Source organism: Micromonospora sp. NPDC050495 (assembly GCF_040655175.1).
Lineage (GTDB): Bacteria > Actinomycetota > Actinomycetes > Mycobacteriales > Micromonosporaceae > Micromonospora.
Map to the genome: position 1 here is coordinate 55,446 of NZ_JBFAJK010000016.1, position 56,194 is coordinate 111,639.

Below are 56,194 nucleotides of genomic sequence, written 5' to 3' on the forward strand. Positions count from 1 at the left end.
GATCGCCCGGATCAGCGCGTAGCCGATGAGGTGGGTGAAGCTGACCTTGCCACCACGGCCGCGGGCCAGGTGGTTGTTGATCACGATGCGGTTGTCGACCAGCAGCTTCGCCGGGACCGAGCGGACGCTCGTCGCGGTCGGCACGGAGAGCGAGGCGTCCATGTTCTGGACGATCTTGGCGGCGACGCCGCGCAGCGGGGTGGTGCCGGCGGCGCTCGCGGCCGGGGCCTTCGCGGCCGGCTTGGCCGGGGCGGCCTTCTTCGCCGGGGCCGGCTCCGCGGCCTTCGCCGCCGGCTTGGCGGCGGGCTCGGCGGCCGGCTTGGCCGGGGCCGGCGCGGCCTTGGCGGCCGGCTCCGGGCTGACCGTGGCGACCGGCTCCTGCTGCTCGGCCGGCTCCGGGCGGGCCGCCGGGGCGGCGCCGTCCGAGCGCGGGGTGCCGGCGCCCGGTGTCGGTCGGTAGTCGGCGAAGAAGTCGTGCCAGGCCGAGTCGACGCTCGAGGGGTCGGCGAGATAGCGCTGGTACATCTCCTCGACGATCCACTCGTTCGGGCCGAAACCCGCCAGTGGGTTCTCCTGCGAAGTCTGCTGGGTCGACACGGCCGCTAATCGCCTCTTTCACGCGGTTGTGAATGTCACGCGGTGGCCCCCGGGCGCGATTCACCGGCGCTCGGGAGACGGGTCCCAGGCTACGCCGTACGGATGCCGCAGGCATTCTCGCCTCCGGCTGGTGGCCGGTTTCACAGAAGATGCCAGAAGTTCGGCAAACGCTGCGTGTCCCGTTCCGTCCTGCTAAGCGACGACGGCCCCGACCGGTGACGCACGGTCACCGGTCGGGGCCGGATGGTACGGGTGGTGCGGTTGCCGGCGGGTCAGGAGATGTCGCGCCGGCGGATGGTCAGCACGCCGATCGCGCCGGCCAGCACCGCATAACCGATCAGCACGGCGGCACCCGCCCAGCGGGGCGGGTTGCCCGGGATGTCGGTGCCGCTCACCATCAGCCCGGAGGCCAGCGAGGGCACCAGCAGCTGGAGCTGGTTGATCCAGTCGCCGAACTTCGCGGCCAGCAGCCCGATCGCGATGGCCGCGCCGATCGCGCCGCCCAGGTAGAGCAGGATGCCGGTCACCGTGGCGCCGATCTGGCTGCGGATCAGCACGCCCAGCCCCACCCCCAGCACCGACCAGAGCAGGTAGGCCAGCCCGTTGAGGGCCACCGCCCGCCAGACCGCGCCGTCGCCGAGGTGCGCCCCGACGTCCGTGGCCTTGAGGATCAGCGGGCCGACGGCCAGGTTCAGCAGCGTGGTGCCGATCCAGAAGAGCAGCGCGAGCACCCCCGCGGCGACCAGCTTGGCCATCATCACGGCGGTGCGGTGCGGCGCGGTGAGGAACGTGGTGGTCACCGTCTGGTGGAAGAACTCGCTGGTCACCACCACGATGCCGAGCAGCATCACGATGAGCAGGCCGAAGAACTGGCCGTTGGTGTAGATGTTGGCGGCCAGGTTGGCCACGTTGCGGACCGCCTCCACCTGGTCGGCCTGATCGGCCGGTACCTCGCCGAGGTCGCCGCTGTTCAGCGCCTCGGTCTGCAACCAGTTGAAGGCCATCGCGAGGGCCCAGAGCGGCAGGGTGATCAGGGCGAAGATCCACCAGGTGCTGGTGGTACGGATCTTGAGCAGCTCGGAACGGACCAGGTTCATCGGATCTCCGCCTTTCCGGCCGTCAGCTCCAGGAAGACGCCTTCCAGGTCGGGGCGTTCCGTGGTCAGCTCGTGCAGCTCGACCTTGGCGGCCAGGGCCACCCGGCCGACCGTCGGGGCGTCCGCCCCGGTCACCAGCAGGCCGCCGTGGCCGTCGGCGTCGACCGTCGCCGACTGCTCGCGCAGCGCGGCGACCAACTCGTCGGACTGCGGGGTACGCACCCGCACCCGGCCGCCGTGCGCCATCGAGCCGATCACCTGATCGACCGGCCCCTGCCGGATCAGCCGGCCGGCCGCGATGATCACCACGTCGTCGGCGAGCAGTTGCATCTCCGAGAGCAGGTGGCTGGAGACCAGCACGGTCCGCCCCTCGGCGGCCAGCCCCCGGAGGAAGCCGCGCATCCAGCGGATCCCCTCCGGGTCGAGGCCGTTGGCCGGCTCGTCCAGGATCAGCACCTGGGGGTCGCCGAGCATCGCGGCGGCGATCCCGAGCCGCTGCTTCATGCCCAGCGAGTAGCCCTTGAACTTGCGCTTCGCGGCCGGGGTCAGCCCGACCAGCGCGAGCGCCTCGTCGGCGCGCTGCCGGGGCAGGCCGGCGGCCGCGCAGATCACCCGGAGGTGGTTGATCCCGGTGCGGCCCTTGTGCGCGCTCGACGCCTCCAGCACGGCGCCGACCGAGTGCAGCGGGTCGGTCAGGTCGGCGTACCGCCGGCCGCCGATGGTGGCCGTCCCCGCGGTGGGGGTGACCAGGTTGAGCAGCATGCGCAGGGTGGTCGTCTTTCCGGCGCCGTTGGGGCCGAGGAAGCCGGTCACCCGTCCTGGCTGGACCGTGAAGGACAGATTGTCGACCGCCCGGACATTCTTGTATTCCTTGGTCAGTCCGGACACCACGATCTGGCCGGTACCGGCGCTGGGGCTCCTTCGCCCGTCGGACATCGTTCTCCTCTCCTGCCACGGCGCGCGGGGCGCGCCGGTGGGGACGCCGTTGCGGGGGCGCCGTGGCACAGCCTGGCAAGCCAGCGCAAGGGGGTCAATCAGGCGCGATGGGGATGTCCTCCTCCGGCTGGAGCAGGAGGCGATCGTTCTGAGGGAGGAGGATCACGGCTGGGGCAGCGCGATCCAGGTGGCCCGGGCGTAGCCGAGCAGGTCACCGCCGGGGCCGTAGAGGCTGGAGTGCACCTCCGCCTTGCGCCCCGCGCCGCCGACCGTCGCGCCGGTCACCACGCACTCGTCACCCGGCCGCGGCAGCGCCCGGACCACCGCGGCGATCCGGCCCAGCACGTACGGGCGGCCCGGGGCGATCACCGCCCAGCCGCCGGGGCAGTCCAGCGCCGCCCAGACGGTGGCGGGCACCACCTCAACCGGGGCGCGGAACGGCGCGGCGGTCCGCCCGTCCGGCAGCCGGCCCGGGAAGATCCGCAGGCCCGCCGGGTTCTGCGGCCCGCACACGTAACAGCCGGGGAAGGGATGCTCCACCAGCCCCGGGTACGCCTTCGCGGCGGCCTCGGCGGTGGGCCGGTCCACCGGCGGGACCACGGCGCTGAACTCCTCGACCCGGCGTACCTCGGCGATCACCTGGCCGGCCGGGTCGCGGACCTCGCCGTCGACCGCGGTCAGCGGGGTCTCCAGCGGGGGCGGCCGGCGGAGCGTGACCTCCACCGGTCCCCGGTCGTCGACGGCCGCCGCGAAGACCCCGGCGCTCCAGCCGCCGTTGCCGGAGCCGGCCGGCCCGTGGAACCGGGACTCGATGATCATGCCTGCCCTCCGGATGCGCTCGCCTGCCCCGGCAGCCTCGCACGCCCGCCCCGGCACGCTCCAGCCGCCCGCCGCCGCCCGCCCCGGTCGGCCGCCGGCCGACGGCGGGGCCCGCCCGCCGGTTGGCGTTCACCGGATCGACACCCTTCCCCACCGGGGGTGGCAACCCGGGCTACCTAGACAGGTGCCATGGCCGTTCTGCATGCCGCTGGCGCACCCCTGACGACCAGCGGATACACCCTCCTGATCGCCGACGACCCGACCCTGGTCGCGGCCGCCCAACGGCTGCGGCACGAGGTGTTCGCCACCGAGTTGGGCGCCAGCCTGCCGCCGGGCGCGGCCGGCCTCGACAGCGACGAGTTCGACGCCCACTGCGACCACCTCGTGGTGCTGCGCGAGGGCGCGGACGAGGTGGTCGGCACCTACCGGCTGCTGCCGCCCGGCCGGACCGACCGCCGCTACGCCGACGGCGAGTTCGACCTGTCCGCGCTCGCCCCGCTCCGGGACGACCTGGTCGAGGCGGGCCGCTCCTGCGTGCACCCGGACCACCGCTCCGGTGCCGTGATCAACCTGATGTGGGCGGGGATCACCCGCTACCTGCACCTGCGCGGCTCGCGCTGGCTCGGGGGCTGCGCCTCGGTGCCGGTGGCCGACGGCGGTGCCGCGGTGGCCGAGGTGTGGCGGCAGGTCACCGCCCGGCACCTCGCGCCGCCGCCGCTGCGGGTGACCCCCCGCCGGCCGTGGTTCGCCGAGGTACCGGCCGCCGGGCCGGCACCGGCGCCGGTCAGGCGCTCGCTGGTCCCGCCGCTGCTCCGCGGCTACCTGCGGCTGGGCGCGTGGGTCTGCGGCGAGCCGGCGTACGACCCGGAATTCGGCTGCGCCGACTTCTACGTGCTCCTCTCCCTGGACCGGTTGAACCCCCGCTACCTGCGGCACTTCCTCGGTGGGGCGGCGTCGTGACCGCCGGTGAGCTGTGGCGGCCGGCGTCCGGCTGCGGGCAGTGGTGCCTGCCGGCCGCCGCCGGGCCGGCCGTGCCGCCGGCGCGCCGGGCCGGCCGGCTGCTCGGCGTACTGGGAATGGTGTTGGCCGGGGTCGGGCTGGCCGCGCTGCTGCCGGTGCTGCCGGCGCGGGGCCGGCGGGCGGCGTTGCGCGGCTGGGCCCGGGGCATCCTGCGCGCCCTCGGCGTGCGGCTGGACGTGCACGGCCGGCTGCCGCGCCGGCCGGCGCTGCTGGTCGCCAACCACGTCTCCTGGCTGGACATCCTGGCGGTGCTGGCGGTCGCCCCGGCCCGGATGGTGGCCAAGCGCGAGGTCCGCGGCTGGCCGCTGGTGGGGCCACTGGCCGCCGCGGCCGGCACCGTCTTCGTGGACCGGTCGCGACCGCGCGACCTGCCGGCGACGGTGGGCCGGGTGGCGGCGGCGCTGCGCGCGGGACACCCGGTGGCGGTCTTCCCGGAGGGGACGACCTGGTGCGGCGCGGCGGCGGACTGCCGGCCGGCCCGGGGTTTCCGGCCGGCTCTCTTCCAGGCGGCGGTCGCGGCCGGCGCGCCGGTGGTGCCGCTGCGGCTTCGCTACCGGCACGCCGGCGACACCACCACGCTGGCCGCCTTCCTCGGCGAGGAGAGCCTGTGGCGGTCGGTACGCCGGGTGCTGGCCGCGCGCGGTCTGACCGTGTCGGTCGGGGTGGCCGCCGCGCTGCACCCCGCGCCGGACGGGGACCGGCGGGTGCTGGCCCGGGCCGCCGAGTCGGCGATCCTGCTGACCCCCACCCGCCCGGCCCGGCCCGCGGTGGTGGCGCCGGCCGGCGCGGACGCCCGCCCGCTCCCGATGCCGCTCGGCACGGTCCGTCCGGTCTCAGCCGACCCGGTGGCCGGTGCCCGGCCCGAGGCAGCCGGTCCGGAGGCGGTCCTGGATCTCGCCGCCTGACCGACGCGCTGCGGGCCGCTGGATGCTCGCGGTTACCTGCCGCACGGTCCCGGCGGCTCCGGCCGGCACTCGCGACAGTCTTGTTCAGTCGCGATGTATCGCGTTATGCTTCGTCCCGTCGCTCGACGCGTCTCCGGCGCGTCGCCGAGGGGAGGACACCATGGCCAGCTGGACCGTCGACAGCCCGCAGCAGCTCACCCTGGACGAACCGGTCACCCGGCTGGACGTCCGGCTGATCAGCGGCCGGCTCAACGTGGTCGGCACCGACGGCCCGGCCCGGGTCGACATCGCCCGGGTCAGCCGCCGGCCCATCCTCGTCGAGCTGCGCGACGGGCGGCTCACCGTCCGCCACCCGCGCCCGGCCCGCTGGCCCGGGGTGCTCTGGTGGCTGGGCCAGCTCGGCCGCCGGTTCCGGGCCGAGGTCTCCATCGCGGTACCGGCCGACGTGCTGGCCGACCTGCACCTGATCGACGGCTCGCTGGTCGCCTCCGGCCTGCGCCGGGACACCCGGGTCGATGTCGTCTCCGGCCAGGTCACCCTGATGGGGCTGCGTGGCCTGACCCAGGCGAAGGTCACCTCGGGGCCGGTGGAGGCGCTGGGCGTGGGCGGCGACCTCAACCTGGAGACCGTCTCCGGCGAGTTGATCCTCGCCGACAGCGCGCCCGAGCGGGTCCGCGCCCACGCGGTCTCCGGGTCGATCACCTGCGACCTCGACAACCCCCGCGGCAGCGAGATCCGGCTCAGCGCGATCTCCGGCAGCATCACCGTGCGGGTACGCGAGGACAGCGACCTCACCGTCCACCTGCACACCACCTCCGGCCGGATCACCAGCGGCTTCCCCCAGGTCTCCGCCGGGCAGCACGGGTTCGGCGCGGTGAAGGACAGCCACGGGGTGCTCGGCGGCGGCGCCGGTAAGCTCTGGGCGTCCGCGATCTCCGGCAGCATCGCCCTGCTCGCCCGGCCCGTCGAGGGCACCGACGACCTCCGGGAGCTGCCGTGACCGCCGTTTTCAGCCACGGGCGGCTCCGGCTCTACCTGCTCAAGCTGCTCGACGACGGTCCCAAGCACGGCTACGAGCTGATCCGGCTGCTGGAGGAGCGCTTCCTCGGGCTCTACGCGCCGAGCGCCGGCACCATCTATCCCCGGCTGCAACGCCTCGAGGTCGAGGGACTGGTCACCCACACCGCCGCCGGCGGTCGCAAGGTGTACGAGATCACCGAGGCGGGCCGGGCCGAGCTGCGCCAGCGCGCCGACGAGCTGGCCACCCTGGAATCCGACATCACCGCCTCGGTGGCGGACCTCTCGGCGCTGGCCGGGGAGATCCGCACCGAGGTCCGCGGTTCGGTCCGGGACCTCAAGCGGGAGCTGCGCGAGGCGGCCCGGCAGACCCGGCAGGCGCGCTGGCAGCCCACCCCGCCGCCGTACCGGCCCGCCAACGGTGGCCCGGCCAACCCCGGGGAGTCGCCCCTGCTCGCCGAGTTCGACCAGCGCCTCGCCGCGTTCACCGTCGAGGTCGGCGCGCTGGTCCGGGCCGGGCGGCTCACCGACACCCAGCTGCGGACCGCCATCCGGCTGCTCGACGGCGCGCTGGACGGACTGCGCCGGCTGCTCCGCTGACACGCGGCCGGCTCACAGCGTGTTTGCAGGATCCACCCAGCGGGACCGCAGCCGGAGCGCGGATGATGGGTGCCATGGTGGCTACCCAGACCGAGGCCAGACTGCTCGTCGTCGAGGACGACCCGAACATCCTCGAACTGCTCTCCGCGAGCCTGCGCTTCGCCGGGTTCGACGTCGCCACCGCCACCAGCGGCAGCGCGGCGCTGAACGCCGCCAAGGACCACCGCCCCGACCTGGTCGTGCTCGACGTGATGCTCCCCGACCTGGACGGCTTCGAGGTCATCCGGATGCTCCGCGAGGGCGGCACGCGTACCCCGGTGGTCTTCCTGACCGCCCGGGACGCCACCGATGACAAGATCCGCGGGCTCACCCTGGGCGGCGACGACTACGTCACCAAGCCGTTCAGCCTGGAGGAGCTGACCGCGCGCATCCGGGCCGTGCTGCGCCGCACCGCCACCGGCGAGCACGCCCCCTCCCGGCTCACCTTCGCCGACCTCGAGCTGGACGAGGAGACCCACGAGGTGCACCGGGCCGGCCAGCGGGTGCAGCTCTCGCCGACCGAGTTCAAGCTGCTGCGCTACCTGATGCTCAACGCCAACCGGGTGCTCTCCAAGGCGCAGATCCTCGACCACGTCTGGAACTACGACTTCCGCGGTGACGACAACATCGTCGAGTCGTACATCTCCTACCTGCGGCGCAAGGTCGACAACACCCAGCCCCGGCTGATCCACACCCTGCGCGGGGTCGGATACGTGCTGCGCAAGCCGGCGGCGTGAACCTCGTCCACGACGCGAAGGGCTGGCTGCGGGCCATCCCGCTGCGGGTCAAACTGGTCGCCTCGGTCCTCGCCCTGGTGGCGGCGGCGCTGGTCGTGATCAGCTCGCTCACCGCGTACTTCCTGCACAACTACCTGGTGGACCGGATCGACGGGGAGCTGAGAGACCAGCTCGACCGGGGCGTGACCGTCAACCAGGAGACGCTGAACACGCTGCCCACCGACTACCTGCTGGCCCAGTGGAACAGCACCATCCAGAAGGGCAGCGTGGCCCGGGACCGGGCCCTGACCGACGAGGACCTGCCCGCCGGACTCACCGAGCAGGCCTGGTACGACAGGCACTCCAACCAGGACGCCTTCACCACCGACGGGGCGGACAAGCGGGTCCGCTGGCGGGTCATGGTCCGGCAGGATGGCGAGGACAGCTTCCGGGTGATCGGGCAGAACCTCACCGACGTGGACCTCGCCGTCCGCCAGTTGGTCTGGATCGACCTGCTGGTGGGCGGAGCGGTGCTGATCATCCTGGCGTCGGTGGGCGCGGGCATCGTGCGTACCAGTCTCAAACCGCTCGTGGAGATCGAGCGGACCGCGGCGGCCATCGCCGGCGGCGACCTGACCCGCCGGGTGCCGGACCCCGAGGAGGGGCACGACTGCCCGACCTCCGAGCTGGGCCGGCTCTCCCGGGCGCTGAACGCGATGCTCGCCCAGATCGAGGCGGCCTTCACCGCCCGGGCGGCCTCCGAGGCGGCCGCCCGGACCGCGGAGGTGAGCGCCCGGGACGCCGCCGCGGCGGCCCAGGCGTCCGAGGCCCGGGCCCGCCGGTCGGAGGAGCGGATGCGGCAGTTCATCGCCGACGCCTCGCACGAGCTGCGTACCCCGCTGACCACCATCCGGGGCTTCGCGGAGCTGTACCGGCAGGGCGCGGCCCGGCAGCCGGAGCAGACCGCCGGCCTGCTGCGCCGGATCGAGGACGAGGCGGCCCGGATGGGGCTGCTGGTGGAGGACCTGCTGCTGCTGGCCCGGATGGACCGGGAACGCCCGATCACCCTGGCCCCGGTGGAGCTGCCGGTGCTGGCCACCGACGCGGTGCAGGCGGCCCGGGCGGTCGACCCGGAGCGCCGGATCGAGCTGGACATCGAGCCGGGCGCCGGAACGCTGGTGGTGCTGGGCGACGACGCCCGGCTGCGCCAGGTGATCGGCAACCTGATGACCAACGCGCTCACCCACACCCCCACGGAGGCCGCCGTGACCCTGCGGTTGCGGTCGGAGTCGGGCAACCTGGCCGTGGTGGAGGTGGCGGACACCGGCCCGGGGCTCACCGCGGAGCAGGCCGAACGGGTCTTCGAGCGGTTCTACCGGGTGGACGCGGCCCGGACCCGGCGGGCCGGCGGGCCGACCAGCACCGGGCTCGGACTGGCCATCGTCGCGGCGTTGGTCTCCGCCCACCACGGCACCGTCGAGGTGGTGCAGACCCCGGGCGGCGGGTCCACCTTCCGGGTGAAGCTGCCGCTGCTGCCGGAGGCCGCCGAGTCCGGCGAGTGACTTTCAGAAAAGATTCAGCCAGGTTCCAGGCCGGTCGCAGTGCCGGCGGGAAAGGTGGAGGACATGACCGACCACGAGACCGACCCGCTGCGGTCGCCGGCTCCCGCCGACGCCGAGCCGTCGCACCCGACCGCCGAGCTGCCCCGCACCGGAAACGGGCAGTCGGACTCCACCGCCGAGCTGCCGGACGCCGGGCACCGCCCCGCCGACCCGGCCGCGACGGTGGCTCCGGCCGACTCCCCGGCCGCCGGAACCACCGCCCCGACCGCCGACCCCGGCCACCACCCGGCCGTCGAGGCCGACCGCACCGCGGTGCCGGCCCAGCCCGCCAGCCCGTACGCGCCGCCGGTGGCGACCGCGTCCGCGCCGCCGTACCAGGCGCAACAGCACTGGTGCGGGGCGCAGCAGAGCTGGTCGAACCAGGGCGGCTACCCGCCGTACGGCACCGGACCGGTGCCGCCGTACCAGCAGCACCAGGCGTACCTGGGTGGGCAGCCGCACCAGCCCGGCCAGCCGCTCCCGCCGTGGGGCGCGCAGCAGCAGCCGGCCCGGCCGAGCCGGGCGGGCAAGTTCGTCGGTGCCGGCGCCCTGGCGCTCGCCCTGATGCTCGGCTCCGGGGTGGCCGGCGGCGCCCTGGCGCTCGCCGTGGGCGGGCACACCACCGTGACCCGCACCTACTCGGCCGCTCCGGTGATCAACAGCGCCGACCTGCCGAAGATCGCGGCTTCCGTCCAGGACAGCATCGTCACGATCATGACGGGCAGCGGTGAGGGCTCCGGGGTGATCCTCAGCGCCGACGGGTACGTGCTGACCAACAACCACGTGGTCGCCTCGGCCAGCGGCGACACGGTGAAGGTGGTCTTCGCCGATGGCAAGACCGCCCAGGCGAAGATCATCGGCACCGACCCGAAGACCGACCTCGCCGTGGTCCAGGCCAGCGGGGTGAGCGACCTGAAGGCGGCCAAGTTCGGCGACAGCGACGCCATGCAGGTCGGCGACCAGGTGCTCGCCCTGGGCAGCCCGCTCGGCCTGCAGGGCTCCGTCACCGCCGGCATCCTCAGCGCCCGCGACCGCACCATCGCCGCTGGTGAGGGTGGCCAGCAGCAGAGCCCTCAGCAGGCCGCCAGCTCGATCTCCGGGCTGCTGCAGACCGACGCGCCGATCAACCCGGGCAACTCCGGCGGCGCGCTGGTCAACACCCGGGGTGAGGTGATCGGCATCAACACCGCGATCGCCACCGCCGGGCAGGGCAGCAACGGCAACATCGGCGTCGGCTTCGCCATCCCGAGCAACAAGGCCAAGGACGTCGCCCAGAAGCTCCAGCGCGGCGAGAAGGTCAGCCACCCGTCCCTCGGTGTCAGCGTGACCGGCGCGGAGGACGGCGGTGCGCTGGTCTCCGACGTGGTCGCCGGCAGCGCCGCCGAGAAGGCCGGCCTCCAGCGCGGCGACGTGATCACCAAGTTCGGCGACAAGGCCATCAACGACTCCAACGACCTGGTCGGCGCCGTGCAGGCCGGCAAGGTCGGGGACCGGGTCGACGTGCAGTTCAAGCGAAACGGATCGACCCAGAACGCAACCGTGACGCTCGCCGAGACGTCGTAACACCAGGACCTGCCTCCTCCACACGGGCGGCGGGGTACGGAGCCAAGGGGGTTGGTTCCGTCCCCCGCCGCCCTTTTTCTGCCGCCGGCTCGGCGAGGCCCGGCCGGGCGGCCCGCTCACCCGGTCCGGGTGAGCCGGTCTCACCCGGACCGGCGGCACGGTGGCGGGACCCGCAACCGCACGGGAGGGGACGTCATGACCACCACTGCCGCCGTCCGTACCGACCCGGAGATCCAGCGCGACGTGCTCGCCGAGCTGGACTGGGACGCCCAGACCCGGCCGGCCGAGATCGGGGTGACCGTGGCCGACGGGGTGGTCACGCTGACCGGCCAGGTGGACAGCTACGCCCGCCGGTGGGCGGCCGAGCGCTGCGCGCACCGGGTACGCGGGGTCCGGGCCGTCGCCAGCGACCTGGCGGTGCGGCTGCCGGTCACCGAGGAGCGCACCGACGCGGACCTGGCCGTCGCGGCGAGCCGGGCGCTGGAGTGGGACAGCTTCGTCCCCGCCGAGCGGCTGGACGTGACCGTGGCCGACGGCTGGGTGATGCTCCGCGGCGACGTGGAGTACGGCTTCCAGCGGCGCACCGCCGAGCGGGAGTTGCGCCGGCTGCGCGGCGTACGCGGGGTCACCAACCTGGTCGAGGTGCGCCCGCCCACCCCGCCCAGCGACGAGCAGAACCGGCGGGACCTGCAACGGGTGCTCTTCCGCCGGACCGGCACGGAACGGATCGAGGTGCGGGTCAGCGGCGACACGGTGGTGCTCGACGGGGTGGTCAGCGCCTGGTGGCAGCGGGAGGAAGCGGAGCGCGCCGCCTGGGCCACGCCGGGCGTACGCGAGGTCCACGACCGGATCGTGGTGGCCGGCTGAGCCACCGGGCGGGGCCGTTTACCGCTCGGCGGGTCGGGAAAGCGTCGCCGATCACGCACGCCAGGGACCATCGGGGGAGGGCTCGTGGCCGTGAAGAACCCGTCGGCGGACCGGTCGGGAGGCCGTCCGTTGCGGATCGCCATGGTCGTCCCGCCGTGGCTGTCGGTGCCGCCGCCCGGTTACGGCGGGTTGGAGCAGGTGGTGGCCGGCCTGGTCGACGCGCTCGTGGACCACGGTCACGCGGTGACCCTCTTCGGCGCCGGGCCGCACCACGGCACCACCGCCGACTACGTCGCCACCTGCCGCGACCTCCAGTACGACCGGCTGGGCGAGTCGCTGCCCGAGCTGGCCCACCTGGCCCAGGTCAACCACCTGATCGAGCCCGCCGACTTCGACATCGTCCACGACCACACCACCATCGGCCCGATGGTCGCCGGCCGGCGCGCCGTGCCCACCGTGGCGACCGTGCACGGCAATCCGGTGGGCGAGTACGGCACCGTGCTCAGCGACACCGACCGCGGGGTGGGCCTGATCGCGATCTCGCACGCCCAGCGCCGGGCCAACCCGGGACTGCCCTGGGTGGGCACGGTGCACAACGCCCTGCCGTTGCGGGACGTCCCGCGCAAGCGGGTGGCCGGCCGGGGCCCGGTGCTCTGGCTCGCCCGGTTCAGCCCCGACAAGGGGCCCGACCTGGCGATCCGCGCCTGCCGGGCGGCCGGGCTGCCGCTCACCCTGGCCGGCAAGTGCAACGAGCCGGCCGAACGCCGCTACTTCGAGCAGGTGGTCGAGCCGATGCTCGGCGACGACGTGACCCTGGTGCTCAACGCCGACCGGGAGGCCACCCTGCGGCTGCTGCTCGACGCCCGCTGCCTGATCATGCCGATCCAGTGGGCCGAGCCGTTCGGCATGGTGATGGTGGAGGCGATGGCGACCGGCACGCCCGTGGTGGCGCTGCGCCGGGGCGCGGTGCCGGAACTGGTTCGCTCCGGGTTGACCGGGCTGGTGTGCGACCGGCCCGAGGACCTGCCGGCGGCGCTGCGCGAGGCGGACCACCTCGACCCGGCCGACTGCGTGGCGCACGTGGCGCAGAACTTCTCGGTGGACCGGATGGCGTGGGACTACGAATCGGTCTACCGCGGCTTCCTGGCCAGCCGGGCGGTGCCGGCCGGCGGGTGGGCGACCGCGCGGGTCGCCGTCCGCTGACGGTCAGCTGCGGGCCGCGGCCAGCCCGGCGGCGGCGGCGTCGAGCTGACGGGCGTACTCCGGGCTGATGCTGCCCTCGCGCCGGCGGTCGTCGATCTTTTCGCGGAGCCGGTCCACCGCGACGGTCAGGTCGCCGGCGCCGGACGCCGCGGTCGCGTTGCGCAGCAGGTTCCGCAGGTCAACCCCGACGTCCCGGCGGATCTGGCCGGCCGCCAGCCCGGCGTCGATCAGCCCGTCCACCCGGTTGGCCGCTTCGGCCAGGCTGACCACCGGCGGCGGCGCGGGCGTGCCGCCGGTCGGGGGCGTCGACCGGGCCGGGTTGGACGGCGAGGGCGTGGGCGACGGCGGGCTCGGGTCGGCCGGCGTGGCGGAGGGGACCACCACCGGCCCGGCGGTCGGCAGCCCGGCGGGTGGCTGCGGCCGGTCCGGGAGCAGGGTGGGCACCAGCACCGCGGTGCCGGCCACCGCCACCACGGCGACGCCGACCACGAGCAGCGGGACGCGCCGCCGGGGCGGGGTCCCGGCCGCCGCCGGGTCGGCGTCCGGCCCGGTGGGGACGGTCCGCGTCGAGCCCGGCTGGGTCCGCTGCTCGGCGGGGAGCGCCGGCAGGGTCACGGTCGGCGCCAGCATGGTCGCGGCCTGCGGGTCGGCGGGCAGCAACTGGTCCCGCAGGGTGCTCGCCACCTGGTGCGCGGTGGGCCGCCGCCGCGGTTCGCGGGCCAGGCAGCGCACGCAGATCTCCGCGACCGGTGACGGCAGTCCGGGTACGCCGGCCAGGCTGGGCGGCTCCTCCTCGGCCAGCGCCTCGGTCAGCTGCTCCCAGGTTTCCGCCGGGTACGGCACCTGCCCGGTCAGCGTCTCGAAGAGCAGCACGCCGAGGGAGTAGACGTCGGTGGCCGGCTGGGCGGGCGCCCCGTCCAGCCGCTCCGGCGCCACGTACGCCGGGGTGCCGAAGGTGCCGCCGTCCTCGTCCTCGTCGGGGGCGCCGACCCGGGTGGCGATGCCGAAGTCGAGCACCTTCGCGCCCACCCGGGTCATCATCACGTTCGCCGGGGTGATGTCCCGGTGCACGATGCCGAGCCGGTGCGCGGCGGCCAGCGCCTCGGCGACCTGGGCGGCGACCTCCACGGCCTCCGGCCAGGGCAGCGGTCCCTCGGTGAGCCGGTACTCCAGTTCCTCGCCGGCGAGCAGCTCCATCACCACGAACGAGGTGATGCTGCCGTCCGGGGCCACCGTCTCGCCGTAGTCGTGCACGGCGGTGACGTGCGGGTGCACCAGTTGGGCGGCGGAGCGGGCCTCCTCGCGCACCATGTCCCGGAACCGCGCGTCGGCGGCGAGCGAGGGCGCGAGCACCTTGACGGCCACCACCCGGTCGAGGACCTCGTCCCGGGCACGCCAGATCACCGACATGCCGCCGGCCCCGATCTGGTCGATGAGCCGGTACCTGCGGGCCAGCAGCCTGCCGGCGTGCAGTGACGCCTTCACATCGCACCTGCCTGGGCTTGGGAGCGGTATCAGGTTGCGCGAATGTGTCCGACCTGTCAACGGTTGACTGATCAGCGGTCGACGATGCATACGCCGCCCGCGCCAGCGGGCCGTGGACGCCGTACGCGCCGGCCGCGCCGGAGCCGCTACCGGCCGCGTGCCAGGATGAACGGCATGGCAGGCGGTCCGGTGGCGTTCGTGCTCGGCGGCGGCGGCGTGCTCGGCGCGGTCGAGGTGGGCATGCTGCGCGCGCTGTTCCGGGCCCGGATCCGGCCGGACCTGGTGCTCGGCACCTCGATCGGGGCGGTCAACGGCGCCCTGGTGGCCGCCGACCCGACCGAGGCGGTCACCGACCGGCTGGTCCGGCTCTGGGCCTCGCCGGAGGCCAGCGAGGTCTACGGCGACTCGGTGGCCCGGCAGTTGCGCCGGTTCGCCGCCCGTACCCACCTGCACTCGCCCCGGCCGCTGCGCCGGCTGCTGGAGAGCGAGCTGGGCGAGGCGACCACCTTCGCGGACCTGAAGGTGCCGTTCCGCTGCTGCGCGGCGAACATCGAGCGGGCCGCCGAGCACTGGTTCCACAGCGGACCGCTGGTGCCGGCGGTGCTCGCCTCCGCCTCGGTGCCGGGGCTGCTGCCGCCCACCGAGATCAACGGCCAGCACTACATCGACGGCGGCGTGGTCAACTCGATCCCGGTCGGTGAGGCGGTCGCCGCGGGCGCCACCCGGATCTTCGTGCTCCAGGTGGGCCGGATCGAGCGTGAGCTGACCCCGCCCCGGCGGCCCTGGGAGATCGCCCAGGTGGCCTTCGAGATCGCCCGGCGGCACCGGTTCGCCCGGGAGATGGCGGCGCTGCCCGACGGGGTGGAGGTGCACGTGCTGCCCACCGGTGGTCCGGGGCCGCGCGAGGACAGTCCGTGGGCCTACCGGGACATGGCGGCGGTGGGCCGGCGAATCAGCCGCGCCTACACCGCCTCCCGCCGCTACCTGGACACCCACCTGGAGCGCTGATGCCGCTGCCGCCCCGATGGGTACGCCGACTGCTGCTGGCTCCCGGCGTCGTGCTGCTCGCCGTCGCCGTGGTGCTCACCCTGCCCGCCTGGGCGTTGCTGGCGCTGGCCGCGTCGCCGCTGGTGCCGGGGCGGCTGCGCCCGCTGCGGCTGCTCTGGATCGGCACGGTCTACCTGGTCTGGGACGCGGCCGCGCTGCTCGCCCTCTTCGTGCTCTGGCTGGCCTCCGGCTTCGGGGCACACAAACGGTCGCCGGCCTTCCAGCGGGCGCACTACCTGGTCGCCGGGCGCTTCCTCCGGGTGCTCTTCTGGCAGGCCCGCTGGACGCTGCGGTTGTCCATCGACGTGGTCGGCACCGACCCCGACACGGCCCTGCCCGGCCGCCCCGAGCTGGTGCTCTGCCGGCACGCCGGGCCGGGCGACTCGTTCATCCTGATCCACGCGCTGGTGAACTGGTTCCACCGGGAGCCCCGGATCGTGCTCAAGGAGAGCCTCCAGTGGGATCCGGCGATCGATGTGCTGCTCAACCGGCTGCCCAACCGGTTCATCGCGCCGGGACCGGACGGCCGCGACTCGGCGATCCGGCAGATCGGGCACCTCGCCACCGACCTGGACGACGACGACGCGTTCGTGATCTTCCCGGAGGGCGGCAACTTCACCCCGAAGCGCCGGCTGCGGGCCATCGCCCGGCTGCGCGCCCTCGGGCTGGAACGGATGGCCCGGCGCGCCGAACGGATGCGCCACGTGCTCGCCCCGCAGCCCGGCGGGTTGCTGGCCGCCCTGGAGGCCGCCCCGGACGCCGGGGTGATCTTCGTGGCGCACACCGGGCTGGACCAGATGCTCACCGTCACCGACGTGTGGCGGGAACTGCCGATGGACAAGCGGATCGTGATGCGCTTCTGGTCGGTGCCGCCGGAGGAGGTGCCGACCGGCCGGCAGGAACGCATCGACTGGCTCTTCGACTGGTGGGCACGGATCGACCGGTGGATCGCCGCAAACCGGGACGGGGCGGCCGCGCGCTGACCCAGCCGGGAGCCGCCTGGTTGCGTAGGGTGCCATCGTGGAGCAGATCTGCGTGGTGACGACGGTCGTGGATGCCCGCCGGGTGGCGGACGTCCTCGCCGCCGCGGCGGTCGCCGGTCGTGCGGCGGCGTGCGCCCAGGTCGGTGGGCAGGTGGACAGCACCTACTGGTGGCAGTCCGCGATCCAGACCAGCAGCGAGTGGTCGGTGCAGTTCAAGACCGCCCCGGACCGGGTGGACGCGCTCGTCGAGCAGATCCGGGCCAACCACCCGTACGAGGTCCCGGAGATCCTGGTGACCCGGGTGGAGAGCGGCAACCCCGACTACGCCGCCTGGGTGCACGACCAGACCCGACCCTAGGTACGCCTACTCTGTGCCGGCTTGCGGCCGGTGCCGATGCTGGTCCGGTGGAGAACACCGGCTATCCCTGCCCCGCCTGCGGCGGCCCCGCCGACCTGACGGCCGGCTGCCGCGGCTGCGGTCGCCCGCCGTACCCGCCCGCCGCCGAGGTGATCCGGCTGGACCGGGAGATCGCGGCGCTCACCCCGCAGGTGGAGCGGGCCCGGGCGGCGTACCAGGAGCTGGCGACCCGGCTCGGGACGGCCCGGCAGCGCCGGTCGGACCTGAGCGTCCGGATCCGCCGCGAGATCCCGCCGCCGCGTCCGGTCGTCGCAACGCCGCCGGTCGGCCCGGTGCGGCCGGTCGGTCCGGTGGCGCCCGTCGGTCCGGTGGCACCGGTCGGTCCGGTGGCGCCCGTCGGCCCGGTGGCGCCGGTGCGGCCGGGCGGCGCGGAGGCCTCGACCCGGGCGGTGCAGGGGCTCCTCTTCGTCCTCGGTGGACTGCTGCTCGGCACCGCGGCGGTGGTCTTCACCGCGGTGGCCTGGGCCGCGTTCGGGGTGGCCGGGCGGGCGCTGATCCTGCTCGCGGTCACCGCGCTCACCCTGGCCGTACCGCTGGTGGCCCACCGGCGCGGGCTGCGCGGCACCGCCGAGACGTTCGCCGCGGTGGGGCTGCTCCTGGTGCTGCTCGACGGGTACGCCGCCTGGTCGGTGAACCTGTTCGGGGTGGCCGGCTGGCCGGGGAGCCGCTACGCCGCGCTGGTCGGCTGCGTGGGCACCGCGGTGGCGGCCGGGTACGCCCGGTTGAGCCGGCTCACCGGGCCGTGGTTCGCGGCGCTGCTCATCGCCCAGCCGGTGCTGCCGCTGGCCGCCGCGGCCGCCGCGCCGTCGGCCGCCGGCTGGGCGCTGGTCCTCACCGGGCTGGCGTTGGGCGACCTCGTGGTGGTGGTCGTCCTGCGGAACCGGGCCACGTCACCGGCGACCGCCGGAGCCGGGACGCCGGCGTCGCCGGTGAGTGGCGGACCCGGCGGCGCCGGGGTGGTCGGCGGGGGGCCGGCCACTCCGGTGGTCCGGCACGGGGGGACGGCGGCCGGCGGGGGGCCGGCCGCCGCTCCGCCGGACCCGAACCGCGTCCACCCGCCGGCGCCGGCCGGCCCCGCTCCGATCGGCCCGCTCGCGCCGTGGGGTGCGGTCGCGCCCCAGGGGCCGTCGGCGGCGGCGGTGGGGCAGGCGCTCGGCTGGCTCGGGTACGCCCTCGCGCTCGCCGTCGCGGCCGGCTGCGCGCTGGTCCCGCTGGCGCTGGGGCGGGCCGCCGGTACGCCGCTGCTGGCCGGCGGGCCGCTGCTGCTGGTGGTGCTGGCCCTCGGCGCGGGGGCGTACGCCGCCGGCAGCCGCGGGTACCGGGCCGCGGCCGCCGCGCTGCTGGTGCCGGTGCTGGCCGCCGCCCTGCTCCGGCCGGTGGCCGAGCTGCGCCCCGGGCTGCTGCTGGTGGCCGCCGGTCTGGTGGCGGCCGGACTGTCCGGGGTGGCGCGGGCGGTGCCGGCGCGGCTGCGCACCGGTCCCGGGGCGGGCGCGCTGGTCGTGGCGGCCGGGTTGGGGCCGGTCGTCACGCTGCTCACCTCGTTCGTCGCGGCGGCCGGCGTGGCCGCCGCGTACCCGGCCTGGACGGGGGCGGAGCCGGTGCCGGCGCCGGCCTGGGGCTGGCAGCTGCCGGTGGCCGTGCTGCTCACCGCCGGCGCGGTCGCGGCGCACCTGCCCCGCCCCGCCCGGCCGCTGGCCTGGGTGATCGGCGGGGCGCTGGTGGTGCTGGCCGCGCCCGCCGTCGCCGACACCCCCTGGCCGCTGGTGGTGGCGCTGGACCTGGTCGCCGCCGGCGCGCTGCTGCTCGGCGCGGTGTTCCGCCCGCGCCCGGAACAGTCCACCGTGCTGGCGCCCGCCGGCGCCGCCGCCGTCCTCTTCGGACACGCCCTGCTGGTCGGCCGCGCCGACCCGGCCGGGGCCGGCACCGGCCTGGCGGTCCTCGCCGCCGTGGGCCTGCTGACGGCGGTCCGGGGTCGCCGGGGCGCCGGTGCGCAGCCGGCCGTCGCCGGGGTGGCGCTGGGCGCCGCGCTGCTCGCCGTGCCGGCCGGCGTGGCGGTCGCGCTGCTCGGCCTCGGCGCACCGTCCTGGTGGCAACTGCGCGGCGCGGCCGTCGCGGTCGCGCTGCTGGTCGTGGCCACGCTCGCGGTCCGCCGGAGCTGGCCCGACCTGCACGGGTACGCGGTGACCGGCTGGGCCGTGGCGCTGGCCGCGGTCGGCGTCGCGCCGCTGCTGCTCGGCAACGGCGAGCCGTTCTCCGGCTACGCCGCGGCGGGTGTGCTGCTGGCGGTGGCCACCGGTGGCCGGGCCCGGCCCGCGCGCGCCCCGCGGGTGGTCGGCGTCGCGCTGGCCGGCCTGGCGCTGCTCGCCAGCGCTCCGGTGGCCCTCGAGGTGCTCGGGGAACTGCCGGTACGTCCCTGGTCCGGGGTGCCCGAGGGCGGGCCGGTGCCGAGCGCCGTCCGCGCCGGGCTGGCGCTGGTGCTGCTGGGCGTTGCCGCGGCGGCGTACTCCCGGACCGCGCCCGGGTCGACCGGCCGCCCGGCGACGGTGGCGCTGCCGTTCGGCGCGGTGGCGCTGCCGGTGCTGCTGGCCGGGGCCGGCGCGCCCTGGCCGGTGGTGCCCGCCGTGGTCTTCGGCACCGGGCTGGCCGCGCTCCTGGTGGCCGCGCTCGCCGCGCCCCGACCGCAACTGCTGCCGGTGACCGTCCCGCTCGGGCTGCTGCTCACCCCGGTCGGGCTGGGCGGGCTCGCCGCCACCCGGGCCGGGACGCTGGCCGGGCTGGGCGCGGTGGTGGTCACGGCCGCCGTGGCGGGGGCGGCCGGCCGGTACGCCGGCACCCGGCTCGCCGGCTGGCTGGCGGCCGTGGCGGCGGCCACCGGGTTCGCGGTGACCGCGCCGCTGGCGGCCGGACTGCCGCTGCGGACGGCGGCCTTCGCGGTGCTGGCGGTGGCCGTGGCGGTGCTGCACGCGGTACCGCTGCTGCGCGCCACGACCGTCCGGGTGCCGCCGGGGGGCCCGGGCGCTGCGGTGCCATCGACCGCCGCCGGCACCGTTGGTCCGGTGCCGGCGGACGGTGCCGGTCGGGTGCGGGCCGGGGTGGTGGCACGTACCGGGGTGGCGGATCCGGCGGTGGCGCTGGAGGCGGCCGCGCAGGCGGTGGCCCTGCTCGCGCTGCTGCTCACCGTCGGCGCGTTGCGCCCGGCGTCGACGGTCTGCACCCTCTGGGGCGTGGCCGTGGCGCTGCGGGTGCCGCGCCGGGGCGAGTCGAGCGCGCGGCGGTGGGCCCTCGCCGGGGTGGCGGGCGGCAGCGTGCTGCTCGGCGGCTGGCTGCAACTGCTGGCCAGTAGGGTGACGCTGCTGGAGGCGTACACCGTGCCGGCGGCGGCGCTGGCCCTCGGCGTCGGCCTGGTGGCGCTACGCAGCCGGCCCGGCCTGAACAGCTGGCTGGCGCTCGGCCCGGGGCTGGCGGCGGTGCTGCTGCCCGGCCTGGTGTCGGTGGTGGCCGCGCCGGAGCCGCAGCCGTGGCGGCGGCTGGCGCTCGGCGTCGTCGCCCTCGGCGCGGTGCTCGGCGGCGCGGTCCGGCGCTGGCAGGCGCCCGTGGTGCTGGGCGCGGCCGCCCTGGTGCCGCTCGCGCTGCACGAGCTGGCCCGGGGTTGGGACCTGCTGCCCCGCTGGATCTTCCTGGGGCTGGGCGGGCTGGCGCTGATCGCGCTGGCCGCCACGTACGAGCGGCGGCGGCGGGACGTGGTCCGGCTGCGCGCCGCGGTCGGCGGCATGAGGTAGGGAAAACACCACCCCCGACTGGGGGGTTGCCAGGATTACCCAGCGCAACCGTCGCGACCAGACTCGATCACGGAAGGTCGCGCCGGCCCGGCGCGTGCCGCGGACCAGGAACGGGGATCGGATGACCTCATCGACGTTGACGGCGCCGGCACGGCGGGGCAGCGACTACGCGCGGCTGTCCCGCCGGGTCGCCGAGGCCGGCCTGTTCGCCCGCCGGCCGGCCCGGTACGCGCTGCGGATCGGCCTCACCCTGGGCGCCTTCCTGGCCGGCTGGGCGCTGGTGGTGGCGGTCGGCGACTCCTGGGCGCAACTGGCCCTGGCCGCCGTGCTGGCGGTGGCCACCACCCAGGTGTCGTTCCTCGGGCACGACGCCGGGCACCGGCAGATGTTCCGCCGGCGCGGCCCGAGCGAGCTGGTCGGGCTGCTCGCCGGCAACCTGGCCGTCGGGCTGAGCTACGGCTGGTGGGTGGAGAAGCACAACCGCCACCACGCCAACCCGAACCACGCCGACGAGGACCCGGACGTCGGCGCGGGCGCGCTGGTCTGGACGCCCGAGCAGGCGGCCGCGACCCGGGGGCTCGGCCGCTGGCTGGCCCGCCGGCAGGCGTGGCTCTTCTTCCCGATGCTGCTGCTGGAGGGGTTGGCGCTGCACGTGGCGAGCGTGCGCGCGGTGACCGGCCGGGCGGACGGCCGCTGGCGTACCCCGGTCCGGCACCGGGCGGCCGAGGCGGTGCTGCTCGTCGCGCACGCCGCCGGATACCTGGGGCTGCTGTTCGCGGTGATGTCGCCGGGGAAGGCCCTGCTCTTCGTCGCCGTCCACCAGGGGCTGTGGGGGCTGTACATGGGGTGCGCGTTCGCCCCCAACCACAAGGGCATGCCGATGCCGAGCGCCGAGGACGACCTGGACTATCTGCGTAAGCAGGTGCTCACCTCGCGCAACGTGCGCGGCGGCCGGTTCGTGGACGTGGCGCTCGGCGCGCTCAACTACCAGATCGAGCACCACCTCTTCCCCAACATGCCCCGGGCCAACCTGCGCCGGGCCCGGCCGATCGTCCAGGAGTTCTGCGCCGAGCAGGGCCTCCCGTACGCGGAGACCGGGCTGCTCGAGTCGTACCGGCAAGGGCTGGCGCACCTGCACGCGGTGGGCCGCCCGCTGCGGCGCGGCTGACCCGGGCGGTCGGGGCCGTGCCGCGGCGGGGGCGGTCCGGGCCGCCCCGGTAGGGTCGGGGCCATGGCAGACGTGCTCACCGCCGAGGCGGTGCGGGACGAGCCGGGGCGGCCACGGCCGACCCGGCGGACCCGGAGCGCCCGATGAGATTCGAGATCAGCAAGGTGCTGGACGCCATCGAGGGTCGGGTCTGCACCGACCCGGCGCTGGCCCGCGCCGTGGTGGACCTGGCCGAGGTGATCCGCTGGCAGGACCTGGACGGCGGCCGGCCGGCCAGCCTGCTGCGGCTCGGCATGGTGATCGATGCCCTGTCCCGGCAGTTGGAGGAGGACAGCGTCCCGGTGTACGCGATCGTGCACCGGGCTCTGCTCTCCGACGCGGACCTCACCTCCAACGAGCGGATGGTGGTCCGGCGCTGGGCCGACGACGGCCTGGTCGAGGTCCTCGACCAGCCCGGCGACCGGGTGCTGGAGGTGGCCGACCTGCTCGGGCTGCCGGTGCTCAGCCGGGTCCGCTTCGACGGCCGGCAGGGGCGGTTCCCGTGGCTCGGGCAGGCGGGGCGGGTGCTCGCCCCGGTGCCCGGCGCCGGTGGCCCGGTCTTCATCGCCCACGTCGGCGGCGGGCAGCGCCCGGCGGCCGGCGGCCGCTCACCGGTCGGGGCGAAGCTGCTGGCCCGGCAGTGGCGCTGCCCGGAGCCGGGGTGCGCGCTCTTCGGCGCGGGCGGGGGTGGCGGCGCCTTCGCCGACCTGGCCCGGGTGGACCGGGCGCCGGCCGGCCAGCCGCCGCCCACGCTGCGCAACGGGGTGCCGACCTGTCCCCGGCACGGGGTCCGGCTCGGCGACGCCGGGCCGCGCCCGCGTACGGAGGTGCTGGCGGTGCGGATCGGTGGGCTGGTGCGCCGCCGGTTCGCGCTCACCGAGGCCCAGCCGGTGCTGGTCGGGCGGGCACCGGATCCGGATGGTGGGATCGTCCTCGGGCAGTGGCTCAACGACGAGGCGCGGCGCTGGATCAGCCGCAACCACGTCCGGTTCGAGCTGAGAGTGGGTGAGGTGATCGTGACCGACACCAGCACCAACGGCTCGGGCGTGCGGCCGGGCGGCTCGATGGCCGAGGCGGACCGGATCGCGCTGGCCCCGCAGCAGTCCCGGGTGTTGGCCGAGGGGGACGTGATCGAGCTCTACCCGGGCGTGCACCTGGGCCGCGCCGACGAGTTGCCCAGCGACGCGAAGTTCAGCCCCACCTCGGTGATGGCCGAGGCGCCCACCATGGCGATGCGGCTGCCGCGGGTCTGACCCGGGGACGCGCGAAGGGCGCCGGGACCGTCGCGGTCCCGGCGCCCTGTCGGGTACGGGGTCAGCCGGCCAGCACGGCGGCGAGCTGGGCCACCGCGTGGTCGATCTCCTCTTCCGTGATCACCAGCGGCGGGGCGAGCCGGATGGTGGAGCCGTGGGTGTCCTTGGCCAGGACGCCCCGCTCCATCAGCCGCTCGCAGGCCTGCCGGCCGGTCATCAGCGCCGGGTCGATGTCCAGGCCGGCCCAGAGGCCCCGGCCCCGGACCGCGACCAGGCCCTTGCCGATCAGGCCGCGCAGCCCGGCGTGCAGCCGCTCGCCCAGCTCGGCGGAGCGCCGCTGGAACTCGCCGGTGGCCAGCAGCCGGACCACCTCGGTGGCGACGGCGCAGGCCAGCGGGTTGCCGCCGAAGGTCGAGCCGTGCTGGCCCGGCTGGAGCACGCCGAGCACGTCGGCGTTCGCGGCCACCGCGGAGACCGGCACGATGCCGCCGCCGAGCGCCTTGCCCAGCAGGTACATGTCCGGGACGACGCCCTCCTGCTCGCAGGCGAAGGTGGCGCCGGTGCGGCCCAGGCCGGACTGGATCTCGTCGGCGATGAAGAGCACGTTCCGCTCGGTGCAGAGCTGGCGGACGCCCGGCAGGTAGCCCTCCGGCGGCACCACCACGCCCTGTTCGCCCTGGATCGGCTCCAGCAGCACGGCCACGGTGTTCTCGTCGATCGCGGCGGTCAGCGCGGCCAGGTCGCCGTAGGGGACGACCGTGAAGCCCGGGGTGTACGGCCCGAAGTCGGCGCGCGCGTCCTCGTCGGTGGAGAAGCTGACGATCGTGGTCGTACGCCCGTGGAAGTTGCCCTCCGCCACCACGATGTTGGCCTGGCCGGGGGTGACGCCCTTGACCTGGTAGCCCCACTTGCGGGCGACCTTGATGCCGGTCTCCACCGCCTCGGCGCCGGTGTTCATCGGCAGCACCAGGTCCTTGCCGCAGAGCGCGGCCAGCTCCCGGCAGAAGTCGGCGAACTGGTCGTGGATGAACGCCCGGCTGGTGAGGGTGAGCCGGTCCAGCTGGGCGTGCGCGGCCTCGATCAGCTTCGGGTGCCGGTGGCCGAAGTTCAGCGCCGAGTAGCCGGCCAGGCAGTCCAGGTAGCGGCGACCGTCCACGTCGGTCAGCCAGGCGCCCTCGGCCGACGAGATCACCACGGGCAGCGGGTGGTAGTTGTGCGCCGTGTGCCGCTCCGCGTCCCGGACCGTGGACGGAGTCCGCAGCATGTCGTCGATGATCACTTGCTCGCCTTTCCCTGACGGAGTCGCAACGTGCAGCACTTCGGTCCGCCGCCGGCCTTGCGCAGCTCGGACAGGTCGATGCCGATGGTCTCGTAGCCCCGGTCGCGCAGCTTCGCGGCGAGGTCGGTGGCCTGCGCGGGCAGCACCACGTGCCGGCCGTCGCTGACCGCGTTCAGCCCCAGCACCTCGGCGTCGGCCATGGTCGCGTGGATGGCGTCCGGGAAGAGCCGGCGCAGCACGGCCCGGCTGCCCGGCGAGAACGCCTCCGGCAGGTACGCCACGGTCCGCTCGTCGAGCACGGTGAGCGCGGTGTCCAGGTGGTAGAAGCGCGGGTCGACCAGCTGCATGGTGATCACCGGGTAGCCGAAGACCTCCTGGAGCTGGGCGTGCGAGGCGTGCGCGGTGCGGAACCCGGTGCCGGCGAGCAGGTGGTCGCCGGCCAGCAGGACGTCGCCCTCACCCTCGTTGACGTGCTTCGGGTCGTACATCTCGAAGCCGGCGGCCTCGAACCAGGCGCGGTAGGCGGGGGCCTCGTCGGCCCGCTGCGGGTCGCGGAACTGCACCGCCATCGCCCTGCCGTCGATCACCGTGCCGCCGTTGGCGGCGAAGACCATGTCCGGCAGGCCGGCCACCGGGTCGATCAGCTCGACCTCGTGGCCCAGGTCGACGTACGTCCGGCGGAGCTGCTCCCACTGCCGGATCGCCAGGTCGGCGTCGACCGGGGCGGTGGGGTCCATCCACGGGTTGATCGCGTAGTCGACGGCGAAGTACGTCGGCCGGCACATCAGAAAGCGCTGGCGGGTCGCGTCCATCGTCATGTCCTGCTCCCAGGGTCGGGCGCGCCCGGCCACCGTGGCCCACGGGCTGGCGCCGTGGTCCAACGGTATGCGGCCCGGGCGGCGACATCCACCGTGAGAAGTTGCGTACGCCGTCGGATCGTTGCGTCTGGCGACGTGATCGCGGCGGATCGTTGCGTCCACGCGGGGAGCGGAACTGCCGTGGGGAGCGGACCGGCCGGCGGGGCCGGGCCCCGGACGCGCTTCGGGGGCGGCGAATCGCCGCCCCCGAAGGAGGTGTGTGTCCGGCTGGTGAACCACCAGAGCTGATCGGACCGCCGGAGCTGCGCCGGCGACCGGGACAGTGCCCGTCAGAACCAGTTGGCAAACTGTGAATCAAGCCACTCCCGGAACCGGCCCACCCAGTCGCCGTCGGTGGTCGGCCAGTCGAACTGGCCGGTCATCGCCACGATGCCGAGCACCACGGCGGCCACGCCGACGGCCACGCCGATCAGCGCGTCGGTCTTGCCGGCCACGTGCCGGCGGCGGGTGGCCATCAGGCCGAGCACCGCGAGCACCGCGCCGACCGCGCCGAGCCCGATGCCGTAACCGGCCAGGGTGCCGGTGAGCACGAAGAGCGCGCCGACCACCGAGACGATCAGGCCGAGGGTGGCGAGCAGGCTGGCCCGCGGCTTCTTCACGGGGATCGCCTGGTCCGCGACCCGCTCCCGGTCGGCCGGGCGGTCCGGCCGGCCGTCCCGGTCCAGGTCGACGGTGCGTTCCGGGGCCGGGTCCGGCCGCCGGTCGGTGCGGGTGGCGTCGTCGTCGGCCACCCTGGTGCGGGCGTCGTCGGCCGGCGTCACGGTACGGACGGAGCCGTCGACCGGCGGCACGGTGCGGGTGGTGCCCGCGCCGAGCGGACGCCCGGTGGCGGCCCGCGCCGCTGCGGCCCGGTCGGCCGCCCGCCGCTCCGCCTCGGCGGTCCGGTCGTCGTCGCCGGCGGTGGCACCGCTGCGGTACGTCGTCCGCTCGGCGTCCCGGTCGGTGACCACCGGTTCGCCGTCGCGGGCGGTGGCCTCGTCGCGGGCGGTGGCCCGGTCCCGGTCGGCGGCCTCGTCCCGGGCGGCGACTCCGTCGCGGTCGGTGGCCTCGTCCCGGGCGGTGACTCCGTCGCGGTCGATGGACTCCTCGCGGGCGGTGACTCCGTCGCGGGCGTCGACCACGCCGTCGCCATTCACGTCCTCATTGCGCGCCGGACCGTTCCGGCGGGACAGAATCTTCATCTCGACACCTCCTGATCTCCGGCGCGGCGGCCGCGGAAGCGTCCTACCGGCACACGCGTGACAAGGACGTACCCAGGCGAGCAGGCAATGACACCCGTCGACCGACGCGGCGTCACCGCCGGACCCGGGCCGGCCGTATGCTGCGCGCGGTTGCCACGGTGTTCCGGGGGAGATGGGTATGCGACGCAGTATGGCGATCCTGGCCGCCGTGGTCATGGTGGTGCTGGCCGGCTGCGCCGCGCCGGCCGGCACGGACGGCGACCTGACCGACGACTGGCGTCCGGTCGGCGCGGTCGAGCAGTTCAGCCCGAAGGCAGGCGACTGCCACCTGATCGCCGACCCGACCAGCTACCTGAGCAGCTACCAGCCGGTGGACTGCGCCCGGCCGCACCTCGTCGAGACGTTCCACGTCGGCCGGTTCAGCGACGCGCTGGCGGCCCGGCCCACCCCGCCGAAGGTGGGCTCGGCGGTGCTGCGGCCGGCGTACGCCGAGTGCGACACCCGGGCCCGCGATTTCCTTGGCGGGGACTGGCACGGGGCGCGCCTCGTGGTGCAGGTCGCGCCGCCGTCCCCGAACGGCTGGGCCGGGGGCAGCCGCTGGTTCCGCTGCGATCTCTTCGAGGTCAGCGCGGTGACCGTCGGCGACGACGACCGGTCCGACTGGGCAGCCCAGCATGCCGGCACCCTCCGTGACGCGCTCCGGAATCCGGCGTCGCCGCTGGCGTACCGGTGCGTGGAGCAGGTGGTCGGCGGGCTGCTCCAGGTGCCGTGCGCGAGCGCGCACCGGATCGAGTACGCCGGCACGTGGACCGCCCCGGAGGTGCCCTTCACCGCCCTGGCCGCCGACGAGGACCGGATCCACACCGCCTGCCGCACGGTGATCGCCGGCTACGCGAAGCTGCCGGTCGACCGGCTGCTGCCGTACCGGACCAGCAGCCTGTACGGGCTGCCCTCGGCCGCCGCGTGGGCGCGCGGCGACCGGCAGGTCCGCTGCTTCGTCTGGTCGTACGACCTGTTGCGGCGAAGCGTGAAGGGTGGCGGGCCGTCGGCGCTGCCGGTGCACTGATCGGCGCGGCGGCCGGTACGCCGCGGGTACGAGCTACGACCGCTCGGCGACGAACGTTCCGCGAGCGTGAACGGTGACGACCAGGCCGCGCTCGCGTAGCTCTCGCATGGCCATTCGCACGGTGCCCCGCGCTACGCCGTAGGTCTGCTGCAAGTGCAGTTCGCTCGGAAGCGGCTGCCCGGGGCGCAGTTTGCCCTCTTCGATTTCTTTGGCGAGCAGGTCCGCCAACTGCCGGTAGAGCGGCACGTTGTTCAGCGGGCTCGTCATGGGCGGCAGCGTAGACACGCGCATGATCTGTACGTATTTGGGGATGTGCAGCTACTAGACGTCTAGTATCTAGACGTTCATTGACTGTACGTTTGTCAGGGCCAGCACAAAGACGGCCCCCGACCAGCGATTGCGCCGCTGACCGGGGGCCTTGATCGCCTGCAAGGAGGCGACCCGTGAGCACCCTACCCACGCCGCCTGTCTGCGGAGAACCCGCGACGGTCCGAATCGAGCTGTACACCGCCGACTCCCTGGACGGCTGCGCGTACACCTGCGCCGCGCACTCGGCCCAGGCCACCGCCGTGGTCGGCCGCGCCGGGCTGGACGCCCACCCGGTCGGCCTGGCGCCGGACGTGGATCGGCCCTGCGGCTACCTGCACGTCTACGCCACCGGAAGGCTTGCCACCCGGGAGCGTCCGGGCCATCCGCGCTGGTGCGACCGAGACGAATGCGAGCGCCGGGGCCAGCACCGTTCCCGCGCCCGCCACGTGGGCACCAACCGCCCGGAGGCGTTCATCGTTGACGTGCGCCTGGTGCAGGCGTTGCACCCGACCGCTGAGCCGATGGTGAACCTGACCAGCGTGGCGGGCGGCGCCGCCGCCAGCCTGGTGCTGTCGATCGGCCAGGCGCGGGTACTTCGGTACCGGCTGGCCCACCTGCTCGATGAAGCCAAGGCTGCCCGCAACGGCGGCCGGTGGTCGTAGCGCGCCGCACAGCAGTCGGGGCCGTCACCGGCACGGTGCGGGCCCCGAGGCTCGGCGGGTGAGAGCGCGGTTCGACAGGTCACCCGGGAGACGCGAGAGCGGTTGACTACCCTTGGCCCTCGTGCCAGAGGGACACACCATCCATCGCCTGGCGGCCCGGCACGCCGAGCTCTTCGCCGGCGACAAGGTGTACGCCACCAGCCCGCAGGGCCGCTTCGCCGAGGGCGCGGCCCGGCTCAGCGGCACCGTCCTCGACGGCACCGAGGCCTACGGCAAGCACCTGCTGCACCATTACGCCGGCGAGCTGACCCTGCACGTGCACCTCGGGCTCTACGGGAAGTTCGCGGACGGCCCGGGCGAGCCCTCGGCCCCGGTCGGGCAGGTGCGGCTACGGCTCACCAGCGATTCGCACTGGCTGGACCTGCGCGGGCCGACCGCCTGCGAGCTGCTCACCCCGGCCGAGGTGGCTGCGCTGCGGGCCCGGCTCGGCCCGGACCCGCTGCGCGCCGACGCCGACCCGGACCGGGCGTACGCCCGCATCCGGCGCAGCCCCACCCCGCTGGCCGCGCTGCTGCTGGACCAGTCGGTGGTGGCCGGCACCGGGTTGATCTTCGTGACCGAGGCGCTGTTCCGGGCCGGCCTGCCGCCCACGCTGCCCGGCCGGGCGCTGGACCGCGCGGGCTGGGGTCGGATCTGGGCCGACCTGGTCGACCTGATGACCCGCGCCGTCGCCCTGGGCCGCATCGACACCGTCCGCGACGAGCACCTGCCGGAGGCGATGGGTCGGCCACCGCGCGTCGACCGGCACGGCGGCGAGGTGTACGTCTACCGCCGCCCCGGCGCGCCCTGCCACGTCTGCCGCACCGCGGTCAGCCGGGGCACGCTGGCCGGCCGGAACCTCTACTGGTGCGCCACCTGCCAGGCCGGCTGAACCGGCCCGGTACCGCCGGTGGCCGCCCACGGGGCGGTACCACCGGCGGTTCACGCCTGGTCGAGCAGCCAGCGGACCGTCTCGACCTGGTGCGGGAAGACCTGATCGTCGCCGAGGCTCCAGGCCAGGGTGTGCGCGACCGCCCAGCCGCGGACCCGCTCCCGGTCCAGCCCCAGCTCGGCGCTGAGCCGGTCCAGCCGGTGCCGGACCGCGGCGGGGGAGTGCCCCAACTCCGGGCCGCGCACCATCGGCACCGCCGCGAACTCGCGCTCGCCGACCAGCGGCTTCGGGTCGATGACCAGCCACGGCTGGCGGCCGGCCGCCAGCACGTTGCCGGCGTGCAGGTCCTGGTTGACCAGCACCTGCTCGCCCTGGCTCGGCACCAGGTCGGCGAGCAGCCCGAGCGCGGCGTCCAGCAGCCGCCGCTCGAACGGCCGGTTCAGCCGCTCCCACTTGGCCGGCAGCCGCTCGGTCCAGCCGGCGGCCTCCGCGGCGAGCGGGGTGAACGGCGGACCGGCCGGCACGCCGAGCCGGGGCAGCAGCGCGACCACCACGTCGAGGGCCGCCTCGGGCGGCAGCGCGTGCAGCGGGGTGCCGGGCAGGCACCGCTCGACCAGCAGCGCGCGCCGCGCGGCGTCGTGGGCGAGCAGCCGGATGGCGCCGCGCCCCGCCCAGTGCGTCAGCGCGGTCGCCTCGTGCACGCTGTCGTCGTCCGGATATTGGAGCTTCAGCACCGCCAGGGTGCCGTCCGGCAGTTCCGCCGGCATCGCCAGCGACGCGAAGGCGGAGTGGAACGGCGGACCGACCCGCAGCTCCCAGCGCTCGACGCACTCGGCCAGCCGGTCCGGCAGGCCGGCGAGCCAGGCCCGGCCGGCCGGATACCGTCCGGTCCAGCGCAGCCCTTCGGGGATCTCCAGAGACATCCGACCATCCTGAAGTCCGGTGGCGGTCCCGTACAACCGTTTCCGGCGCCGGCGGCGCGACAGGTGCACCCGACGTGCGGTCCACCGAGGACTGGGGCGTCGAGGAGCGGGCCGTGCTGCGCGACGCCCGGGGGCGGTCCCGCACCGCCCCCGGACCGGAGTCGTTCAGCGCAGCCGGCGGATGTCCCCGTACGCCCGGTAGAAGCCGCCCCGGCCGGACTCCCGGACCTCCGTGACCAGGTAGCGCGCGCCCGGCTCGCGGATGCCCTTGGGGAACTGCACCGACCAGTCCCGCCGGTAGCCGTCGGAGAGCACGTGGATGCGCATCCGGCCGCCCTGCTCGACGCACTGCACCACCACGCCGGAGCGGTCGTCGGTGGTCACCTCGACCGTGGTCCAGGCGGCCGGCTCGGGCATTCGGGCCGGCGCCTTGACGTCCACCACGTCGGGCACGGTGCCCGCCTCGGCCGCCCGGATCGCCGCCTCGCCGGCGTCGACGCAGGCAAGGTAGCCGCCGGTGGTCACCACGTAGAGCCGTTCCTGGTGGTACTGCATCGAGTAGGCCGAGCCGCAGCCGGTGCCGAGCTTCCACAGCCGGTTGCCGGCCGCGTCGAAGCAGTAGATCGAGGACTGGTTGTCGCCGGCGAAGACGTACCGGCCGTCCTCGGCGGTGGCGCAGGAGAAAACCGGGGCGTCGCAGCGGTACGTCCGGTCGGCCCGCCCGTCCTTGCGCAGCCGTACCACCTCGCGGGTGCCGGTGCCGGCGAACACCGCGTCGCGCTCCTGCCAGCCGAAGAGCACCGACCCGGTGCGGGTGTGCCACAGTTCCCGCCCGCTGCGCCAGTCGTAGCCGGTGACCCCCTGCGAGTGGCCGTGGTAGAGGGCATCGCGGTCGCAGCGCACCATCCAGGCGGCCCGGCCCCGCCCCGGCCGGCGCCAGAGAAACTCGTCCTCGTGGTCGATCGCGGCGATCCCGCCGGCCGCGTCGGAGACCCCCAGCACGCCGTCGTGGATGTCCAGCCAGTAGATGTCGATCTCCGGGGCGATCGCGTACGCCACCCGGGGCACCTTGCCGGAGAGGTCGTAGACGTTGCCGTCGTCGCAGCCCGCGTAGATCCAGGCGTCGTCGGCGACGATGCACTTCACCCCGTCGGGGAGCCGGACCTGGTTGAGGACCCGGGCGTCGTGGTCCAGCGTGGTGATCACCCCGTGCTCGTTGCCGACCAGGCAGCTCTGCCCGTCGATGAAGATGCCGAACGCGGGCGCGCCCGAGGCGTACCGCCAGAGGACCGGGGCGGTGCGGGCGGTGGAGCGGGTGCTGACGATCTGCCGGCGGGACACCGGGCGCTTCTGGCGTACGCCGGGCACCGCCGGGGCGTACCCCTTGCGGATCTTCTCGCCGATCTTCTTCGCGGCGGCGGCCCGGGCCCGGGTGTTGTCCGGGAAGGTGGTCGTCTTCACCTGGCCCTGGTCGCCGATCCGGCCGTAGCGCACGGTCAGCGCCGTGTCCTCCACCACCACCTCGTAGAACTTGTGCGCTGCACCGTCCACTTCGGACAGTTCGAGGTAGGTCGTCTCCTGCGACATGGGGGTCCTCCGAGGGAAAGGGCCGGAACCGGCGACAGCGCGCACAAGGTAACCGCGCCCCCCGACAAAGAGCTGTGGGTGCGGTTGTGGTCGCTGGGGCGACAACAAACGCACCCACAACCGAGCTACGGCCGCCAGCCGGCCGCCGCCAGGGCGGCCCGGAGTTGGGCCACCACCTCGGCGGGGCGGTGCCGGACGTCGAACGCGGTGAACCGCAGGATCCGGTCGCCGGAGATCCAGACGTCGTTCTGCCGGCGCAGGTCCGCCGCCCACTGCCGGACGTCCAGGTGGTGCGCGCCGTCCACCTCGACGTGCAGGCCCCAGCGCCGCCAGTACGCGTCCAGGTAGCGCACCCGGCCGCGCGCGTCGCGCCGGCGTTCCTGACCGTCCGGGACCGGCAGGTCATGGCGGCGGCAGAGCCGGACGAGGTCGATCTCGGAGAGGGCCTGGGCGCCACCGGCCACGTCCTGGAGCGTCTCCCGGATCAGGCCCCTGCGCAGGGCGCGCGGCATCCGGTCCAGCACGGCAGTGATCTCGGCCGGCGTGACCCGCCGCTGCTGGCAGCCGGCCGCCAGGATCTGCTGCGCCTCCTCGTCGGTACGCGCCCACTGGGCCGCGTCCACGAGGGACCGGGCCATGCTCGTCCGGTCCGGCCGGCCCCGCTGCCGGTCGGCGGCGGGCAGGGCGCGAACCCGGCGCACCCGTACCGCGGGAAGGCCCAGGGGCAGCCGGCGCAGCAGGTCGGCGGCGCGTCGCCGGTGCGGCACGAGGACGTCCACCGTCTCGTACCGCCAACTGCCCCGCAGGCCGCCGGCCTGTGCGGCGGCCAGCCCGGCGAGCACGCCACCCTGGCCCGCCGCGAGCACCGCGACCCACCATCGCTGATCCCGGTCGAACGGCCCGTCCGGGGCCGCCCGAAGCAGCCCGCGGCACACCCGCTGCCAGCGGCCGCTGGCCAGCAGGTGCCGGACCTTGGCCGGGGTCAGCTCGGCCGTCGCCTGCGCCCAGGTCAACACCCCCGACTGGGTGAAGAGCAGCCACTCCAGCCCTGACGCGTCGTCTCGCGGCATCCGCACCCGGTCGATTCCAACCGACTGCGGGTGCGTCTGTTGTCGCTCCAACGGCAACAGACGCACCCGTCGGCGACAGCTAGCTAGCGGCCGGTGTGGGCGAGGGCGTCGACGGCCTCGCGGGCGGCGATCAGCACCGGATCCCAGACCGGGGCGTACGGCGGGGCGTAGCCCAGGTCGAGCGCGGTCATCTCGTCCACCGTCATGCCGTTCCAGAGCGCCACGGCCAGCGCGTCGATCCGCTTGGCCGCCTCGGACCAGCCGACGATCTGCGCCCCGAGCAGCCGGCCGCTGGGCCGCTCGGCGATCAGCTTCACGGTCATCGGCCGGGCGCCCGGGAAGTAGCTGGCCCGGTTGGTCGACTCGGCGAGCACGGTGACGAACTCGAAGCCGGCGGCGGTGGCGTCCCGCGCGCGCAGGCCGGTGCGCCCCACCTCCAGGTCGCAGACCTTGGTCACCGCGGTGCCGACCACGCCGGGGAAGGTGGCGTACCCGCCGCCGATGTTGATCCCGGCGACCCGGCCCTGCTTGTTGGCGTGGGTGCCGAGCGGGATGTGCACGGGCAGGCCGCTGACCCGGTGCAGGCTCTCCACGCAGTCGCCCGCCGCCCAGACCCCGGGCACCCCGGGCACCCGCATCCGCCGGTCGACGCGGACCGCGCCGCTGGGACCGATCGGCAGGCCGGCGGCCTTGGCGAGCGCGATGTTCGGGCGTACGCCGAGACCCAGCACCACCACGTCGGCCGGGATCGGCCCCTCGGCCGTGACCACGGCGCTGACCCGGCCGTCCCGTTCCGCCAGGCCCTCGACCGGCAGCCCGGTGTGGATGCCGATGCCGGTCCGGCGCAGCGCCTCGGCGACCAGCTCGCCCATGTCCGGGTCCACGGTGGCCATCGGCTGGTCGGCCTGCTCGACGAGGTCGACCGTGAGCCCGCGGTACAGCAGCGCCTCGGCCATCTCCACGCCGATGTAGCCGCCACCGACCACCACGGCGCGGCGGGGCCGCGGGTCGCCGTTCAGCCAGTCGATCAGGGCGGTGCCGTCGTCGAGGGTCTGCATGCCGAACACGCCGGCCACCCCGCCGCCGGCCCAGGCGGGCTCGACCGGGCTCGCGCCGGTGGCGTACACCAGGGTGTCGAAGCCGGCGCGGACCTCGCCGCCGCCGGCCAGGTCCCGGGCGACCACCTCGCGGCGGTCGAGGTCGATGGCGGTGACCTCGTGGCGCAGTTTGACGTCGATGTCGAACTTGTCGCGGAAGGTCGCCGGATCGCGCGCGATCAGCTGGTCCCGCTCGGTCACCTGCCCGCTCACCCAGTACGGGATGCCGCACGACGAGTAGGAGGTGAAGTGCCCCCGCTCGAAGGCGGTGATCTCCAGGTCGTCCCGGTCCCGGCGGCGGCGGGCCTGGGACGCCGCCGCCATCCCGGCGGCGTCCCCGCCGATGACGATCATCCGTTCGGCCACGAGCACCATCGTGTCACGGGTGTTGCCGCGGTGGGGCGCGCTCAGCCGCGCGTCTGCCGGGCCACGTCCTCGACCACGTCGAGCAGCTTGCCGGTCCGGGCGAACACGGCCCGCTGCCGCGCCGCGCCGCTGCCGTGCCGGCGCAGCCCGCCCAGCAGGTCGGTCACCTGGAAGAGGTCGCCGTGCCGGTCCAGTTCCGGGCGGAGGTGGTCGACCAGCCGGTCCAGCAGTTCCCAGGCCGGGCGCAGCTCACCGTCGGTCGGGTCGACGCCCTCGCCCTCCAGCCCGTCGTGGGCGGCCCGCCAGTGCGCGGCGACCAGCAGGTGATGGTCGGTGTCGAGCGCGGGGCGGCCCTCGGCGATGTCGGTCATCGCGGTCGCCACCAGGGCCCGGACCAGGGCGGCGACCAGCACCGCGTCGTCGACCGAGGGGCAGACGTCACCGATCCGGATCTCCACGGTCGGGTACCGGGCGGAGAGCCGGGCGTACCAGTAGAGCATTCCCTCGTCGAGCATCACCCCGCTGGCGATGAGCTGCCGGATCAGCCGCTCGTAGTGCGCGTGGTCGTCGAGGTGGGGGGTGGGCGCGACCGACGGCCAGCGTTCCCACTCGACCGAGCGCCAGCTGGCGTACCCGGTGTCCTCGCCCCGGGCGAACGGCGAGTTGGCGGTGACCGCGTGCAGCACCGGCAGCCACGGGCGAACGTGGTTGAGCACCCGCACCCCGGTGTCCGGGTCGGGGACCCCGACGTGCACGTGCATGCCGTTGTTGCCGGGGCCGGGCACGAGCAGCCGGAACCGCTCGATCATCCGGTCGAAGCGGGGCTTGTCCACCACCGGCGGCACCGGCCCGTCCACCGGCCCGGTGCCGATCGCCAACAGCCGTACGCCGGCGCGCTCGGCGGCGGCGGCCAGTTCGGTGCGGAGCACGCTCAGCGAGTGCCGGATGGCGGACAGCTCCAGCCCGGGCGGGGTGCCGATCTCGATCTGGCTGGTCTGGAACTCCCGCTCCACCTGGCCGCGCAGCTCGGCCGGCACCTGCTCCATGACCAGGTCGACGGCGGGTACGGCGACCCCCGTGTGCGGGTCGACCAGCAGGAACTCCTCCTCGACACCGACCGTGCGGAGGTCGGTGCCGCCGGGCGCGGCGCTCCGTTCCCGTTCCGCCACTGAACCGCTCATCGGCCACCACCGTCCGTGAAGAATGCGTTGCGACGCCGTGCCGCGCCGTCGACGCCCTGTTACCCACCGTGTCGGGGCGGGGAAACGCCCCGGTGGGGGTGACAGCGGGTTCTAGGCTGGGCGCGTGCCGGGAGTGCTGGTGGCGGTGACGAGCGCGTGGGCGTACGCCCTCGCCCAGCTCACCCTGGTCGCCGACCGGCCGGCGGCGCTGCTCGCGGGCGCGGCGGTGGCCGCCGCGCTGCTGCTGACCGTGCTGCTCGCGGCGCGGGTGCGGGTGCTGCCGGAGCCGCCCGGTGGGCGGCACGCGATCGCGCTGCGCGCCCGGGCCCGTGGCCGGCGGGTGCCCCGGCAGGTCGATCCGGACGCCCCCGGCCGGCCCCGTCCCCGGGCTCCCGGGTTGCGCCCCTCGGCCGCGTAGCGCTGCGCGCTTTCCGGGCCCGGTCCGGGCCGTCGCTGCCGCCGCGCGGCCGATTCCGCCGTCAACCGTCCCGCGGGTGAATGCCATCCCCGCCGGGGCACCGGAATCGGACCGAGGGGTCTGCCATGTTCGCCTTCGCACCACTGCACTCCGCGGCCTCGGCCGCCGCCACCGTCGTCACCTGGCTGGCCGACGCGCTCGCCCCGCTGGCCGGCGGTGCGGCGACCGCCGCCGCGATCGTCCTGTTCACCATCGGGGTCCGGCTGTTGATCTCCCCGCTCACCCTGGCCCAGATCCGCGGCGAGCGCCGCCGCACGGCGCTCGCCCCGGAGGTCCGCGACCTCCAGCGGCGGTACGCCGACGACCCGGCCCGGCTGCAGAGCGAACTCTTCGCGCTGTACCGGCGGGCCGGGGCCAGCCCGGTCGCGGGCTGCCTGCCGGCGCTGTTGCAGGCGCCGTTCTTCCTGGTCATGTACCGCCTCTTCGCCACCGGCGACGGCCATCCCGGGCTGCTGCGCGAGGAGCTTCTCGGTGTGCCGCTGGGCTGGCACCTCGGCGACGGCCTCTCCGGCCCGGTGCTGGCCGTCTTCGGGGTGCTGCTCGTTCTCCTGCTGGTGCTGGCCTGGTGGTCGTCGCGGCGGGCCCGGCGCGCTGCGGCGGCCACCGGCACGATCGCGGGTGCGCCGGCCGAGGGGCCGGGCGCGGCCGTGCTGGGCCGGCTGGTGCCGCTGCTGCCGTTCATCACGGTGCTGGTGGCGCTGGTGGTGCCGCTCGCGGCGGTGCTCTACCTGGTCACCACGACCGGCTGGACCGCGTTGGAGCAGGCCGTGCTGCGCCGTCCGCAGCCGGCAGCCATCGACGTGCATTGACAGATGCGGGGGCGGGCGCGTAGAAAACGCCTAAGAGAGCGCTCTCTCGCACCCGTCCCCGCAGAGAGGCACCCCGATGAACCCTGTCCCGGCGGCTCCGGCCGCCCCGTCCGCCGTGCGCCGATCGCGCCGGCGGCTCGCCCTGACGGCGGCCCTGCTCGCCGCCACCACCGCGCTGGCCACCGTCTCGATGACCGCCAACGCCGCCGTGCCGCCCGCCCCGTCCGGCTGGAGTCTGGTGTGGAGCGACGACTTCACCGGCTCGGCCGGCACGCTGCCCTCCTCCGCCAACTGGATCATCGACACCGGCACGAGCTACCCGGGCGGCCCGGCCAACTGGGGCACCGGCGAGATCCAGACGTACACCACCAGCACCGCCAACCTGGCCCAGGACGGCGCCGGCAACCTGCGGATCACCCCGGTCCGGGACGCCGCCGGGCGGTGGACCTCGGCCCGCATCGAGACGGTCCGCGCCAACTTCAAGCCGCCCGCCGGCGGCGTGCTCGCCCTGGAGGGGCGGATCCAGATGCCGAACGTCACCGGCGCGCAGGCGGCCGGCTACTGGCCGGCGTTCTGGGCGCTCGGGTCGCCGTACCGGGGCAACTACCAGAACTGGCCGGGCATCGGCGAGTTCGACGTGATGGAGAACGTCAACGGGATCAACTCGGTGTGGGGGGTGCTGCACTGCGGCGTCGCCCCGGGCGGCCCGTGCGACGAGTTCAACGGCATCGGCGCCTCCCGGGCCTGCCCCGGCAGCACCTGCCAGTCGGCGTTCCACACCTACCGGTTCGAGTGGGACGCCTCGGTCAGCCCGCAGCAGCTTCGCTGGTACGTCGACGGCCAGCTCTTCCACAGCGTCAGCCAGAGCCGGGTCGGCGACCCGTACTGGGGCCAGATGACCAGCCACTCGGGCTACTTCCTGCTGCTCAACGTCGCCATGGGCGGTGGGTTCCCGAACGGGGTGGCCGGCTCCGCCACGCCCACCGCCTCGACCGTCTTCGGCCGGCCCATGGTGGTCGACTACGTGGCCGCCTACACCCGGGGCGGTGGCGGCAACCCGTCGCCGACGCCGACCACCCCGCCGCCCGGCGGGACGGTGGACGCGTACTCGACCATCCAGGCCGAGGCGTTCAGCGGCCAGAACGGCGTGCAGGTGGAGACGTGCGCCGAGGGTGGCCAGGACATCGGCTGGCTGGCCAACGGCGACTGGGCCCGCTACGACAACGTGGATTTCGGCGCCACCCCGCCGCGCGACTTCGTGGCCCGGGTCGCCTCCGGCGCGCCGGCCGGGGTGAGCGGCCTGGTCGAGGTGCGGGTGGACAGCCCGACGAGCCCGCCGATCGGCAGCTTCGCGCTCGCCAACACCGGCGGGTGGCAGAGCTGGCGCTCGGTGCCGGGCAACGTCTCGGCGGTGACCGGGCGGCACAGCGTCTACCTCACCTTCAGCAGCGGCCAGCCGGCCGACTTCGTCAACGTCAACTGGTTCACCTTCCGCCGCTGAGCGGGCCGGGCCGGGGGTCCGCACCGGAGACCCCCGGCCCTCCCTCTGGACAGAAACAGTTAACAGTCTTAATAATGGGCGGCAACGTCGACGGTCGTGAATGCCTCTCCACCCCCAACGGTCCCCTGGAGGACGCCGTGAGACTCCGCCCCGCCCGCGCGGCGACATTCGCCACCGCGCTCGTCACCGCCCTGGTGGCGGCCACCGTGCTGGCCGCGCCACCGGCCTCCGCCGCCACCGCCGCCTTCGTCCGCACCACCACCTGGGACACCGGGTACGAGGGCAAGTTCACCGTCACCAACAACACCTCGAGCAGCATCTCCTCGTGGAACGTCCAGTTCGACCTGCCGTCCGGCAGCACCCTCGGGGCGTTCTGGGACGCCCGGCTGACCACCTCCGGCCAGCACGTCACCGCCGTCAACCAGTCCTGGAACGGCAGCCTCGCCCCGGGGGCCAGCACTACGTTCGGCTTCAACGTCAACGGCACCGGCAGCCCGACCAACTGCACGGTCAACGGCGGCTCCTGCACCGGCGGCGGCGGCAACCCCTCCGCGCCGGCCACCCCGGGCGGCCTGCGGGTCACCGGCGCCACCAACAGCTCGATCTCGCTGGCCTGGAACGCCGTCTCCGGCACGGTCAGCGGCTACCGGGTGTACGAGGGCAGCACCGTGAAGGCCACCGTCACCGGCACCTCGACCACCGTCTCCGGGCTGAGCACGTGCAGCGGGCACAGCTACACGGTGACCGCGTACAACGCCAGTGGGGAGTCGGCGAAGTCGGCGGCGGTGTCCGGCAGCACCACCGGCTGCACCGGCGGTGGCGGCGGGGCGATGGCCGCCGCGCCCTACCTCTACCCGGGCTGGGGTGACCCGCCCGCGCCGTCGACCGTGATGAGCGCGACCGGGGTCAAGTGGTTCACCATCGCGTTCGTGCTCTCCGGCGGCGGCTGCACCCCGGCCTGGGACGGCAGCGGCCCGCTCACCGGCGGCGCGCACGCCAACACCATCGCGGCGATCCGGGCCGCCGGCGGCGACGTGATCCCCTCCTTCGGCGGCTGGAGCGGCAACAAGCTCGGCCCGAACTGCTCCTCCGCCAGCGCGCTGGCCGGCGCCTACCAGCAGGTCATCAACGCGTACGGGCTGAAGGCGATCGACATCGACATCGAGAACACCGACGAGTTCGAGAACGAGGTGGTCCAGGACCGCATCCTCGGCGCCCTCAAGATCGTCAAGCAGAACAACCCGGGGATCCGGACCATCGTCACCATCGGCACCTCGACCAGCGGCCCGTCCTGGTGGGGCACCCGGCTGATCAACCAGGCCGCGGCGCTCGGCGCCAACATCGACGTGTTCACCATCATGCCGTTCGACTTCGGCGGCGGCGCGAACATGTACCAGAGCACGGTGAACGCGGCCGAAGGGCTGAAGAACGCGCTCAAGACGGCGTTCGGCTGGTCCGACGCCACCGCGTACGCCCACATGGGCATCTCCGGCATGAACGGCCTCTCCGACCAGCAGGAACTGACCTCGCCGGCCACCTGGACCCAGATCCGCGACTGGGCCAAGGCCCGCGGGCTCGCCCGGTTCACCTTCTGGTCGGTCAACCGGGACCGGCCCTGCGCCGGCGGCGGGGTGGTCTCCAACTGCTCCGGCATCGCCCAGAACACCTGGGAGTTCACCTCGATCACCGCGGGGTTCTGAGGCGGCGACGCGGTCAGCGCCCGGCGGTCACCGACTGCCGGGCGCGCCGCCGGCGCAGCTTCCGGACGACCCAGCTCACCGTCATCAGCACGAACGCCGCCAGGATCGCGTAGTTGAACCAGTGGCTGTACCGGTCGACCTCCTGCCACCGGCTGCCGAGGGCGTAGCCGAGGCCGACGATCAGCGCGTTCCACACCCCGCTGCCGATCGTGGTGAGCAGCACGAACTCGCCGATCGGCAGGCGGTTGGCCCCGGCCGGCACGGAGACCAGGCTGCGGACCACCGGCACCAGCCGGCCGATCAGCACCGCCCACCGGCCGTGCCGCTCGAACCAGCGGTCGGCCTTTTCCAGGTCCTCCCGGTCCACCAGCGGGATGTGGTCCAGCCAGCGCTTCAGCCGCTCCTCGCCGAGCGCCGCGCCGAGCCAGTAGAGCACCAGCGCGCCGAGCAGCGAGCCGGCCGTGGCGGCCAGCACGATGAGCACCACCGGGAACCGGCCCTCGGCGGCGAGGTAGCCGGCCATGGCCAGCACCACCTCGCTGGGGATCGGCGGGATGATGCTCTCCAGGGCGACCAGCAGGGCCACCCCGACCGCGCCCAGCGAGCCGATGACGTCGGCCACCCAGCCGGTCAGCCCGGTGAACTGGTTCGGGTCGACGTTCTGGGCGTGCGCCATGGGCGTCCTTCCGTACGCTGCTGCCGGGGATCCGGACCTGATACCCCCACGGCGGCCGGTCACACCTGCCGGGTTCGGCCTACGGGTGCAGCGCCGCGTCCGCCGGCCCCCGCCGCCACCCGGTGAAGCGGACCAGCAGCCCGCCCCTGCTCGGCGAGCAGCAGTACGGCCCGGCCGTCGCCACCGCCGCCGGATCCAGCGGGGCGACCCGGACCAGCCGCCACGGCTCGTCGTCCACCCGGGCCCGGACGGTCAGCGCGTCCCCGGCCCGGCTGACCCGCACGGTCACCTCGCGCCCCGACCACTCCGGCACCGGTGCCACCGACCAGTCCGACAGCTCGTCGGTGACCACCGCGCCGACCTGCGGCTCACCGTCGCTGACCTCGACCCCGGCCTTGGTCCAGCGCCGCTCGTCCACCCGGACCAGCACGCCCGCCTGGTCGAACTGCGCCGCGTAGTCCAGCCGGAAGCTCACCTCCACGGCGCTGTCCGGCGGGAACGGGGCGAGCAGCGCCGACCCGTCGTCGTGCACGAAGCCGTAGCTGGTCCGCCGCCAGAAGTCGCTGCCGCCGCGCGGCTCGACCAGCAGCCCGTCACCGGCGGGCTCGGCCCGCTCGGGCGGGTTCAGCCAGGTGCCGGCGGACCAGTCGACGGGGTGGTGGTCGGCGCTCATCCCGGCACCGTACCGGCCCCGCGGCGGACCGTGGGGTTTGCCAACGCCGGCAACCGGAGAAGTAAGCCGGGCATGGGTGACCGGTGGTATCAGGAGGCGGTGGTCTACTGCCTCGATGTGGACACGTTCGCGGACTCGGACGGCGACGGGGTGGGTGACTTCCGTGGCCTGATCGGCCGGCTCGACTATCTCGCCCGGCTGGGCGTGACCTGTCTCTGGCTGCATCCGATCCATCCGTCGCCCAACCGCGACGACGGCTACGACGTGACCGACTTCTACAACGTGAGCCCCCGGCTGGGCACCCTCGGCGACTTCGCCGAGCTGCTGCACCAGGCGAAGAACAAGGGCATCCACGTGATCATCGACCTGGTGGTCAACCACACCTCGGACGAGCACCCCTGGTTCCAGTCCGCCCGCTCCTCGCCCGACTCGCCCTACCGCGACTGGTTCGTGTGGAGCGAGGAGGCGCCGCCGGACCGCCACCAGGGCATGGTCTTCCCGGGCGAGCAGAACGAGACCTGGAGCTACGACCGCACTGCGAAGGCCTGGTACTACCACCGCTTCTACAAGTTCCAGCCCGACCTCAACGTGGCCAACCCCGAGGTCCGGGCCGAGATCAAGAAGATCATGTCGTTCTGGCTCCAGCTCGGCGTCTCCGGCTTCCGGATGGACGCGGTGCCGTTCATCATCGAGCGGACCGAGCCGGGCAACCCCGACTCGCCCAAGGACATGGACTTCCTCACCGAGCTGCGCCAGCACGTGCAGTGGCGGCGCGGCGACGCGGTCCTGCTGGCCGAGGCGAACGTGGAGCCCGACCAGTTGCCGGTCTACTTCGGCGACAGCGGCGGCTCGGCCAACCGGATCCACATGCTCTTCGACTTCATGATGAACGGGCGGCTGATGCTGGCCCTGGCCCGCCAGGACCCGGAGCCGGTGATCGAGGCGCTGCGGGACACCCCGGCGCTGCCGGAGGGCGGCCAGTGGGCCACCTTCCTGCGCAACCACGACGAGATCGACCTGTCCCGGCTCACCGCCGAGCAGCGCAACCAGGTGTACGAGCAGTTCGGCCCCGACGAGAACATGCGCCTCTACGGCCGGGGCATCCGCCGCCGGCTGGCCCCGATGCTCGGCAACGACCGCCGGCGCATCGAGCTGGCGTACGCGCTGCAGTTCTCGCTGCGCGGCACGCCCGTGCTGCGCTACGGCGAGGAGATCGGGATGGGCGAGGACCTGTCGCTGCCCGGCCGGGAGGCGATCCGCACCCCGATGCAATGGTCGTACAAGGAGAACGCCGGCTTCTCCACCGCCGACCCGGAGAAGCTGGCCCGTCCCGTCCTGGACAAGGGCGAGTACGGCTACCAGAAGGTCAACGTGACCGCCCAGCGCCGGGATCCCCGGTCGCTGCTGGGCTGGTTTGAGCGGATGATCCGTACCCTCCGGGAGGCCCCGGAGATCGGCTCGGGCTCCACCAGCCACATCGACGTGCCGATGCCGCCCGGGGTGCTCGCGCACCGGGCCGACGGGGCGACCGGGACCATGGTCTTCCTGCACAACCTCGGCACCGAGGACGTGGAAATCGACCTGAGCATCCTGGCCCCGGAGGCCGACCTGCCGATCGACGTGTTCACCGACCGCAACTACGAGGAGGTCGGCAAGCTGGACCGGCTCAAGCTCTCCGGCTACGGCTACCGGTGGATCCGCATCTGCCGGGGCCACCACCTCTGACGGCGCGTTCGGGGATAAGCTCCTTCGATCGAGCTCAAGTTACCGGGAGGTAATCATGTCGGAGGAGCCCCGCGTCGCCATCGTGACCGGAGCCGCGCGCGGCATCGGCGCGGCCACCGCCCGCCGGCTGGCCGCCGACGGCATGGCCGTCGCCGTGGTCGACATCGAGGAGGCGGCGACCAAGGAGACCGTTGACGCCATCGCCGCGGCCGGCGGCCGGGCCCTCGGCGTGGGCGCCGACGTCGCCGACCGGGCCCAGGTGACGGCCGCCGTCGAGCGGGTCGCCGCCGAGCTGGGCGCGCCGACCGTGCTGGTCAACAACGCCGGCGTGCTCCGCGACAACCTGCTGTTCAAGATGACCGACGTCGACTGGGACACGGTCATGGGCGTGCACCTGCGCGGGGCGTTCCTGTTCAGCCAGGCCGCCCAGCAGCACATGGTCGAGCGGAAGTGGGGCCGGATCGTCAACCTCTCCAGCACCTCCGCGCTGGGCAACCGGGGCCAGGCCAACTACTCCGCCGCCAAGGCCGGGCTGCAGGGCTTCACCAAGACCCTCGCCATCGAGCTGGGCCCCTTCGGGGTGACCGTCAACGCGGTCGCGCCGGGCTTCATCGTCACCGACATGACCGCCGCCACCGCGGCCCGGATGAAGGTCGACTTCTCCGCGCTCCAGCAGCACGCCGCCGCCGAGATCCCGGTGCGCCGCACCGGCCGGCCGGAGGACGTCGCGCACACCATCTCGTTCCTGGCCAGCGAGGGCGCGTCCTTCGTCTCCGGCCAGGTCATCTACGTGGCGGGCGGCCCCAAGGACTGACCGCGCGGCGCGTCCCGGCCCGCGCCGGGGCGCGCCGTCAGGCGTCGTGCCGGGTGCGCCAGAGCCAGAACAGGCCGAGCACCGGCAGGACCAGCGGGATGTAGCCGTAGCCGCTGCCGAACCCGGACCAGACCGTCTCGTCCGGGAAGAGCGCGCGGTCGGCCAGGCTCAGGATGCCGACCCCGACCACCCCGACCAGCTCCACGGAAATACAGGCCAGCGCCACCCGGCGGCCGGTGTGCCCGGCCCGGGCCAGCCCGACCGCCGCCACGATGTAGATGAGCGCGGCCAGCGCGGAGAGCAGGTACGCCACCGGCGCCTCGTCGAACTTCGTGGCGATCTGCAGCCCGGCTCGCGAGGTCGCGGCGATCGCGAAGAGGATGTAGACCGCGATCAGCAGCCGGCCCGGCCCCTTGTTGGTGGCCCGCTCGGGCACCCGCGTCTCAACCACCGACGACCTCCCAGGTCTGTTGCAGGCGCACCACCACGACCGGGGTGACCAGGCAGACCGCGCAGACGATCGCCGAGCCCCAGCGGGTCGGCTCCATACGGGCCAGCACCCAGGCCAGCGGCGGCAGGCAGACCAGCGTGAGCAGGTAGCCGAAGAAGGCCCCCGGCTCGCCCGGCCGCTCCCCGCCGCCGAGCGCGACCAGCGCCGCCACGGCGAGCCCGAGCAGGGCCAACTCCAGCACGGCCAGACCGGCGAACTGCGGCCGGTCCGGCGCCCGATGGCGCAGCGCCGCCACCAGGGCCCAGCCGGCGAGTACGAGCGACAGCACGATCGCGGCCGTCGCGAGGATCCCGTCCACCGGCGAGCCGCCGGCCGCGGCGCTGGTCATCGACGCAGTCCCGTTCACCGGCACAGCCTACTAAGCGGCGTAGTAGGCACCGCCGGCCGGCTCGCCGACGGGGTCCGCGCGCACCGACGCCGGCGGAGGACTAGCGTGGATCACGGCCACCGGCGTACGCCGTGGCGACGACGACGGCGGGGGGACGCGTGCTGCGGTTCGGCTTGTTCGGCACCGGTCACTGGGCGGCGGAGACGCACGCCGCGGCCATCGACGCCCACCCCGGGGCCACGCTGGCCGGGGTGTGGGGACGGGACCCGGCGAAGGCGGGCGCGCTGGCCGCGCGGCACGGCGTACCGGCCTTCGACGACGTGGACGCCCTGCTCGGCGCGTGCGACGCGATCGCCGTGGCGCTGCCGCCGGACGTGCAGGCCGAGATCGCCGTCCGGGCCGCCGCCGCGGGCCGGCACCTGCTGCTGGACAAGCCGCTGGCGTTGAGCCTCGCCGAGGCCGACCGGGTGGTGGCCGCGGCGCAGGCCGCCGGGGTGGCCTCGGTGGTCTTCTTCACCCAGCGGTTCCACCCGAACATCACCGGATTCCTGGCCGCGACGGCCGCGGCCGGCGGCTGGCAGCACGCCCGGGGCACCATGTTCGCCTCGATCTACCAGCCCGGCAACCCGTACGGGGACTCCCAGTGGCGGCGGCAGCACGGCGCGCTGTGGGACATCGGCCCGCACGCGCTGTCGCTGATCCTGCCGGTGCTCGGCCGGGTCACCCGGGTGGCCGCGATGAACGGCCCGAGCGGGCTGGTGCACCTGCTGCTCACCCACGACGGCGGCGCCACCAGCAGCATCTCCCTCACCCTGGACGCGCCCGCCGAGGCGGTCACCCGGGACTTCGTGTTCTTCGGCGACAACGGCATCGAGTCCGTTCCGCCGGGCGACGGCAGCGTGCTCCAGGCGTTCGGCACGGCGATCGACCAGTTGCTGGAGGAGATCGAGGCGGGCACCCGGGACCACCGCTGCGACGTGCGGTTCGGCCGCGAGGTGGTGGCGGTGCTCGAGGCCGCCGAGACCGCCCGCGCCGAGGGGCGCACGGTCGAGCTGTAGCCGGACCACTGCGCCGGGCGGAAATCCGTCGCGCCGCGACCCGCCGGTGGCTAACCTGCCCGGCATGTTCACGCATGCCCTGATCGACGTGGTCGGTACGCCGGCCACGCGAGGGCTCCTTCTGGTCGCCCGCCCGCGGGTCCGGCGTCCGGCCCTGGCCGGCCGGGACGCCCACCGCGCCTGACCTGACCGTCCGCGCCGCGCCCTGACCGGGCCCGGCCGCCGGCGGCTGCCGGTCGCGCTCCGCCGCCTGCCCTCCCGGCACGCGGCGGTCCGCCCGCGCCGATCCGCTCCGCCGCCCGCCGTGCGGGCTGTGCTGTCCGCTGTGCGGGCTGTGCTGTCCGCTGTGCGGGCTGTGCCGCCCGCCGTGCGGGCTGTGCTGTCCGCCGTGCGGGCCGCGGCCGTCCGCCGTGCGCCGGCACCGCCCGGCACCGGGCGGGCGGCGTGCCGGGTCGCGTCTCCCGCCGATCTCCAGGGTCGTCCGAGTCCCATCCGCTCGGACAGGCCCGCACCCGCGCCTGTCCGGATCCGTCGCCGCCCGGCGACAGACAGGACGATTCCCGTGGCGCCCCGCCGATCCCGCACCACCGCCCGCGACCGGTCCCGTCGCGTGCTGTCCCAGAACTTCCTCGCCGACCCGGCCGCCGTCGCGCGGATGGTCCGGGCGGCCCGCCCCGACCCGGACGACCTGCTGCTGGAGGTGGGCGCCGGGCGTGGCCAACTGACCCGCCCGCTCGCCGACCGGTGCGGCCGGCTGATCGCGTACGAGGTCGACCCGGCCGTCCTGACCGAACTGACCGGGGTCTGCGCGGCGCTGCCGCGGGTCCGGGTCCGGCCGGCCGACTTCCTCGCCGCCACGCCGCCCGACGAGCCGTTCTCGGTGGTCGGCAACATCCCGTGGTCGCTCACCGCCGGCGTGGTCCGCTGGTGCCTCGCCGCGCCCCACCTGCGGTCCGCGACCCTGCTCACCCAGCTCGAGTACGCCCGCAAGCGCACCGGCGACCGGGGCCGGTGGAGCCGGCTCACCGTGCTCACCTGGCCCGAGCACCACTGGCGGCTGGCCGGCCGGGTGCCGCGTACCGCGTTCCGGCCGGTGCCGGCCGCCGACGGGGGCATCCTGCGGCTGGAGCGGCGGGCCGAGCCGCTGCTGTCCCGTGCGGCGCTGCCCGCGTACCGGCGGATGGTGGAGCTGGGCTTCGGCGGGGTCGGCGGCTCGCTCGCGGCTTCGCTGCGCACGGCCCACCCGGCCGCGCGGGTCGACGGGGCGCTGCGGGCCGCCCGGCTGGTCCCGGACACCCCGGTCGGGCTGGTCTGGCCCGAGCAGTGGCTGGTGCTGTTCCGGCTGCTGCACGCGGTGGACCCGGCCCGGCCGCGGCGGCGGCGTCGCGGGTGAGCCGGCCCGCCGCGGCCCGGCCGTCGCGGGTGAGCCGGCCCGGCGCGGCCCGGCCCCGGCCGGGTCAGGCGAGCGTGTTCAGCGCCTCGCCCAGCTCCGCGGGGCTGTCGAACTCCTCCACCGGCAGCCCCCGGAGCAGCTGGAGCATCTCGGTGCTGCCGCCGTTCTCCTGGCACCAGCGGACCAGGTCCTCGCGGGAGACCGGGTAGTCGAGCCCGGCCAGGTACTCCTGCAACTGCACGCCGCTGACCGTCATGCCGACCGGCTACCCGTTCCGGTCCCGGGCATGCCGGCCGGCGGGGCGGGGCGGCGGTTTGTGCGGGCGGGACCCGGGTAGCCGCGGGCATGCTGGTTCAGCGGCTCGGCGCGCCGAGCGATTTCGACCCGTTGCTGGAACGCGTCCGGGACGCCCGGATCGTCATGATCGGTGAGGCGACGCACGGCAGCTACGACTACTACCGGCTGCGTGAGCAACTGACCCGGCGGCTCATCGCCGAGCAGGGCTTCGACTTCGTGGCGGTGGAGGGGGACTGGCCGGACTGCGACCGGGTGAACTGCTCGGTGGTGGGTGCCCCGGGCGGGCTGGCCGATCCACGGATCGCGCTGGAACGGTTCGAACGCTGGCCGACCTGGATGTGGGCGAACGCCGAGGTGGCCCGCTTCTGCCGGTGGCTGCGCGCGTGGAACCTGGACCGGCCGGCGGGGGAGCGGGCCGGCTTCCACGGGCTGGACGTCTACAGCCTCTGGGAGTCCATGCAGGCCATCTTCGACTACCTGGGCGAGGAGGACCCGGCGTCGCTGGAGGCGGCCCAGGAGGCGTACCGCTGCTTCGAGCCGTACGGCAGACAGGTCGAGGAGTACGGCCTGGCCAGCCGGTTCGTCTCCGCCCGCTGCGAGGAGGAGGTGGTCCGGCTGTTGGCGCGTACCCGGGAACAGGCCGCCGCGGACGGCCCGGACCGCTTCTCGGCCTGGCAGAACGCGGAGGTGGTGGCCGGCGCGGAACGCTACTACCGGGCGATGGTGGGCGGCGGGCCGGAGTCGTGGAACGTCCGGGACACCCACATGGCCGACACCCTGGACCGGCTGCTGGACCGGTACGGCCCGGGCTCCCGGGGCATCGTCTGGGCGCACAACACGCACGTGGGGGACGCCCGGGCCACCGACATGACGGCGGGCGGGATGGTGAACATCGGCCAGCTCGCCCGGGAGCGGCACGGCCGGGACGCGGTGGCGCTGGTGGGCTTCGGCAGCTACCGGGGCACGGTGGTGGCGGCGCCCCGCTGGGGCTCACCGGCCGAGGTGATGGTGGTGCCGCCGGCCCGGGACGGCTCGGTGGAGCGGCGGCTGCACGAGCTGCTGCCGGAGCGCGCGGTGCTGGTCTTCGGCGGGCCCGACCAGCCGGGGTGGGTGACCGACGACGCCGACCACCGGGCCATCGGGGTGGTCTACGACCCGAGCCTGGAGTCCTGGGGCAACTACGTGCCGACCCGCCTCGGCGAGCGCTACGACGCCTTCATCTGGTGCGACGAGTCCACCGCCCTGCACCCCCTACCGGCCCTGCCCACCCCCGGCGAAATGGAAACCTACCCCGCCGGCGTCTAACCCCGCCCGCCCCGCCCTCCCGCCCTCCCCGCGCCCCCTCTTCTGCGCCGATCATGGAGTTGTGGCGCCTGCTTGGTCCGCTTACGCGGCCTTTGCTCGGTGCCACAACTCCTTGATCGACGAGCTGGGCGGGCGGGGCGGGGGCGGGGGTGGGGGTGGGGGTGGGGGCGGCGGGGGGTGGGGTTAGACGTGGGCGGGTTCTTGGTCGGCGAGGTGGGCGCGGAGGCCTTCGCCTTCGACGTCCACGTTGGGCAGGAGCTTGTTGAGCCAGCGGGGGAGCCACCAGGCGGCGTTGTTGAGCAGCGACATCACCGCGGGCACGATGGTCATCCGGACCACGAAGGCGTCGATGGCGACGCCGATCGCGAGCGCGAAGCCCATCGACTTGATGATCGGGTCCTCCAGGAACACGAAGCCGCCGAAGACCGAGATCATGATCAGCGCGGCGGCGGTGACCACCCGGGCACCGTGCCCCATGCCGTTGATGGTGGCCTGCCGGGCGGTGTCGCCGTGCACGAAGTCCTCCCGCATCCGGGAGACCAGGAAGACCTCGTAATCCATGGCCAGCCCGAACAGGATGCCGATGAGCAGGATCGGCAGGAAGCTGACCAGCGGCGCGGGGGTGTCCAGCCCGACCAGATCGGCCAGGTGGCCCTGCTGGAAGACCGCCACCGTGATGCCGAAGGTGGCCGCCACGGTGAGCAGGAAGCCCAGCGCCGCCTTCACCGGCACCAGGATCGACCGGAACACCAGCATCAGCAGCAGCACGGACAGACCCACCACCAGCAGCAGATAGACCGGGAGGGCGTCGGAGAGCTTCTCCGACACGTCGATGCCGATGGCGGTGACGCCGGTGAGCATCACCTCCGCGTTCTGGATGCCGCCGACCTGCCGGCGGATGTCGTGCACCAGATCCTCGGTCTTCTCGTCGGTCGGGCCGGTCTTCGGGATCACCCCGAGCAGCGCGGTCCGGCCGCTCGGGTCGAGCTGCGGCGGGGCCACCGCGAGCACCCCGTCGGTCTTCTGGATCAGTGCGGTGACCTGCGGTACGGCGGCCTGGGTGGCCTGCGGCGAGTCGGCGGTGACGACCACCGCGAGCCGGCCGGTGAAGCCGGGACCGAAGCCCTCCCGGATCAGGTCGTTGCTGGCCCGGGCCGGGGTGCCCGCGGCGGCCGCGGAGGCGTCCGGCAGCGCCAGCCGCATGTCCTGCGCGGGCAGGGCGAGCAGGCCGAGGCCGAGCAGGCCGACCAGGATCACCGGGATGCGCAGCCGGGTCACCCAGTGCGCCCAGCGGAAGCCGAAGCCGGAGCGGTCCTCCGAGCCGGTCGCGGCCGAGTCGATCGCCGCCTGGTCGCGCCGCTTGCGCGGCAGCGCCTTCCGGCCGGCGAAGCCGAGCAGGGCCGGGGCCAGGGTGATCGCGACCAGCACGGCCACGGTGACCGTGCCGGCGGCGGCCAGACCCATCACGGTGAGGAACGGGATGTCCACCACCGCGAGGCCGGCCAGCGCGATGACCACGGTGGCGCCGGCGAAGACCACGGCGGAGCCGGCGGTGCCGACCGCGCGGCCGACCGCCTCCTCGGGGGAGAGCCCGTCGAGCAGGTTCTGCCGGTGCCGGGAGGTGATGAAGAGCGAGTAGTCGATGCCGACCGCCAGGCCGAGCATCAGGGCCAGGATCGGCGCCGTGCTGGTCAGCTCGACCGCGCCACTGAGCGCGAAGAGGCCGGCCATGCCGACCCCGACGCCGATCAGCGCGTTCAGCATGGTCATCCCGGCCGCGACCAGCGAGCCGAAGGTGATGACCAGGACGATCGCGGCGACCAGCACGCCGAGCGCCTCCGTCGAGCCGACCTCCGGCTCGGCGTTGAGCACCTCACCGCCGGGGGCGATCTGCCAGCCCTGCGCCTCGGCCTGCGCGCCGACCTTCTCGTACGCGTCGCGCTGGGCGTCGGTGACGTCGTCGGCCCGGCCGGCGAACTGCACCTGGATCAGCCCGTACCGGCCGTCCTGGGTGAGCGCCTTCGCCCGGTACGGGTCGACCGCGCCGACCACCCCGGGCAGGGTGGCCGCCTCCTGGGTGACCTGCGCGACCACGGCCTGCCCCTGCGGGGTGAGGAGCTGACCGTCCTGGGGCGCCTTCACGGCGATGGTGCCGGTGGCCCCGCTGGCCGCCGGGAACCGGTCGGCGAGCAGGTCGATCGCGCGCTGCGACTCGGTGCCCGGCATGGAGAAGTTGCTCGCTGTCGGGCCCCTCAGGGTGGCCGCGGCGATGCCGAGGCCGACGAGTACGACGAGCCAGACGACGGCGACGAGTCGCCGTCGGCGCAACGATGCCCGGCCGAGCCGGTACAGCAGGGTCGCCATCAGGTTTCCTTGTCCTCGGATTGGGTTGCGGGGTCAGGTGACGGGTTCGAGCGCCCGGCGGACCACGGCCAGCAGGGCGGGCCGCAGCTCGTCGTCGGGGATGTCGATGAACTCGGCGCAGGTCTCGGCGATGCCGGCGAGCACCACCAGCGCGGCGATCCGGGCCGAGGGGCGGTCGGGGCGGCCGGCCAGCGCGTCGATCAGCCGGTCGGAGATCTGCCGGATGTGCACGAAGGCCGGCTGCTGGAGCAGCTCGGTGAACTCGCCGCGGAGCAGGGCGATCTCCCGGCGGAAGCGGACCGCCAGGTCGACGAAGCCCTCCCCGGCGACCCGCTGCGCGTCGGCCCCGCGCTCCTGCTCGGCGATGCGGGCGTCGAGCCCCACCAGCACCGCGATGGCGGGCGCCATCAGCTCGGTGAGCAGCGCCTCCTTGCTGGCGAAGTGGTAGAGCACGGTCGCCTTCGAGCAGCCCACCTCGCCGGCGATGTCCTGCAGCGAGGTGCCCTTGTAGCCGGTGCTGGCGAAGCGACGGGCGGCCGCGATCAGGATCTCGGCGTGCGTCTCCGGAACCGCTCGGGCCATGTCCTCCAGCATGCCTGACCGATCGGTCAGGTGCTGACCGAACGGTCAGCGGGATCCGGTGGTCTTCGCCACAGCGCCGGTCAGCCGGCCGCCGCCCCGTGCTCCCGGTCGTACGCGGCCCGGGCCGCCCCGATCGACTCCCGGTGCCGCTCGGCCCACGCGGTCAGCGCGACCAGCGACTCGTACAGCTCCAGCGCCACCGGGGTGGCGGTGTACTCGACCTTGGGCGGGACGGTCGGGTAGACGTGCCGGCGCAGCAGGCCGTCCCGCTCCAGGTTGCGCAGGGTCAGCGTGAGCATCCGCCGGCTGATCCCCTCGACCTGGCGCTCCAGCTCGGTGAAGCGGATCGGCCCCTGCGAGGCGGCGATCAGGATGCTGATGCTCCACTTGCCGCCGACCCGGTCCAGCGCCTCCCGGACGGTGCAGGCGCGGGCCTGGTTCGCCGTCACGGTGACACAGCTGTTCCCCTGGGACATCGAAGTGCCTCCTTCCGCTCCGCCTCATGGTCACAGACGATGTCCTCGGTAACAAAACGTGCACCAAGGAGGCATGTCCATGACGGGGACGAAACGCTGGCCGGCGCTGCTGGTGCTCTGCGCCGGCAGCTTGATGATCATCCTGGACGGCAGCATCGTGGCCGTGGCGCTGCCGGCGGTCCAGGCCGACCTCGGCTTCACCGCCACCGGGCTGGCCTGGGTGGTGAACGCGTACCTGGTGGCCTTCGGCGGCCTGCTCCTGCTCGCCGGCCGGCTCGGCGACCTGCTCGGCCGGCGCCAGGTCTTTCTGGCCGGGGTGGTCCTGTTCAGCGCCGCCTCGCTGCTCTGCGCCCTGGCCGAGGGACCGGGCACCCTGGTCGCCGCCCGGTTCGCCCAGGGCGTCGGCGGGGCGCTCACCACCGCGGTCAGCCTCGGCATGATCGTCCGGCTCTTCCCCGAGCCGGCCGAGCGGGCCCGGGCCATCGCCGTGTTCAGCTTCACCGGAGCGGCCGGCGCCTCGCTCGGCCTGCTGGTCGGCGGGGTCCTCACCGACCTGGCCGGCTGGCGGTCGATCTTCCTGATCAACCTGCCGATCGGGGCGGTGATCGCGGCCGGCACCCGCCGACTCGTCGCGCCGGACCGCGGCGCCGGCCTGCGCGCCGGGCTGGACCTGCTCGGCGCGGTGCTGGCCACGGCCGGGCTGATGGCCGCCGTACTGGCCATCGTCGGCGCGGGGGAGCACGGCTGGGCCGCGCCGCGCACGCTTCGCGCCGGCGGGCTGGCCGTGACGCTGCTCGCCGGATTCGCCGCCCGGCAACGCCGCGCCGCCACCCCGCTGCTGCCGCCGCGGGTGCTGCGGGCACCCGGCCTGATCGCCGCCAACGCCACCCAGTTCCTCATGGTGGCCGCCTACTTCGGCTTCCAGTTCCTGCTCGCCCTGTACCTGCAACTCGTCCTCGGCCTGGACCCGGCGGCCACCGGCTTCGCCTTCCTGCCCACCCCGCTGGTGATCGGCGCCGTCTCGCTGGGCCTGGCCGGCCGGCTGATGGACCGGTACGGCGCCCGCACCGTGCTGGTGGGCGGGCTGGCGCTCGCCGTGGTCGGCTTCCTGCTGCTGACCCGCCTCCCGGCGGATGCCCGGTACGCCACCGACGTGCTGCCGGCCATGCTGGTCTTCGGCGTCGCGGGCGGCCTGACCCTGCCGGCGGTCACCACGCTCGCCATGGCCGGCGCCGACCCGGCCGACGCCGGGCTCGCGTCCGGGCTGGCCAACACCACCCAGCAGGTGGGCGGCGCGCTGGGGCTGGCCGTCCTCGCCACCCTCGCGGCGAGCCGCACCGGCACGCTGCGCGCCGCCGGCAGCGAACCGGTCGCCGCCCTCGCCGCCGGGTACCGCTCGGCGTTCGCCGTGGCCGCTGCCCTGGTCGCCGCGGCGCTCCTGGTCGCGCTCTGCACCGCCCGGCGGCCCCGCCGGCCCGACCCGGCGGCACCCGCTCTGATCTCCGCCGCCCCGGCCGAGCGCTCCGCACGCTGACGCCCATCGCCACCGTGGCGACCCTCCGTTCGCCGCCGACGACAGGTCACCACGATGGCGCGGGCGTCGGCCGGCGGCCTCGCCGCCGCCAGCCGGGACGCCCTGCGCCGACCACCGACCTGATGTCGTCGGCGAAGCGGGGGTGGGGTCGGCCTGGGACCTGGCCGCCGGCCGGCGGCCAGGTCCCAGGCGCGGGTCGACAGCGAAATCGGCCCAGTCCAACGGCACCGGATTGGCGCTGAGGCCGGGCCGCCGGCCGGACGAGAATCCCGGTATGACCGAGCTGAGCCGCCGAGCGGCCGCGCTGCGCGCGCTGCACCGCCCCGGAAATCCGCTGATCCTGCCGAACGCCTGGGACGCCGGCTCGGCCCGCGCCGTGGTCGCGGCCGGCTTCCCGGCCGTCGCCACCAGCAGCGGCGCGGTCGCCGAGGCGCTCGGGCACGCCGACGGCGAGGCCCTTCCGGTGGCGGAGATGTTCGCCGCGGTCGGCCGGATCGCCGCCGCCGTGCCGGTCCCGGTCACCGCCGACCTGGAGCGGGGGTACGGGCTGCGCCCGGCCGAACTGGTCGAGCGGCTGCTCGCGGCGGGCGCGGTGGGCGCCAACCTGGAGGACTCCGACCCGCGCAGCAAGCGACTGTCCGACGTCGAGGAGCAGGCCGACCTGCTCGCCGGCATCCGGGCGGCGGCCCGGCAGGCCGGCGTGGACCTGGTGCTCAACGCCCGGGTCGACGTGCACCTGCGGGCGTACGGGCCGGCGGAGGAGCGGCTCGCCGAGGCGGTCCGCCGGGCCCGGCGCTACCTGGCGGCCGGTGCGGACTGCGTCTACCCGATCATGCTGGCCGACCCGGCGCTGATCCGCGACTTCGTCGCCGAGCTGGCCGCCCCGGTGAACGTGCTGGCCCGGCCCAGCGCGCCCGGCCTCGCCGAGCTGGCCGCGCTCGGCGTGGCCCGGATCAGCTACGGCTCCGGTGTGTACGCGGCGGCCCGCGCCCGGGTCGCCGACCTGCTCGCGGCCATCCGCGCCGGCGGCGACCCGTTCGGCCCCTGACCTACCCGCCGCGTCGGGTTGCCTGGTGGCCGCGCGGGCGGCAGGGTGAGCGGATGGCTGCCGCTGACGAGACCCGGGACGGCGTGTCGCTGACCAACCTGGACCAGCCGCTCTTCGACGGGGCCGGGGCGACCAAGCGCGACCTGGTCGACTACCTCGACGCCGTCCACGAGTGGATGCTGCCCGGGCTGCGCGACCGGCCGCTGTCGGTGGTCCGGGTGCGGCCCGGCCAGGAGCCGTTCATGCAGAAGAACCTGCCGAAGTACACCCCGGACTGGGTGCGCCGCACCTCGGTCTGGGCCGAGGCGTCCCGCCGGAGCATCTCGTACGCGCTCTGCGACGACCGGCGCACCCTGCTCTGGTTCGCCAACCAGCGAGCCGTCGAGTACCACCCGACGTTGAGCCGCGCGGGCCAGCCCGAGCACCCCAGCCACCTGGTGCTGGACCTGGACCCGCCGGCCGGGGACTCGTTCGGCAGGGCCGTCGGGGCGGCGCTGCTGGTCCGCCAGGCGCTCGCTGACGTCGGGCTGGCCGGGGCGGTCAAGACCAGTGGCGCTAAAGGACTGCACGTGATCGTGCCGGTGGACCCGGCCACCACCGCCGAGGAGGCGGCCGCCGCGACCCGGGCCGTCGCGGCGCGCGCCGAGCGGCTGGACCCGGCGCTGGCCACCACCGCGTTCATCGTGGAGGACCGGGGCGGCCGGGTCTTCGTCGACTCCACCCGGGCGTACGGGGCGACCGTGGTGGCCGCGTACAGCCCGCGGATCCGGCCCGGGACGCCGGTGTCGTACCCGGTGGGCTGGGCCGACCTGACCTCGGCGGCGCCCGCCGACTTCACCGTCCGGACGGTGCCGGCGCTGGTCGCCGACCGGGACCCGTGGGCCGAGGCGCTGCCGGCCCCGCAACGGCTGCCCGCGGACCTGGTGGCCGAGGGGCGGACCATCCCGGTGGCCCGGGTGCAGGCCATGCACGAGGGCAAGCGCCGGGCGAAGGCCCGCCGCGAGGCCGGCTGACCGGATCGGCGGGCCGGGTGGCCGGCGACCCGACCCTGCCCGCCTAAAATTCGCGGATGCCGATGCGGCCCGACGACTGACCGGGAGGAGTTCTGGATCGGCGCACCCGGGCTGTGCGACAGCGGCCTGCTCACGGGCATTCGGCCGCAATGATGTCGACCTATACTCGCGCCGGATCATGAAACCGCAGAGATCGGACGGGTGGCGATGACGCAGGGATTGCTATGG

General features: G+C 74.8%; 52 protein-coding genes (1 of these 52 running past the window's edge). 30 read left to right on the forward strand and 22 right to left on the reverse strand.

Annotated elements, in window-relative coordinates:
- From AB0I11_RS17890 to AB0I11_RS17905, 4 genes are all read right to left on the reverse strand, one after another.
- A protein-coding gene (locus AB0I11_RS17890; protein WP_357320991.1) for a multifunctional oxoglutarate decarboxylase/oxoglutarate dehydrogenase thiamine pyrophosphate-binding subunit/dihydrolipoyllysine-residue succinyltransferase subunit crosses the window boundary here: on the reverse strand, nt 1–597 show its beginning. 3,141 nt of this gene lie to the left of the window's left edge; 597 of the gene's 3,738 nt are visible here — the first part of the coding sequence; its start codon is at nt 595–597; its stop codon lies beyond the left edge, outside the window.
- 272 nt (nt 598–869) lie between these two features.
- A complete protein-coding gene (locus AB0I11_RS17895) occupies nt 870–1,694 on the reverse strand; it encodes an ABC transporter permease (RefSeq protein ID WP_357320995.1) in 825 nt (274 codons plus the stop codon).
- The gene (locus AB0I11_RS17900; protein ID WP_357320998.1) at nt 1,691–2,629 is read right to left on the reverse strand and encodes an ATP-binding cassette domain-containing protein; all 939 of its coding nucleotides are present in this window, start codon (nt 2,627–2,629) and stop codon (nt 1,691–1,693) included. The genes AB0I11_RS17895 and AB0I11_RS17900 overlap by 4 nt, the downstream gene beginning before the upstream one ends.
- Nucleotides 2,630–2,791: 162 nt before the next feature.
- Nucleotides 2,792–3,448 carry a hypothetical protein gene (locus AB0I11_RS17905; protein WP_357321001.1) on the reverse strand — a complete coding sequence of 219 codons (657 nt, stop codon included), beginning with the start codon at nt 3,446–3,448 and terminating at the stop codon, nt 2,792–2,794.
- Nucleotides 3,449–3,637: 189 nt separating this feature from the next.
- Here AB0I11_RS17905 and AB0I11_RS17910 point away from each other — a divergent pair, with 189 nt between their 5' ends.
- The 9 genes from AB0I11_RS17910 (at nt 3,638) to AB0I11_RS17950 (ending at nt 12,979) form a co-directional block, all read left to right on the forward strand.
- Complete coding sequence (locus tag AB0I11_RS17910) at nt 3,638–4,408, forward strand: GNAT family N-acyltransferase (RefSeq protein ID WP_357321005.1); 771 nt, start codon at nt 3,638–3,640, stop codon at nt 4,406–4,408.
- Entirely contained in the window at nt 4,405–5,373 is a 969-nt protein-coding gene (locus AB0I11_RS17915) for a lysophospholipid acyltransferase family protein (RefSeq protein ID WP_357321008.1), read from the forward strand. Before AB0I11_RS17910 ends, AB0I11_RS17915 begins: the two co-directional genes overlap by 4 nt.
- 160 nt (nt 5,374–5,533) lie before the next feature.
- Nucleotides 5,534–6,373, forward strand: coding sequence for a DUF4097 family beta strand repeat-containing protein (locus AB0I11_RS17920; protein ID WP_357321011.1), 840 nt, complete (start codon nt 5,534–5,536; stop codon nt 6,371–6,373).
- Nucleotides 6,370–6,990, forward strand: coding sequence for a PadR family transcriptional regulator (locus tag AB0I11_RS17925; RefSeq protein ID WP_357321014.1), 621 nt, complete (start codon nt 6,370–6,372; stop codon nt 6,988–6,990). Before AB0I11_RS17920 ends, AB0I11_RS17925 begins: the two co-directional genes overlap by 4 nt.
- Before the next feature lie 74 nt (nt 6,991–7,064).
- Nucleotides 7,065–7,766 (forward strand): response regulator transcription factor, encoded by a 702-nt coding sequence (locus AB0I11_RS17930; protein ID WP_046571468.1) that lies wholly within the window; start codon nt 7,065–7,067, stop codon nt 7,764–7,766.
- Nucleotides 7,763–9,307, forward strand: coding sequence for an ATP-binding protein (locus AB0I11_RS17935; protein WP_357321018.1), 1,545 nt, complete (start codon nt 7,763–7,765; stop codon nt 9,305–9,307). Before AB0I11_RS17930 ends, AB0I11_RS17935 begins: the two co-directional genes overlap by 4 nt.
- A gap of 63 nt (nt 9,308–9,370) precedes the next feature.
- On the forward strand, nt 9,371–10,909 hold the full coding sequence (locus AB0I11_RS17940; protein WP_357321021.1) for a trypsin-like peptidase domain-containing protein: 1,539 nt from the start codon (nt 9,371–9,373) through the stop codon (nt 10,907–10,909).
- Nucleotides 10,910–11,104: 195 nt separating this feature from the next.
- The gene (locus AB0I11_RS17945) at nt 11,105–11,776 is read left to right on the forward strand and encodes a BON domain-containing protein (RefSeq protein WP_357321023.1); all 672 of its coding nucleotides are present in this window, start codon (nt 11,105–11,107) and stop codon (nt 11,774–11,776) included.
- Nucleotides 11,777–11,917: 141 nt separating this feature from the next.
- Nucleotides 11,918–12,979 (forward strand): glycosyltransferase family 4 protein, encoded by a 1,062-nt coding sequence (locus AB0I11_RS17950; protein WP_357321189.1) that lies wholly within the window; start codon nt 11,918–11,920, stop codon nt 12,977–12,979.
- Nucleotides 12,980–12,982: 3 nt separating this feature from the next.
- Here the strand turns inward: AB0I11_RS17950 and AB0I11_RS17955 are convergent, their stop codons facing one another.
- Nucleotides 12,983–14,464: a protein kinase gene (locus tag AB0I11_RS17955; RefSeq protein WP_357321026.1), complete on the reverse strand. Its 1,482-nt coding sequence runs from the start codon at nt 14,462–14,464 to the stop codon at nt 12,983–12,985.
- 174 nt (nt 14,465–14,638) lie between these two features.
- Between AB0I11_RS17955 and AB0I11_RS17960 the strand changes: the two genes are divergently transcribed.
- From AB0I11_RS17960 to AB0I11_RS17985, 6 genes are all read left to right on the forward strand, one after another.
- Nucleotides 14,639–15,472: a patatin-like phospholipase family protein gene (locus tag AB0I11_RS17960; protein WP_357321029.1), complete on the forward strand. Its 834-nt coding sequence runs from the start codon at nt 14,639–14,641 to the stop codon at nt 15,470–15,472.
- Nucleotides 15,472–16,494: a 1-acyl-sn-glycerol-3-phosphate acyltransferase gene (locus AB0I11_RS17965; RefSeq protein ID WP_357321032.1), complete on the forward strand. Its 1,023-nt coding sequence runs from the start codon at nt 15,472–15,474 to the stop codon at nt 16,492–16,494. The genes AB0I11_RS17960 and AB0I11_RS17965 overlap by 1 nt, the downstream gene beginning before the upstream one ends.
- A gap of 37 nt (nt 16,495–16,531) precedes the next feature.
- Complete coding sequence (gene cutA, locus AB0I11_RS17970; protein ID WP_357321035.1) at nt 16,532–16,852, forward strand: divalent-cation tolerance protein CutA; 321 nt, start codon at nt 16,532–16,534, stop codon at nt 16,850–16,852.
- A 47-nt stretch (nt 16,853–16,899) separates the two neighbouring features.
- Nucleotides 16,900–20,691 (forward strand): hypothetical protein, encoded by a 3,792-nt coding sequence (locus AB0I11_RS17975; protein WP_357321037.1) that lies wholly within the window; start codon nt 16,900–16,902, stop codon nt 20,689–20,691.
- Between the two features lie 121 nt (nt 20,692–20,812).
- Complete coding sequence (locus AB0I11_RS17980; RefSeq protein ID WP_357321040.1) at nt 20,813–21,859, forward strand: acyl-CoA desaturase; 1,047 nt, start codon at nt 20,813–20,815, stop codon at nt 21,857–21,859.
- A gap of 143 nt (nt 21,860–22,002) precedes the next feature.
- Nucleotides 22,003–23,151, forward strand: a complete 1,149-nt coding sequence (locus tag AB0I11_RS17985; RefSeq protein WP_357321043.1) for an FHA domain-containing protein — start codon at nt 22,003–22,005, stop codon at nt 23,149–23,151.
- A gap of 61 nt (nt 23,152–23,212) precedes the next feature.
- Here the strand turns inward: AB0I11_RS17985 and rocD are convergent, their stop codons facing one another.
- From rocD to AB0I11_RS18000, 3 genes are all read right to left on the reverse strand, one after another.
- Nucleotides 23,213–24,427, reverse strand: a complete 1,215-nt coding sequence (gene rocD, locus AB0I11_RS17990) for an ornithine--oxo-acid transaminase (protein WP_357321191.1) — start codon at nt 24,425–24,427, stop codon at nt 23,213–23,215.
- The gene (gene ddaH, locus AB0I11_RS17995) at nt 24,427–25,242 is read right to left on the reverse strand and encodes a dimethylargininase (protein ID WP_357321194.1); all 816 of its coding nucleotides are present in this window, start codon (nt 25,240–25,242) and stop codon (nt 24,427–24,429) included. Before ddaH ends, rocD begins: the two co-directional genes overlap by 1 nt.
- Nucleotides 25,243–25,577: 335 nt before the next feature.
- Nucleotides 25,578–26,489, reverse strand: a complete 912-nt coding sequence (locus AB0I11_RS18000) for a thrombospondin (RefSeq protein WP_357321046.1) — start codon at nt 26,487–26,489, stop codon at nt 25,578–25,580.
- A 178-nt stretch (nt 26,490–26,667) separates the two neighbouring features.
- Here AB0I11_RS18000 and AB0I11_RS18005 point away from each other — a divergent pair, with 178 nt between their 5' ends.
- Complete coding sequence (locus tag AB0I11_RS18005) at nt 26,668–27,555, forward strand: septum formation family protein (protein ID WP_357321049.1); 888 nt, start codon at nt 26,668–26,670, stop codon at nt 27,553–27,555.
- Between the two features lie 33 nt (nt 27,556–27,588).
- On the opposite strand, the gene AB0I11_RS18010 is transcribed toward AB0I11_RS18005, so the two are convergent.
- Complete coding sequence (locus tag AB0I11_RS18010) at nt 27,589–27,822, reverse strand: GntR family transcriptional regulator (protein ID WP_357321052.1); 234 nt, start codon at nt 27,820–27,822, stop codon at nt 27,589–27,591.
- Between the two features lie 176 nt (nt 27,823–27,998).
- Here AB0I11_RS18010 and AB0I11_RS18015 point away from each other — a divergent pair, with 176 nt between their 5' ends.
- Both AB0I11_RS18015 and AB0I11_RS18020 read left to right on the forward strand, forming a co-directional pair.
- Nucleotides 27,999–28,526, forward strand: coding sequence for a hypothetical protein (locus AB0I11_RS18015; RefSeq protein ID WP_357321055.1), 528 nt, complete (start codon nt 27,999–28,001; stop codon nt 28,524–28,526).
- A gap of 121 nt (nt 28,527–28,647) precedes the next feature.
- Nucleotides 28,648–29,457 carry a DNA-formamidopyrimidine glycosylase family protein gene (locus tag AB0I11_RS18020; protein ID WP_357321058.1) on the forward strand — a complete coding sequence of 270 codons (810 nt, stop codon included), beginning with the start codon at nt 28,648–28,650 and terminating at the stop codon, nt 29,455–29,457.
- Nucleotides 29,458–29,507: 50 nt separating this feature from the next.
- Here the strand turns inward: AB0I11_RS18020 and AB0I11_RS18025 are convergent, their stop codons facing one another.
- From AB0I11_RS18025 to AB0I11_RS18045, 5 genes are all read right to left on the reverse strand, one after another.
- Nucleotides 29,508–30,380, reverse strand: coding sequence for an aminoglycoside phosphotransferase family protein (locus AB0I11_RS18025; RefSeq protein ID WP_357321062.1), 873 nt, complete (start codon nt 30,378–30,380; stop codon nt 29,508–29,510).
- Between the two features lie 165 nt (nt 30,381–30,545).
- A complete protein-coding gene (locus AB0I11_RS18030; protein WP_357321065.1) occupies nt 30,546–31,967 on the reverse strand; it encodes a WGR domain-containing protein in 1,422 nt (473 codons plus the stop codon).
- A gap of 125 nt (nt 31,968–32,092) precedes the next feature.
- Nucleotides 32,093–33,037, reverse strand: coding sequence for a hypothetical protein (locus AB0I11_RS18035; RefSeq protein WP_357321197.1), 945 nt, complete (start codon nt 33,035–33,037; stop codon nt 32,093–32,095).
- An 83-nt stretch (nt 33,038–33,120) separates the two neighbouring features.
- Nucleotides 33,121–34,500 carry an FAD-dependent oxidoreductase gene (locus tag AB0I11_RS18040; protein WP_357321068.1) on the reverse strand — a complete coding sequence of 460 codons (1,380 nt, stop codon included), beginning with the start codon at nt 34,498–34,500 and terminating at the stop codon, nt 33,121–33,123.
- A gap of 41 nt (nt 34,501–34,541) precedes the next feature.
- Nucleotides 34,542–35,681, reverse strand: a complete 1,140-nt coding sequence (locus AB0I11_RS18045; protein WP_357321071.1) for a glutamate--cysteine ligase — start codon at nt 35,679–35,681, stop codon at nt 34,542–34,544.
- A 124-nt stretch (nt 35,682–35,805) separates the two neighbouring features.
- Here AB0I11_RS18045 and AB0I11_RS18050 point away from each other — a divergent pair, with 124 nt between their 5' ends.
- From AB0I11_RS18050 to AB0I11_RS18065, 4 genes are all read left to right on the forward strand, one after another.
- Nucleotides 35,806–36,099 carry a DUF6412 domain-containing protein gene (locus AB0I11_RS18050; RefSeq protein WP_357321074.1) on the forward strand — a complete coding sequence of 98 codons (294 nt, stop codon included), beginning with the start codon at nt 35,806–35,808 and terminating at the stop codon, nt 36,097–36,099.
- A 125-nt stretch (nt 36,100–36,224) separates the two neighbouring features.
- Nucleotides 36,225–36,968, forward strand: coding sequence for a membrane protein insertase YidC (locus AB0I11_RS18055; protein WP_357321077.1), 744 nt, complete (start codon nt 36,225–36,227; stop codon nt 36,966–36,968).
- Between the two features lie 76 nt (nt 36,969–37,044).
- Nucleotides 37,045–38,469: a carbohydrate-binding protein gene (locus AB0I11_RS18060; protein ID WP_357321080.1), complete on the forward strand. Its 1,425-nt coding sequence runs from the start codon at nt 37,045–37,047 to the stop codon at nt 38,467–38,469.
- Nucleotides 38,470–38,606: 137 nt separating this feature from the next.
- Nucleotides 38,607–40,169 (forward strand): cellulose binding domain-containing protein, encoded by a 1,563-nt coding sequence (locus tag AB0I11_RS18065; protein ID WP_357321083.1) that lies wholly within the window; start codon nt 38,607–38,609, stop codon nt 40,167–40,169.
- A 13-nt stretch (nt 40,170–40,182) separates the two neighbouring features.
- On the opposite strand, the gene AB0I11_RS18070 is transcribed toward AB0I11_RS18065, so the two are convergent.
- Nucleotides 40,183–40,845 (reverse strand): DedA family protein, encoded by a 663-nt coding sequence (locus tag AB0I11_RS18070; protein ID WP_357321086.1) that lies wholly within the window; start codon nt 40,843–40,845, stop codon nt 40,183–40,185.
- A 79-nt stretch (nt 40,846–40,924) separates the two neighbouring features.
- The gene (locus AB0I11_RS18075) at nt 40,925–41,518 is read right to left on the reverse strand and encodes a DUF1349 domain-containing protein (protein WP_357321089.1); all 594 of its coding nucleotides are present in this window, start codon (nt 41,516–41,518) and stop codon (nt 40,925–40,927) included.
- Between the two features lie 72 nt (nt 41,519–41,590).
- On the opposite strand from AB0I11_RS18075, the gene AB0I11_RS18080 reads away from it, so the two are divergent.
- Nucleotides 41,591–43,243 (forward strand): alpha-amylase family protein, encoded by a 1,653-nt coding sequence (locus tag AB0I11_RS18080; RefSeq protein WP_357321092.1) that lies wholly within the window; start codon nt 41,591–41,593, stop codon nt 43,241–43,243.
- Between the two features lie 55 nt (nt 43,244–43,298).
- Nucleotides 43,299–44,057: a 3-oxoacyl-ACP reductase FabG gene (gene fabG, locus AB0I11_RS18085; protein WP_357321095.1), complete on the forward strand. Its 759-nt coding sequence runs from the start codon at nt 43,299–43,301 to the stop codon at nt 44,055–44,057.
- A 37-nt stretch (nt 44,058–44,094) separates the two neighbouring features.
- Here the strand turns inward: fabG and AB0I11_RS18090 are convergent, their stop codons facing one another.
- On the reverse strand, nt 44,095–44,508 hold the full coding sequence (locus AB0I11_RS18090; protein WP_357321097.1) for a hypothetical protein: 414 nt from the start codon (nt 44,506–44,508) through the stop codon (nt 44,095–44,097).
- The gene (locus AB0I11_RS18095; protein WP_357321100.1) at nt 44,501–44,920 is read right to left on the reverse strand and encodes a hypothetical protein; all 420 of its coding nucleotides are present in this window, start codon (nt 44,918–44,920) and stop codon (nt 44,501–44,503) included. Before AB0I11_RS18095 ends, AB0I11_RS18090 begins: the two co-directional genes overlap by 8 nt.
- A 134-nt stretch (nt 44,921–45,054) precedes the next feature.
- On the opposite strand from AB0I11_RS18095, the gene AB0I11_RS18100 reads away from it, so the two are divergent.
- The gene (locus AB0I11_RS18100; protein WP_357321200.1) at nt 45,055–45,954 is read left to right on the forward strand and encodes a Gfo/Idh/MocA family oxidoreductase; all 900 of its coding nucleotides are present in this window, start codon (nt 45,055–45,057) and stop codon (nt 45,952–45,954) included.
- Between the two features lie 562 nt (nt 45,955–46,516).
- A complete protein-coding gene (gene erm, locus AB0I11_RS18105) occupies nt 46,517–47,347 on the forward strand; it encodes an ErmE/ErmH/ErmO/ErmR family 23S rRNA (adenine(2058)-N(6))-methyltransferase (protein ID WP_357321103.1) in 831 nt (276 codons plus the stop codon).
- A 64-nt stretch (nt 47,348–47,411) separates the two neighbouring features.
- On the opposite strand, the gene AB0I11_RS18110 is transcribed toward erm, so the two are convergent.
- The gene (locus tag AB0I11_RS18110; RefSeq protein ID WP_357321107.1) at nt 47,412–47,603 is read right to left on the reverse strand and encodes a DUF2795 domain-containing protein; all 192 of its coding nucleotides are present in this window, start codon (nt 47,601–47,603) and stop codon (nt 47,412–47,414) included.
- A gap of 89 nt (nt 47,604–47,692) precedes the next feature.
- On the opposite strand from AB0I11_RS18110, the gene AB0I11_RS18115 reads away from it, so the two are divergent.
- The gene (locus tag AB0I11_RS18115) at nt 47,693–48,949 is read left to right on the forward strand and encodes an erythromycin esterase family protein (RefSeq protein ID WP_357321110.1); all 1,257 of its coding nucleotides are present in this window, start codon (nt 47,693–47,695) and stop codon (nt 48,947–48,949) included.
- 183 nt (nt 48,950–49,132) lie between these two features.
- Here the strand turns inward: AB0I11_RS18115 and AB0I11_RS18120 are convergent, their stop codons facing one another.
- From AB0I11_RS18120 to AB0I11_RS18130, 3 genes are all read right to left on the reverse strand, one after another.
- Complete coding sequence (locus tag AB0I11_RS18120) at nt 49,133–51,313, reverse strand: MMPL family transporter (RefSeq protein ID WP_357321114.1); 2,181 nt, start codon at nt 51,311–51,313, stop codon at nt 49,133–49,135.
- Nucleotides 51,314–51,346: 33 nt separating this feature from the next.
- On the reverse strand, nt 51,347–51,895 hold the full coding sequence (locus AB0I11_RS18125) for a helix-turn-helix domain-containing protein (protein WP_357321117.1): 549 nt from the start codon (nt 51,893–51,895) through the stop codon (nt 51,347–51,349).
- Between the two features lie 80 nt (nt 51,896–51,975).
- Nucleotides 51,976–52,371 (reverse strand): helix-turn-helix domain-containing protein, encoded by a 396-nt coding sequence (locus AB0I11_RS18130; RefSeq protein ID WP_357321120.1) that lies wholly within the window; start codon nt 52,369–52,371, stop codon nt 51,976–51,978.
- 79 nt (nt 52,372–52,450) lie between these two features.
- On the opposite strand from AB0I11_RS18130, the gene AB0I11_RS18135 reads away from it, so the two are divergent.
- From AB0I11_RS18135 to ligD, 3 genes are all read left to right on the forward strand, one after another.
- Nucleotides 52,451–53,905 carry an MFS transporter gene (locus AB0I11_RS18135; RefSeq protein ID WP_357321124.1) on the forward strand — a complete coding sequence of 485 codons (1,455 nt, stop codon included), beginning with the start codon at nt 52,451–52,453 and terminating at the stop codon, nt 53,903–53,905.
- 274 nt (nt 53,906–54,179) lie between these two features.
- Nucleotides 54,180–54,953 carry an isocitrate lyase/phosphoenolpyruvate mutase family protein gene (locus AB0I11_RS18140; RefSeq protein WP_357321127.1) on the forward strand — a complete coding sequence of 258 codons (774 nt, stop codon included), beginning with the start codon at nt 54,180–54,182 and terminating at the stop codon, nt 54,951–54,953.
- Nucleotides 54,954–55,006: 53 nt separating this feature from the next.
- Complete coding sequence (gene ligD, locus AB0I11_RS18145; RefSeq protein ID WP_357321130.1) at nt 55,007–55,966, forward strand: non-homologous end-joining DNA ligase; 960 nt, start codon at nt 55,007–55,009, stop codon at nt 55,964–55,966.
- The last annotated feature ends 228 nt before the right edge of the window (nt 55,967–56,194 follow it).

Coding starts and splice junctions, on each gene's coding strand:
- AB0I11_RS18135 (WP_357321124.1), top strand. CDS start 52,451: ATGACGGGGACGAAACGCTGGCCGGCGCTGCTGGTGCTCTGCGCCGGC.
- AB0I11_RS18000 (WP_357321046.1), bottom strand. CDS start 26,489: ATGAAGATTCTGTCCCGCCGGAACGGTCCGGCGCGCAATGAGGACGTG.
- AB0I11_RS18120 (WP_357321114.1), bottom strand. CDS start 51,313: ATGGCGACCCTGCTGTACCGGCTCGGCCGGGCATCGTTGCGCCGACGG.
- AB0I11_RS18070 (WP_357321086.1), bottom strand. CDS start 40,845: ATGGCGCACGCCCAGAACGTCGACCCGAACCAGTTCACCGGGCTGACC.
- AB0I11_RS18030 (WP_357321065.1), bottom strand. CDS start 31,967: ATGTCGCAGGAGACGACCTACCTCGAACTGTCCGAAGTGGACGGTGCA.
- AB0I11_RS17985 (WP_357321043.1), top strand. CDS start 22,003: ATGAGATTCGAGATCAGCAAGGTGCTGGACGCCATCGAGGGTCGGGTC.
- AB0I11_RS17900 (WP_357320998.1), bottom strand. CDS start 2,629: ATGTCCGACGGGCGAAGGAGCCCCAGCGCCGGTACCGGCCAGATCGTG.
- AB0I11_RS17945 (WP_357321023.1), top strand. CDS start 11,105: ATGACCACCACTGCCGCCGTCCGTACCGACCCGGAGATCCAGCGCGAC.
- AB0I11_RS17920 (WP_357321011.1), top strand. CDS start 5,534: ATGGCCAGCTGGACCGTCGACAGCCCGCAGCAGCTCACCCTGGACGAA.
- AB0I11_RS18005 (WP_357321049.1), top strand. CDS start 26,668: ATGCGACGCAGTATGGCGATCCTGGCCGCCGTGGTCATGGTGGTGCTG.
- AB0I11_RS18130 (WP_357321120.1), bottom strand. CDS start 52,371: ATGTCCCAGGGGAACAGCTGTGTCACCGTGACGGCGAACCAGGCCCGC.
- AB0I11_RS18080 (WP_357321092.1), top strand. CDS start 41,591: ATGGGTGACCGGTGGTATCAGGAGGCGGTGGTCTACTGCCTCGATGTG.
- AB0I11_RS17965 (WP_357321032.1), top strand. CDS start 15,472: ATGCCGCTGCCGCCCCGATGGGTACGCCGACTGCTGCTGGCTCCCGGC.
- AB0I11_RS18035 (WP_357321197.1), bottom strand. CDS start 33,037: ATGCCGCGAGACGACGCGTCAGGGCTGGAGTGGCTGCTCTTCACCCAG.
- AB0I11_RS17940 (WP_357321021.1), top strand. CDS start 9,371: ATGACCGACCACGAGACCGACCCGCTGCGGTCGCCGGCTCCCGCCGAC.
- AB0I11_RS17905 (WP_357321001.1), bottom strand. CDS start 3,448: ATGATCATCGAGTCCCGGTTCCACGGGCCGGCCGGCTCCGGCAACGGC.
- AB0I11_RS17960 (WP_357321029.1), top strand. CDS start 14,639: ATGGCAGGCGGTCCGGTGGCGTTCGTGCTCGGCGGCGGCGGCGTGCTC.
- AB0I11_RS18045 (WP_357321071.1), bottom strand. CDS start 35,681: ATGAGCGGTTCAGTGGCGGAACGGGAACGGAGCGCCGCGCCCGGCGGC.
- AB0I11_RS17930 (WP_046571468.1), top strand. CDS start 7,065: ATGGTGGCTACCCAGACCGAGGCCAGACTGCTCGTCGTCGAGGACGAC.
- AB0I11_RS17910 (WP_357321005.1), top strand. CDS start 3,638: ATGGCCGTTCTGCATGCCGCTGGCGCACCCCTGACGACCAGCGGATAC.
- AB0I11_RS18075 (WP_357321089.1), bottom strand. CDS start 41,518: ATGAGCGCCGACCACCACCCCGTCGACTGGTCCGCCGGCACCTGGCTG.
- AB0I11_RS18115 (WP_357321110.1), top strand. CDS start 47,693: ATGCTGGTTCAGCGGCTCGGCGCGCCGAGCGATTTCGACCCGTTGCTG.
- AB0I11_RS18010 (WP_357321052.1), bottom strand. CDS start 27,822: ATGACGAGCCCGCTGAACAACGTGCCGCTCTACCGGCAGTTGGCGGAC.
- AB0I11_RS17950 (WP_357321189.1), top strand. CDS start 11,918: ATGGTCGTCCCGCCGTGGCTGTCGGTGCCGCCGCCCGGTTACGGCGGG.
- ddaH (WP_357321194.1), bottom strand. CDS start 25,242: ATGGACGCGACCCGCCAGCGCTTTCTGATGTGCCGGCCGACGTACTTC.
- ligD (WP_357321130.1), top strand. CDS start 55,007: ATGGCTGCCGCTGACGAGACCCGGGACGGCGTGTCGCTGACCAACCTG.
- AB0I11_RS18125 (WP_357321117.1), bottom strand. CDS start 51,895: ATGGCCCGAGCGGTTCCGGAGACGCACGCCGAGATCCTGATCGCGGCC.
- AB0I11_RS18140 (WP_357321127.1), top strand. CDS start 54,180: ATGACCGAGCTGAGCCGCCGAGCGGCCGCGCTGCGCGCGCTGCACCGC.
- AB0I11_RS17895 (WP_357320995.1), bottom strand. CDS start 1,694: ATGAACCTGGTCCGTTCCGAGCTGCTCAAGATCCGTACCACCAGCACC.
- fabG (WP_357321095.1), top strand. CDS start 43,299: ATGTCGGAGGAGCCCCGCGTCGCCATCGTGACCGGAGCCGCGCGCGGC.
- AB0I11_RS18110 (WP_357321107.1), bottom strand. CDS start 47,603: ATGACGGTCAGCGGCGTGCAGTTGCAGGAGTACCTGGCCGGGCTCGAC.
- AB0I11_RS18060 (WP_357321080.1), top strand. CDS start 37,045: ATGAACCCTGTCCCGGCGGCTCCGGCCGCCCCGTCCGCCGTGCGCCGA.
- AB0I11_RS18055 (WP_357321077.1), top strand. CDS start 36,225: ATGTTCGCCTTCGCACCACTGCACTCCGCGGCCTCGGCCGCCGCCACC.
- AB0I11_RS17980 (WP_357321040.1), top strand. CDS start 20,813: ATGACCTCATCGACGTTGACGGCGCCGGCACGGCGGGGCAGCGACTAC.
- AB0I11_RS18025 (WP_357321062.1), bottom strand. CDS start 30,380: ATGTCTCTGGAGATCCCCGAAGGGCTGCGCTGGACCGGACGGTATCCG.